Annotated in this window: 51 protein-coding genes (1 of these 51 only partly in view); 29 read left to right on the top strand and 22 right to left on the bottom strand. The window is 65.2% G+C overall.

The window, feature by feature from the left end:
- Positions 1 to 112: 112 nt before the first annotated feature.
- Positions 113 to 331, top strand: a complete 219-nt coding sequence (locus ACXYN8_RS01410) for a flotillin domain-containing protein (RefSeq protein ID WP_458887491.1) — start codon at positions 113 to 115, stop codon at positions 329 to 331.
- 41 nt (positions 332 to 372) lie between these two features.
- Here the strand turns inward: ACXYN8_RS01410 and ACXYN8_RS01405 are convergent, their stop codons facing one another.
- Together ACXYN8_RS01405 and ACXYN8_RS01400 are read right to left on the bottom strand one after the other, a co-directional pair.
- Positions 373 to 735, bottom strand: a complete 363-nt coding sequence (locus ACXYN8_RS01405) for an ArsR/SmtB family transcription factor (RefSeq protein ID WP_458887490.1) — start codon at positions 733 to 735, stop codon at positions 373 to 375.
- Positions 732 to 1403 (bottom strand): peroxiredoxin, encoded by a 672-nt coding sequence (locus ACXYN8_RS01400; protein ID WP_458887489.1) that lies wholly within the window; start codon positions 1401 to 1403, stop codon positions 732 to 734. The genes ACXYN8_RS01405 and ACXYN8_RS01400 overlap by 4 nt, the downstream gene beginning before the upstream one ends.
- Before the next feature lie 92 nt (positions 1404 to 1495).
- Between ACXYN8_RS01400 and ACXYN8_RS01395 the strand changes: the two genes are divergently transcribed.
- From ACXYN8_RS01395 to ACXYN8_RS01360, 8 genes are all read left to right on the top strand, one after another.
- Entirely contained in the window at positions 1496 to 2407 is a 912-nt protein-coding gene (locus tag ACXYN8_RS01395) for an MBL fold metallo-hydrolase (protein ID WP_458888878.1), read from the top strand.
- On the top strand, positions 2404 to 2850 hold the full coding sequence (locus ACXYN8_RS01390; RefSeq protein ID WP_458887488.1) for a YeeE/YedE family protein: 447 nt from the start codon (positions 2404 to 2406) through the stop codon (positions 2848 to 2850). Before ACXYN8_RS01395 ends, ACXYN8_RS01390 begins: the two co-directional genes overlap by 4 nt.
- Positions 2850 to 3269 (top strand): DUF6691 family protein, encoded by a 420-nt coding sequence (locus tag ACXYN8_RS01385; protein WP_458887487.1) that lies wholly within the window; start codon positions 2850 to 2852, stop codon positions 3267 to 3269. The genes ACXYN8_RS01390 and ACXYN8_RS01385 overlap by 1 nt, the downstream gene beginning before the upstream one ends.
- On the top strand, positions 3266 to 3676 hold the full coding sequence (locus ACXYN8_RS01380; RefSeq protein WP_458887485.1) for a protein tyrosine phosphatase family protein: 411 nt from the start codon (positions 3266 to 3268) through the stop codon (positions 3674 to 3676). The genes ACXYN8_RS01385 and ACXYN8_RS01380 overlap by 4 nt, the downstream gene beginning before the upstream one ends.
- Positions 3677 to 3704: 28 nt before the next feature.
- Complete coding sequence (locus tag ACXYN8_RS01375) at positions 3705 to 5537, top strand: SulP family inorganic anion transporter (protein ID WP_458887484.1); 1833 nt, start codon at positions 3705 to 3707, stop codon at positions 5535 to 5537.
- 73 nt (positions 5538 to 5610) lie between these two features.
- The gene (locus ACXYN8_RS01370) at positions 5611 to 7065 is read left to right on the top strand and encodes a cytochrome ubiquinol oxidase subunit I (RefSeq protein WP_458887483.1); all 1455 of its coding nucleotides are present in this window, start codon (positions 5611 to 5613) and stop codon (positions 7063 to 7065) included.
- Positions 7055 to 8062, top strand: coding sequence for a cytochrome d ubiquinol oxidase subunit II (gene cydB, locus ACXYN8_RS01365; protein WP_458887482.1), 1008 nt, complete (start codon positions 7055 to 7057; stop codon positions 8060 to 8062). The genes ACXYN8_RS01370 and cydB overlap by 11 nt, the downstream gene beginning before the upstream one ends.
- Positions 8062 to 8199 carry a DUF2474 domain-containing protein gene (locus ACXYN8_RS01360; RefSeq protein ID WP_458887481.1) on the top strand — a complete coding sequence of 46 codons (138 nt, stop codon included), beginning with the start codon at positions 8062 to 8064 and terminating at the stop codon, positions 8197 to 8199. The genes cydB and ACXYN8_RS01360 overlap by 1 nt, the downstream gene beginning before the upstream one ends.
- Before the next feature lie 30 nt (positions 8200 to 8229).
- On the opposite strand, the gene ACXYN8_RS01355 is transcribed toward ACXYN8_RS01360, so the two are convergent.
- Both ACXYN8_RS01355 and ACXYN8_RS01350 read right to left on the bottom strand, forming a co-directional pair.
- Positions 8230 to 8973: a Crp/Fnr family transcriptional regulator gene (locus ACXYN8_RS01355; protein WP_458887480.1), complete on the bottom strand. Its 744-nt coding sequence runs from the start codon at positions 8971 to 8973 to the stop codon at positions 8230 to 8232.
- A gap of 1 nt (position 8974) precedes the next feature.
- Positions 8975 to 9103 (bottom strand): hypothetical protein, encoded by a 129-nt coding sequence (locus ACXYN8_RS01350; protein WP_458887479.1) that lies wholly within the window; start codon positions 9101 to 9103, stop codon positions 8975 to 8977.
- 343 nt (positions 9104 to 9446) lie between these two features.
- On the opposite strand from ACXYN8_RS01350, the gene ACXYN8_RS01345 reads away from it, so the two are divergent.
- Positions 9447 to 12488 carry a TonB-dependent receptor domain-containing protein gene (locus ACXYN8_RS01345; protein WP_458887478.1) on the top strand — a complete coding sequence of 1014 codons (3042 nt, stop codon included), beginning with the start codon at positions 9447 to 9449 and terminating at the stop codon, positions 12486 to 12488.
- 78 nt (positions 12489 to 12566) lie between these two features.
- Here the strand turns inward: ACXYN8_RS01345 and ACXYN8_RS01340 are convergent, their stop codons facing one another.
- The 5 genes from ACXYN8_RS01340 to ACXYN8_RS01320 form a co-directional block, all read right to left on the bottom strand.
- Positions 12567 to 14054, bottom strand: a complete 1488-nt coding sequence (locus ACXYN8_RS01340) for an SLC13 family permease (protein ID WP_458887477.1) — start codon at positions 14052 to 14054, stop codon at positions 12567 to 12569.
- A gap of 59 nt (positions 14055 to 14113) precedes the next feature.
- Complete coding sequence (locus ACXYN8_RS01335) at positions 14114 to 14731, bottom strand: 1-acyl-sn-glycerol-3-phosphate acyltransferase (RefSeq protein WP_458887476.1); 618 nt, start codon at positions 14729 to 14731, stop codon at positions 14114 to 14116.
- 70 nt (positions 14732 to 14801) lie between these two features.
- Positions 14802 to 15488: a hypothetical protein gene (locus ACXYN8_RS01330; RefSeq protein ID WP_458887475.1), complete on the bottom strand. Its 687-nt coding sequence runs from the start codon at positions 15486 to 15488 to the stop codon at positions 14802 to 14804.
- Between the two features lie 76 nt (positions 15489 to 15564).
- Complete coding sequence (locus tag ACXYN8_RS01325) at positions 15565 to 17172, bottom strand: carboxyl transferase domain-containing protein (RefSeq protein WP_458887474.1); 1608 nt, start codon at positions 17170 to 17172, stop codon at positions 15565 to 15567.
- Positions 17169 to 18332 carry an isovaleryl-CoA dehydrogenase gene (locus ACXYN8_RS01320; protein ID WP_458887473.1) on the bottom strand — a complete coding sequence of 388 codons (1164 nt, stop codon included), beginning with the start codon at positions 18330 to 18332 and terminating at the stop codon, positions 17169 to 17171. Before ACXYN8_RS01320 ends, ACXYN8_RS01325 begins: the two co-directional genes overlap by 4 nt.
- Positions 18333 to 18471: 139 nt before the next feature.
- On the opposite strand from ACXYN8_RS01320, the gene ACXYN8_RS01315 reads away from it, so the two are divergent.
- From ACXYN8_RS01315 to ACXYN8_RS01305, 3 genes are read left to right on the top strand one after another with little or no spacing between them, the layout of a single operon-like run.
- Positions 18472 to 19989 carry a sensor histidine kinase gene (locus ACXYN8_RS01315; RefSeq protein ID WP_458887472.1) on the top strand — a complete coding sequence of 506 codons (1518 nt, stop codon included), beginning with the start codon at positions 18472 to 18474 and terminating at the stop codon, positions 19987 to 19989.
- Positions 19990 to 20026: 37 nt separating this feature from the next.
- A complete protein-coding gene (locus ACXYN8_RS01310) occupies positions 20027 to 20797 on the top strand; it encodes an ATP-binding cassette domain-containing protein (protein WP_458887471.1) in 771 nt (256 codons plus the stop codon).
- Complete coding sequence (locus tag ACXYN8_RS01305) at positions 20794 to 22335, top strand: ABC transporter permease/substrate-binding protein (protein WP_458887470.1); 1542 nt, start codon at positions 20794 to 20796, stop codon at positions 22333 to 22335. The genes ACXYN8_RS01310 and ACXYN8_RS01305 overlap by 4 nt, the downstream gene beginning before the upstream one ends.
- Here ACXYN8_RS01305 and ACXYN8_RS01300 read toward each other — a convergent pair.
- Both ACXYN8_RS01300 and lgt read right to left on the bottom strand, forming a co-directional pair.
- Positions 22332 to 23390, bottom strand: coding sequence for a class I SAM-dependent methyltransferase (locus tag ACXYN8_RS01300; RefSeq protein WP_458887469.1), 1059 nt, complete (start codon positions 23388 to 23390; stop codon positions 22332 to 22334). The two genes, ACXYN8_RS01305 and ACXYN8_RS01300, sit on opposite strands and share 4 nt — an antisense overlap.
- A complete protein-coding gene (gene lgt, locus ACXYN8_RS01295; RefSeq protein ID WP_458887468.1) occupies positions 23387 to 24286 on the bottom strand; it encodes a prolipoprotein diacylglyceryl transferase in 900 nt (299 codons plus the stop codon). The genes ACXYN8_RS01300 and lgt overlap by 4 nt, the downstream gene beginning before the upstream one ends.
- A gap of 136 nt (positions 24287 to 24422) precedes the next feature.
- Here lgt and ACXYN8_RS01290 point away from each other — a divergent pair, with 136 nt between their 5' ends.
- Complete coding sequence (locus tag ACXYN8_RS01290; RefSeq protein ID WP_458887467.1) at positions 24423 to 26114, top strand: class I adenylate-forming enzyme family protein; 1692 nt, start codon at positions 24423 to 24425, stop codon at positions 26112 to 26114.
- Entirely contained in the window at positions 26111 to 28876 is a 2766-nt protein-coding gene (locus tag ACXYN8_RS01285; protein ID WP_458887466.1) for a [protein-PII] uridylyltransferase, read from the top strand. The genes ACXYN8_RS01290 and ACXYN8_RS01285 overlap by 4 nt, the downstream gene beginning before the upstream one ends.
- A gap of 14 nt (positions 28877 to 28890) precedes the next feature.
- Here the strand turns inward: ACXYN8_RS01285 and ACXYN8_RS01280 are convergent, their stop codons facing one another.
- A complete protein-coding gene (locus ACXYN8_RS01280) occupies positions 28891 to 29289 on the bottom strand; it encodes a PilZ domain-containing protein (protein ID WP_458887464.1) in 399 nt (132 codons plus the stop codon).
- A gap of 98 nt (positions 29290 to 29387) precedes the next feature.
- Complete coding sequence (locus ACXYN8_RS01275) at positions 29388 to 30050, bottom strand: YggS family pyridoxal phosphate-dependent enzyme (protein WP_458887462.1); 663 nt, start codon at positions 30048 to 30050, stop codon at positions 29388 to 29390.
- Here ACXYN8_RS01275 and ACXYN8_RS01270 point away from each other — a divergent pair.
- Both ACXYN8_RS01270 and ACXYN8_RS01265 read left to right on the top strand, forming a co-directional pair.
- Complete coding sequence (locus ACXYN8_RS01270) at positions 30049 to 30606, top strand: thiamine phosphate synthase (RefSeq protein WP_458887461.1); 558 nt, start codon at positions 30049 to 30051, stop codon at positions 30604 to 30606. The genes ACXYN8_RS01275 and ACXYN8_RS01270 overlap by 2 nt on opposite strands.
- A 78-nt stretch (positions 30607 to 30684) precedes the next feature.
- A complete protein-coding gene (locus ACXYN8_RS01265; protein ID WP_458887460.1) occupies positions 30685 to 33042 on the top strand; it encodes a DNA translocase FtsK in 2358 nt (785 codons plus the stop codon).
- An 85-nt stretch (positions 33043 to 33127) separates the two neighbouring features.
- On the opposite strand, the gene ACXYN8_RS01260 is transcribed toward ACXYN8_RS01265, so the two are convergent.
- The 5 genes from ACXYN8_RS01260 to ACXYN8_RS01240 form a co-directional block, all read right to left on the bottom strand.
- On the bottom strand, positions 33128 to 35398 hold the full coding sequence (locus tag ACXYN8_RS01260; protein WP_458887459.1) for a YadA-like family protein: 2271 nt from the start codon (positions 35396 to 35398) through the stop codon (positions 33128 to 33130).
- A gap of 207 nt (positions 35399 to 35605) precedes the next feature.
- Positions 35606 to 36361: an anti-sigma factor gene (locus ACXYN8_RS01255; RefSeq protein WP_458887458.1), complete on the bottom strand. Its 756-nt coding sequence runs from the start codon at positions 36359 to 36361 to the stop codon at positions 35606 to 35608.
- A complete protein-coding gene (locus ACXYN8_RS01250) occupies positions 36354 to 36905 on the bottom strand; it encodes a sigma-70 family RNA polymerase sigma factor (RefSeq protein WP_458887457.1) in 552 nt (183 codons plus the stop codon). Before ACXYN8_RS01250 ends, ACXYN8_RS01255 begins: the two co-directional genes overlap by 8 nt.
- Before the next feature lie 147 nt (positions 36906 to 37052).
- Positions 37053 to 38102, bottom strand: a complete 1050-nt coding sequence (locus tag ACXYN8_RS01245; RefSeq protein ID WP_458887456.1) for a substrate-binding domain-containing protein — start codon at positions 38100 to 38102, stop codon at positions 37053 to 37055.
- 75 nt (positions 38103 to 38177) lie between these two features.
- Entirely contained in the window at positions 38178 to 39572 is a 1395-nt protein-coding gene (locus ACXYN8_RS01240; RefSeq protein WP_458887455.1) for an OprO/OprP family phosphate-selective porin, read from the bottom strand.
- A gap of 214 nt (positions 39573 to 39786) precedes the next feature.
- On the opposite strand from ACXYN8_RS01240, the gene ald reads away from it, so the two are divergent.
- Both ald and ACXYN8_RS01230 read left to right on the top strand, forming a co-directional pair.
- Positions 39787 to 40908: an alanine dehydrogenase gene (gene ald, locus ACXYN8_RS01235; protein WP_458887454.1), complete on the top strand. Its 1122-nt coding sequence runs from the start codon at positions 39787 to 39789 to the stop codon at positions 40906 to 40908.
- Between the two features lie 52 nt (positions 40909 to 40960).
- On the top strand, positions 40961 to 42703 hold the full coding sequence (locus ACXYN8_RS01230; protein ID WP_458887453.1) for a GGDEF domain-containing protein: 1743 nt from the start codon (positions 40961 to 40963) through the stop codon (positions 42701 to 42703).
- A 3-nt stretch (positions 42704 to 42706) separates the two neighbouring features.
- Here the strand turns inward: ACXYN8_RS01230 and ACXYN8_RS01225 are convergent, their stop codons facing one another.
- From ACXYN8_RS01225 to ACXYN8_RS01215, 3 genes are read right to left on the bottom strand one after another with little or no spacing between them, the layout of a single operon-like run.
- Positions 42707 to 43102, bottom strand: a complete 396-nt coding sequence (locus tag ACXYN8_RS01225) for an acyl-CoA thioesterase (protein ID WP_458887451.1) — start codon at positions 43100 to 43102, stop codon at positions 42707 to 42709.
- Complete coding sequence (locus tag ACXYN8_RS01220; RefSeq protein WP_458887450.1) at positions 43102 to 43602, bottom strand: hypothetical protein; 501 nt, start codon at positions 43600 to 43602, stop codon at positions 43102 to 43104. Before ACXYN8_RS01220 ends, ACXYN8_RS01225 begins: the two co-directional genes overlap by 1 nt.
- Positions 43603 to 43659: 57 nt before the next feature.
- Positions 43660 to 45834, bottom strand: a complete 2175-nt coding sequence (locus ACXYN8_RS01215; RefSeq protein WP_458887448.1) for a S9 family peptidase — start codon at positions 45832 to 45834, stop codon at positions 43660 to 43662.
- Positions 45835 to 45978: 144 nt separating this feature from the next.
- Between ACXYN8_RS01215 and ACXYN8_RS01210 the strand changes: the two genes are divergently transcribed.
- The 4 genes from ACXYN8_RS01210 (at position 45979) to ACXYN8_RS01195 (ending at position 50676) form a co-directional block, all read left to right on the top strand.
- Positions 45979 to 47796 (top strand): aminopeptidase P family protein, encoded by a 1818-nt coding sequence (locus tag ACXYN8_RS01210; protein ID WP_458887447.1) that lies wholly within the window; start codon positions 45979 to 45981, stop codon positions 47794 to 47796.
- 193 nt (positions 47797 to 47989) lie between these two features.
- Positions 47990 to 48565: an EF-hand domain-containing protein gene (locus ACXYN8_RS01205; RefSeq protein WP_458887446.1), complete on the top strand. Its 576-nt coding sequence runs from the start codon at positions 47990 to 47992 to the stop codon at positions 48563 to 48565.
- 7 nt (positions 48566 to 48572) lie between these two features.
- Complete coding sequence (locus tag ACXYN8_RS01200) at positions 48573 to 49304, top strand: response regulator (RefSeq protein ID WP_458887445.1); 732 nt, start codon at positions 48573 to 48575, stop codon at positions 49302 to 49304.
- Between the two features lie 4 nt (positions 49305 to 49308).
- On the top strand, positions 49309 to 50676 hold the full coding sequence (locus ACXYN8_RS01195) for a sensor histidine kinase (RefSeq protein ID WP_458887443.1): 1368 nt from the start codon (positions 49309 to 49311) through the stop codon (positions 50674 to 50676).
- Here the strand turns inward: ACXYN8_RS01195 and ACXYN8_RS01190 are convergent.
- On the bottom strand, positions 50665 to 52191 hold the full coding sequence (locus ACXYN8_RS01190) for a helicase HerA-like domain-containing protein (protein ID WP_458887442.1): 1527 nt from the start codon (positions 52189 to 52191) through the stop codon (positions 50665 to 50667). The genes ACXYN8_RS01195 and ACXYN8_RS01190 overlap by 12 nt on opposite strands.
- A gap of 108 nt (positions 52192 to 52299) precedes the next feature.
- Between ACXYN8_RS01190 and pabB the strand changes: the two genes are divergently transcribed.
- The 6 genes from pabB to xth all read left to right on the top strand — a co-directional run.
- Positions 52300 to 54141, top strand: coding sequence for an aminodeoxychorismate synthase component I (gene pabB / locus ACXYN8_RS01185; RefSeq protein ID WP_458887441.1), 1842 nt, complete (start codon positions 52300 to 52302; stop codon positions 54139 to 54141).
- A complete protein-coding gene (locus tag ACXYN8_RS01180; protein WP_458887440.1) occupies positions 54138 to 54803 on the top strand; it encodes an RluA family pseudouridine synthase in 666 nt (221 codons plus the stop codon). Before pabB ends, ACXYN8_RS01180 begins: the two co-directional genes overlap by 4 nt.
- Positions 54796 to 55209, top strand: a complete 414-nt coding sequence (gene arfB, locus ACXYN8_RS01175; protein ID WP_458887439.1) for an alternative ribosome rescue aminoacyl-tRNA hydrolase ArfB — start codon at positions 54796 to 54798, stop codon at positions 55207 to 55209. Before ACXYN8_RS01180 ends, arfB begins: the two co-directional genes overlap by 8 nt.
- 140 nt (positions 55210 to 55349) lie before the next feature.
- Positions 55350 to 55517 carry a 50S ribosomal protein L33 gene (rpmG, locus tag ACXYN8_RS01170; RefSeq protein WP_324261536.1) on the top strand — a complete coding sequence of 56 codons (168 nt, stop codon included), beginning with the start codon at positions 55350 to 55352 and terminating at the stop codon, positions 55515 to 55517.
- Between the two features lie 82 nt (positions 55518 to 55599).
- A complete protein-coding gene (locus ACXYN8_RS01165) occupies positions 55600 to 56259 on the top strand; it encodes a LolA family protein (protein ID WP_458887438.1) in 660 nt (219 codons plus the stop codon).
- 289 nt (positions 56260 to 56548) lie between these two features.
- A protein-coding gene (xth, locus tag ACXYN8_RS01160; RefSeq protein WP_458887437.1) for an exodeoxyribonuclease III crosses the window boundary here: on the top strand, positions 56549 to 56953 show its 5' portion. Its footprint extends 387 nt past the window's final position; only the first 405 of its 792 coding nucleotides appear in the window; it begins with the start codon at positions 56549 to 56551; the stop codon falls past the right edge of the window.

The raw sequence follows: 56953 nt of genomic DNA, 5'->3' as shown, positions 1-56953 counted from the left end.
TTGAGGGCGATGCCGGGCGCTCCTTAATACAGGCGGCCATCGCGGACTTCTGGGTTTTCGACCGAAATGGCACTCCCCTGCGGTCACAAACGGCGGCGATCCGAAACAACTGGTGTCGGCAGGCGGTGCGAGCGGCAGTGGAAACCTTGCCAGCGACGCGCTGAGTGCAGCGCTCGCCTACCGCGCGCAGGCACCCGTCATCGATGGGCTGATGAAGGAGCTTGGCCTGGACGGCGGGTCCTTCGAAGGTCTCGCCAAGGCCGGGTTGGGAGAAGCAGGTGCTGCCGAACCCAACACCAAGCCGCCGGCTGAGGATATAGACGAAGACTAGTATCGCCACCGCAGGAACAGCGCCGGGACCGCGGCTGGCCGTCAGCCCATCTTGGCGAAGTTGGCCGCGCCCGGCGATGGACGCCGCGAGGCGGAGGCGTGCGGGTCGATTGACGCGCCGTCTGCCGCCTCGCTCGCCCTGCCGAGTTTGCGCGTTGCCGCAGTAATCGGCGCCAACTTGCTTTCGTCGATCCTGTAATAAACCAGCTTTGCCTGCTTGCGGGTCATCACCAGCCCCGCTTTGCGCAGGACGGCAAGTTGCTGCGAGAGCGTCGGTTGACCGATCCCGGCTGCCGCTTCGATTTCGCCAACGTTGCGCTCCACCCCGCTCAGGGCCTGCATGATTCGCAGGCGAACCGGATGGCCAAGAGCCTTGAGCGCTTCGACCAGTTCCTCGTCGGTCATTTCTTCGCCTTCGTGGCTGCGTCCTGCATGAACCAGTCCGTCAGCCCCTTCGCACCAAAAACGCTGTCGAGAGTCGCTTCCGGCTGTCGGAGCATCGCCTTGCCCGGTTGCCAGTTTGCGGGAGCGAGGACCGGGCCTTCGTCGACCGCCTGCAACGCATCGAGCGTACGCAGCATTTCCGGCGTCGAGCGTCCCACATTGGCGGGATAGCAGGTCATCGCCCGAATCACGCCGTTCGGGTCGATGAAGAATGTCGTGCGGACGGTCGCGCTGTCGGTGTCGTCCGCTCCGACCATGCCATACGCCCGGCCGATCACCAGCGTGGGATCCTCGACGATGGGGAAGCGGACCTCGGCATCGAAGCGGTCGCGGATCATCCGCAACCACGCGAAGTGGGAAAACAGGCTGTCGACCGACAGCGCCATCAGGGCGCAGTCGCGACTTTCGAAATCGGCCGCTGCATGGGTCAGAGCGACGAATTCGCTCGTACAGACGGGCGTGAAATCGGCCGGGTGCGAGAAAAGGATGAGCCAGCGCCCGCGAAAATCGGACAGCCGGACGTCGCCAACGGTGCTGCGGGCCGAGAAATCCGGTGCACTATCGCCGATGCGAAGCCCGGCGCAGGGCGCCGAGCGCGATCCAGCCGGAACGGTGTTCGTGTCTGCCATCGGCTCGCTATAGCACTTGACAGCAGCCCGACAAGACATATAAACGTTTTATGTAATTAAATGGAGTTGCGATTGTGTCAGACGACCAGAATCTGAATCGCGCAGCCACGCAGATCGAGCAGGCCTTGGCCGAAAAGGGCCTGCGCCCCACCATTGCCGGCTTCTTCGATGAAGCCACCAACACTGTGTCTTACGTCGTGCATGACCCGAAAACGGGCGAAGCGGCGGTTATCGATTCGGTGCTGGATTTCGAAGCCGCTTCGGGTCGCACCTCGAACGGATCTGCGGATCGCATCATCGAATATGTCACTTACAACAAATTGAAAGTGATATGGTTGATCGAGACCCACGCCCATGCCGATCACATTTCAGCAGCGCCCTACCTGCAGGAAAAGCTGGGCGGCAAACTGGCCATCGGGCGCGAGATCATCCGCGTGCAGGAAGTGTTCGGCAAGCTGTTCAACGCCGGCACCGACTTCGAGCGTGACGGATCGCAATTCGATCACCTGTTCGACGACGGCGAAACCTTCAGGATCGGCGAGCTGGAGGGGATAGCCCTTCACGTTCCCGGCCACACGCCTGCGGACATGGCGTTCATCGTCGGCGATGCGGCATTCGTTGGCGACACGATCTTCATGCCCGACTTCGGCACCGCGCGGGCGGACTTTCCGGGCGGCGACGCACACCAGCTGTTCCGCTCGATCCGTCGCCTGCTCTCGCTCCCCGACGAAACGCGCCTGTTCCTGTGCCACGATTACAAGGCACCGGGCCGCGACGAATACGCCTGGGAAACGACGGTCAGGCAACAGCGCGAGGAAAACGTGCACGTGAAGGAAGGCGTCAGCGAGGAAGATTTCGTCGAGATGCGGACCACGCGGGACAGGACGCTCGCAATGCCCAACCTCATCATGCCCTCGGTGCAGGTGAACATCCGCGGCGGGCGCTTGCCGGCACCGGAGGACAATGGCGTCAGCTACATCAAGATTCCGGTGAACGCGGTATGACCCTGCCCGGCTTTCCCGAAGCCGCGCCGCTAGAAGGGCTGGCGGGCGGCGTTCTCATCGGCCTTGCCGCCGCGCTGATGCTGCTCGCGCTTGGCAGGATCGCCGGGGTTTCCGGGCTTGCCGCGAAAGCGGTCGGCCTCGGCGGAAGCGGGATCGCGCGCAGCGGGGCGTGGATGTTCGTCATCGGCCTGCCGCTCGGCGCATTGATCGTATCCCTCGCCTCAGACGGGATCGAAGCCAGCTTCGCCAGTCCACTCACCCTCGTCATCGCGGGTGTTCTTGTCGGCGTGGGCACGCGGCTCGGCAGCGGTTGCACCAGCGGCCACGGCGTGTGCGGGATGAGCAGGCTGTCGCCGCGCTCCCTCGTCGCCACGCTGACCTTCATGGCGAGCGGCATTGCCACCGTGGCCGTAATGAATGCCCTCGGGCTGGAGGTGTTGTGATGCGCGTACCTGTAGCGGCCTTTGCTTCCGGCACCTTGTTCGGTGCGGGCCTAGCGCTCGGCGGCATGACCGATCCGGCGCGCGTGCGCGGGTTCCTCGATATATTCGGTGACTGGGATCCAACGCTGGCCTTCGTCATGGGCGGTGCGGTGCTGGTGATGGCGATCGCCTGGCGGATCGTTCCGCGAATGGCGGAGCCGATTTTCGCGGAGAAGTTCAACCTGCCGACAAGCTCGGACCTCACCCCCAGCCTGATCGGTGGGGCGGCGCTGTTCGGGATCGGCTGGGGCATCGCGGGCCTGTGCCCGGGACCGGGCATCGCCGCGCTGGTGATCGAGCCGGTGTCGGCGGTGATTTTCGTTGCCGCAATGCTCGCCGGAATGGCGCTGGTCAAAATGTACGAAGGCGCGAAATCATGAAGATCAATCATGTCGCAGACGGCTTTGCGGTCGCACCGCAGATCCAGCCGGAAGATGCGCAGCGTATCGCAGACGCGGGTTACCGTACGATCATCTGCAACCGGCCCGATGGCGAGGAACCCGGCCAGCCGCCACTCGATGCAATTCGCGCCGCGGCGGAGGGTGCGGGAATCGCATTTCACCACATCCCGGTCGGAGGCGGGGCATTTCCGCAATCCGCCATCGATGCTTTCGCCAAGGTTCGCACCGAGGCCGAGGGAGGCGTCCTGGCCTATTGCCGCACCGGCACGCGTTCGGTCACGCTCGATGCGCTCGCCAATATCGAGGGCCTCGGCCCGGACGAGCGTATCGCACGGGCAGCAGCGGCAGGTTACGATCTGTCGGCTTTGCGCTGCCGCCTGCGCTGATGTGCCACGTTTACGGACGGGCTGAACCATGGCGCAGCGCCCCCCATCGGCTGACACTGCCATAGCGGCGCCCAGCGAAAGCGCGCCCCCCGCGCGCAAACCGGGGTTGCTGGCGCAATATGTCCCGATCCTCGACTGGGGGCGGACGTACAACAGTTCGGTCCTGACCAACGATCTGGTCGCGGCGGTCATCGTTACGATCATGCTGATCCCGCAGAGCCTCGCCTATGCGTTGCTCGCCGGATTGCCGCCCGTGGTCGGCCTTTATGCCAGCATCCTGCCGCTGGTCGCCTACGCCATCTTCGGAACCAGCCGTACGCTGGCAGTCGGGCCGGTGGCGGTCGTCAGCCTGATGACGGCGAGCGCGGCGGGCGCAGTGGCGGCGCAGGGCACAGCGGAATATCTCGAAGCCGCGATAACGCTCGCGATGCTGTCGGGCGTGATGCTCGCCATCCTCGGCCTGCTGCGGATGGGCTTTCTCGCCAACCTGCTCTCGCATCCGGTGGTCAGCGGTTTCATCACGGCGAGCGGACTGCTGATCGCGACCAGCCAGCTCAAGCACATCCTGGGGGTAAATGCGGGCGGCGACACCTGGCCTGCCATGCTCGGCTCGCTTGCCGGTGCGATCGGACAGACCAACGGGTGGACGCTGGCGGTGGGTATCCCGGCCACGCTGTTTCTGTTCTGGGTCCGCAAGGGCGCCAAGCCCGCACTGGTCCGTATCGGCCTGAAACCGCGCGCGGCAGACATAGCGGCCAAGGCCGGGCCTGTCGTCGCCGTGATGCTGACCATCGTCGTCGCCATCGCCTCCGACCTGGAAGGCAAGGGCGTCAGACTGGTCGGCGAAGTGCCGCAGGGGCTGCCGCCGTTCGCCCTGCCGAGCACCGACTTGTCGCTGATCCAGCAACTCTGGGTGCCCGCGCTGCTCATCTCGATCATCGGTTTCGTGGAAAGCGTATCGGTCGCCCGCACGCTCGCCGCCAAGCGTCGGCAGCGCATCTCGCCCGATGGGGAACTGGTGGGTCTGGGTGCGGCCAATATCGCCAGCGCGCTGTCCGGCGGCTACCCGGTCACCGGCGGTTTCGCGCGGTCCGCAGTCAATTTCGACGCCGGGGCGGAGACACCGGCGGCGGGGGCCTACACCGCGGTCGGGATTGCGCTTGCCAGCCTGTTCCTGACGCCGCTGCTCTATTCGCTGCCGATTGCCACACTGGCCGCGACGATCATCGTCGCCGTGCTGAGCCTCGTCGATCTCAAGACACCGGGGCAATTGTGGCGCTATTCCAAGGCGGATTTCGCCGCTCACGCCGCGACCATCGGCATCACCCTGCTCGCAGGCGTGGAACTGGGCGTCATCGCCGGCGTCGGCGTCGGCCTGATGCTCTACCTGTGGGCTGCGAGCCGCCCGCACGCCGCCATCGTCGGACGCGTGCCGGAGACCGAGCATTTCCGCAATGTCCTGCGGCACAAGGTCTTCACCGCGCCGCACGTGCTCTCGATACGCGTGGACGAAAGCCTGACCTATCTCAACGCAAGCTGGCTGGAGGAATTCGTGCTGGAGGAGGTCGCAGACCATCCGCAGCTTCGCCACGTCATCCTGATGTTCAGCGCCGTGAACGCCGTCGATGCCAGCGGGCTGGAGAGCCTCGAGGCAATCAACCACCGGCTCGCAGACGGGGGCATCAAGCTGCACCTGTCCGAAGTGAAGGGGCCGGTGATGGATCGCCTCGAGCGCACGCATTTCATCGATGAACTGAACGGCAAGGTCTACCTCTCGCAATCGCGCGCCTTTGCCGAAGCACTCGACGACGACGGGACAGAGGCGCATCCTGCCGACGATCTCGCGCGGGGGATGATATGATGGCAATTCCTGCAACTCACGATGCGCCAAGGCCATTCGTCATGGACCGCGAACCTCGCTAGAGACTGCGGCCATGTTCGAGCAATTCGACGCCCTGCTGTTGGCCCGCATCCAGTTCGCCTTCACGGTGAGCTTCCACTTCATCTTCCCGGCCTTCTCGATTGGCCTGGCGAGCTTTCTCGCCGTGCTGGAAGGGCTGTGGCTGAAAACCGGCAAGCAGCTTTATCTCGACCTGTTCAAATACTGGCTGAAGATCTTCGCCATCGCCTTTGCCATGGGCGTCGTGTCCGGGATCGTGATGAGTTACCAGTTCGGCACCAACTGGTCGGTCTTTTCGGACAAGGCCGGGCCGGTGATCGGTCCGCTGATGGCCTATGAAGTGCTGACCGCCTTCTTTCTGGAGGCCGGCTTCCTCGGCGTCATGCTGTTCGGGATGAACCGCGTCGGCAAGAAGCTCCACTTCGCCGCGACGCTGATGGTGGCGGTCGGTACGTTCATTTCCGCTTTCTGGATCCTGTCGGTCAACAGCTGGATGCAGACCCCCGTGGGATACGAGATGGGGGCGAACGGCCAGTTCCTTCCGGGCGAGAGCTGGTGGGATATCGTCTTCAACCCGAGCTTCCCGTTCCGCCTCGTTCACACGGTGATCGCGGCCTACCTCACCACCGCTTTCGTGGTCGGCGGAGTCGGCGCATGGCACCTGCTGAAGGACCGTGCGAACATACACGCGCGCAAGATGTTCTCGATGGCGATGTGGATGGCCGCTCTGGTCGCTCCGGTGCAGATTTTCGCAGGCGACATGCACGGCCTTAACACGCTGGAGCACCAGCCGCAGAAGGTCATGGCGATGGAAGGGCACTACCAGAGCCACCCGGACGGCGCCCCGCTGATCCTGTTCGGCATTCCGAACAGCAAGGAAAAACGCGTCGATTATGCCATCGAAATTCCCAAGGCGTCCTCGCTTATCCTCAAGCATGATCTGAACGCGCCGCTCGCCGGGCTGGACACCATTCCCGACGACGAAGAGCCGCCGGTCGGCGTCGTGTTCTGGTCGTTTCGCATCATGGTCGGCATCGGCTTTGCCATGCTGGGCCTTGGCGCGTGGAGCCTGCTCGCGCGGCTTCGCAAGAAACTCTACGACTGGTCACTGCTGCACCGCGCCGCGCTGGTCATGGCACCCAGCGGTTTCGTCGCGGTGATCGCGGGCTGGGTTACGACCGAGGTCGGCCGCCAGCCCTACGTGATCTATAACGTCCTTCGCACTGCCGACGCCGCCAGCCCGCTCGACGCGCCAGCTGTGGCGGCATCGCTGCTCGCCTTCGTGGTGGTCTACTTCGCGGTGTTCGGCGCAGGCGTGTGGTACATTCTCCACCTGATGCACAAGCCGCCTCATACGGGCGAACTGGGGGTCAAGCGTGGCGAGAAGGGCCCGATCCGCACTGCCGGCATCACGCCCGGCCCGACGCAGAACCCCGGCGACCCGGACGAGCTGCCGCGCAGTCACGAGGAGGCGACCGATGGCCGTTAACGTGGACCTGACGACGGTTTGGGCCTTCATCATCGCCTTCGCCGTGTTCGCCTATGTCGTGATGGACGGGTTCGACCTCGGCATCGGCATCCTCTTCCCGACCTTCGAAGTCGGGCCCGAACGCGACCGCGCGATGAATTCCATCGCGCCGGTGTGGGACGGGAACGAGACGTGGCTGGTGCTCGGCGGTGGCGGCCTTTTCGCTGCCTTCCCGCTGGCCTATGCCGTGGTGCTGCCCGCGACATATCCGCTGATAATCGCCATGCTGCTCGGCCTGGTGTTCCGCGGCGTTGCGTTCGAGTATCGCTGGCGCGATCCGGGCCACCGGCGCTACTGGGACGCGGCCTTCACCGGCGGCTCCCTGGTCGCGGCCATGGCCCAGGGGATGACGCTCGGCGCGCTGCTCCAGGGCGTCAAGGTGGTCGACCGCGCCTATGCCGGCAGCTGGTTCGACTGGCTGACGCCCTACACGTTGCTGACCGGCCTTGGCACAGTCGCGGGCTACGCCCTGCTGGGTGCCACCTGGCTGGTGTGGAAGCTGGAGGGCAAGAGCCAGCACCATGCCCGAACGCTTGCCAAGCGGGCGGCCTGGGCGACTTTCGTCCTGATGGGCGGCGTCAGCCTCTACAATCTCGCGCTGAGACCCGAATATGCAGAGCGCTGGCTGTCCGCGCCCGAAATCTACTTCGCCGCGCCGGTGCCGATCCTGACCGGCATCGTGGCGCTCGCCCTGCTGCGCGCATTGTCGGTGGAGCGGCATTCCAAGCCCTTCTGGCTCAGCCTCGCGCTGTTCTTCTTCGGCATGGCGGGCCTTGGCGTGACGATGTGGCCCTACGTGGTGCCGCCGGGCCTGACGATCTGGGACGCCGCCGCCCCGGAACGAAGCCAGGTCTTCATGCTGGTCGGCGTGGCGATCACCATGCCACTCATCATCGCCTACACCGCCTGGGCCTATTGGGTGTTCCGCGGCAAGGTCGCCGATGAAGGGTACCACTGATGGCGGAAGGCCCGAACGAGCAAGCCGAAGATGCACCGCTGCTCCAGCGGCTCGGCTGGATGGTCGGCATCTGGCTGGCGAGCGTCATCGCGCTCGGTACGGTTGCGATGATCATTCGCTGGTGGCTTGCGCCCTGACCGAGTGCGGCTCGAACTGCCCGTGGCCGCCTATTCGTCGGTCAGGTCGTTCAGCGCCAGCTCACCGTCGCCATAGAGATAATCGCCGGAGAATGAGGCGAGGTTCTTCAGCGCATCCTCGTCCAGAATAGCGATTCGTCCGTCGCCCTTCGGGTCGAGAACGCCACGTTCGCGCAAAGTCTTGAAACTGCGATTGGCGTGAACGGACGTTATGCCGCAGGCTTCGGCGTAGTCGCGCTGGAGCAGGTGGACCGGCAGGTTGGCGCCATCGTAGAGGTCCACGAAGCGCAGGCGCTCGATCGTCTCGCAGATCAGATGCGCGATCCGCCCCTCGGCATTGAGGCGGCCCAGCCGGAATATCCATTCGCGGTGCATCGCCGCATCGAGCAGGGTGGAGAACCACAGAACCCGCGCCAGATGGGGGTATCTTTCGACCAGTCCCGCTATCGCGCGGTGCGGCACCCGCGCCAGCACCGCCCGGTCGAGCGATCCGACGTTGTGATCGAGCTTCTTCATCGGGAAGCCATGGAGGTCCACGAAATCACCCGCGATATTCAGCCCGACCAGCTGGCGCTCCCCCCGCCGGTCGTCGAGGTGGCGCAGCATCGTGCCTTCGATGATGTAATAGGAATTTTCGATCCGTTCGCCGCGATGGACCAGCATGGTGCGCGGCCCGATCTCGACCGTTTCGGCAATGGCGCCTTCGAGGGCGAGCCGCTCTTCCTCGCGCAGATCGTGTCGAAGCCTGCCCTTCAGAAACTTGGCAGTGAGCACATCATTTCCCCGTTTGTTCGCCGCGCGCGTTAGGCAAATCGGTGACGGCGGTCAAAACAGCAAATGTTATATCTATTGCGGCCAGCGCCGGATTCGCAACTGTTTTCAATGCCCTTTCACGCTCGCTCAACGCGGCTTGTCCAACGCTTGGCAAGCGACAACGTCGCACGGTTGCGCCCAGAATGTTGCAACTGCGTAAAATCGAATGACTGGTATGCCAGAACAGTGGTTCCGGTCCGGCAAAGCGTGTCGCGCCGGTATTTGTCGGCCAAGTTGCAGAATGGGACTATTTTGCATCGGTCTGCGACATTTTGAACAATTATTCCCCTCCGTAAACGGTGCTTCATGGCCACACACGGATCGAAATGTGCGCCGCTCCGGCTAACCACTTGACAATTTCCCGTGAACGCCGAGAATTTCGATAAGCGGGTATGTCCATAGCAAGTGGATGGTCCGTGAGGAGAGGAGAGACCATGAAGAAATCCATTTTACGCCACAGCTGCGCCGTGCCTGCGTTGGTCGCGGCCGCCTTTGCGTTCAGCCCCGCAGTCGCCAGCGCTCAGGACGCCGACACCGATCCGGTCGAGCTGGAGGACGAGCAGGTCATCGTCGTTACCGGTTCGCTGATCCGCGGCACGCCGGAAGACAGCGCGCTGCCGGTCGATGTCTTCAGCGCGCAGGAACTGGCTAGCGAAGGCCAGACCTCGCCCCTCGACTTCATCAAGGACATTCCCGCTGTCGGCGCCGTGCTCGGCGACTCCAACCAGTTCTCTACTGCGGCGCAGGGCCTGGGCGGGGTCGGCTCGATCAACCTGCGCGGTCTGGGTCCGCAGCGCACGCTGGTGCTGCTCAACGGCCGACGCACGATCGTATCGCCCGGTGACGGTCTGACCGATACCAACTTGCTTCCGGTCTTCGCGCTGGAGCGGGTCGAACTGCTGAAGGACGGCGCCGCCGTGACCTACGGCTCGGACGCTGTGGCAGGGGTGGCGAACTTCATCACCCGCACCGATTTCGACGGAATCGAAGTGCAGGGCGACTATCGCTTCATCGAGGACAGCGACGGCGATTACAGCGCCAGCATCCTCGCAGGCAAGAACCTTGGCGACGCCAACATCATGGCAGGCTTCGGCTATCGCCACCGCTCGCCGCTCGCGGCGTTCGACCGCGATTTCTCCAACCTGCCCTACGCGATCAACCCGGCAGGCTATTCGGCCGTCAGCAGCCCGGCGACCTATTTCGCCGCGATCCGCCCGACCGGACCGATCCGCGAAAACCCCGGCGCCGCCGTTCGCCCGACGATCGTGTCGGGCACGCCGTATCTGGATGCTGGGTGCGAGGAGCTGGGCGGCTCGATCTACAACGCCTCGCTCTCCAGCTCGGTGCCTGCCTGCTATTACCAGTACACCGACTACAACAACCTCGTGGAGGAATCGGACTTCTACCAGGCGTTCGCCTCCTTCAACGTCGACCTGTCCGCCAGTACGCGCTTCAATGTCGACGCATTGTGGGCATCCAGCCGTATCGATACTGAATTGTCGCCGGCCTATCCTTCCACGCAGGGCCCCGCCGGCCCCGGCACCAACTTCAACTTCTACGTCCCGCGGTCCAACCCCGGCTTTGCCGATTTCCAGGAGCAGACCGGCTTCCCGAGCACGGTCGGCCTGCCGATCGGTCCCGGCGGTGCGGTCATCAATCTGCCAGTCGGCGCGGCGATCCTGCTGACCCGTCCGTTCGCGCTTAGCGGCAATCCGCTGACCGAATTTCCGTTCGGCAACGACAGCTATTCGAAGAACAACAGCTACCGTGTCTCGGCCGGGTTCGAACAGGATGTGAGCGATGACGTGATCGCGTCGCTGCAGGGGACCTTCGTCCGCGGAACGTCGGAATCGCTGATCCCCGACATTATCGGCCAGCGCCTGCAGAACGCGCTCGACGGGCTCGGCGGCCCGGATTGCAACGTGGTGACCGGCACGCCGGGCACCGGGGGCTGTCTGTATTTCAATCCGTTCTCGAACGCCAACGCGGGCAATCCCGTGCAGGGCCTCGACAATCCCTTCTACACGGGGCCGGACGGGGTGCGGAACTCGAACGATCCCGAACTGATCCGGTGGATCTACGGCAACACCGGCACCTGGCAGGTCGAAGAGCAGTTCATCGCCGACTTCCTGGTCTCGGGCCCGCTGGGCTTCGGCATCGGCGACAACGAGGTCAGCTTCGGCCTCGGCGCGCAGTATCGCACGTCCAACTACACCAGCCGTCCGCGTGACGACGAAGGGCTGCGGCTCAACGACCGCAATGTGAACCCGTGCCCGGTCATTGGCGACACCACTTGCGCGGTGCAGACCGGGCCGTTCGTGTTCCTCGGCCAGTCGCAGAATGTCGACGTGTCGCAGGACGTCTACGCGGTGTTCGGCGAAGTGCTGATCCCGATCGGCGATACGGTCGAGCTGTCCGGTGCCATCCGGTTCGAGGATTATGGCGACCCGGTCGGCTCCACGCTCGATCCGAAGGCTTCCATCCGCTGGCGGCCGCTCGACTGGCTGACGCTGCGCGGCTCGATCGGCACGACCTTCCGCGCCCCGCTTGCCGGTCAGGTTGCGAACAGCAGCGTGACCGCGTTGCAGACGATCGAGGTCGCTTCCAGCAACTTCCGCTCGGTCGACGTGCTGGGCAATCCGACCGATCTGGGGCCGGAATCGGCGTTGACCTACAATCTGGGCGTCGTGATCGATCGCGGCGGCTTCAACCTGCAGGTCGATTACTGGAGCTACGACTTCGACGACCGGATCGGCACCACGCCGGCCAACCCGATCGCCCGTGCCGTGGTTCCGGAAGTCAACGGTCTCGCCGACTGCTCCAGCCCGCTGGCATCGCTGGTGGTGTTCCAGGGCGGCTGCGTCCAGGGCACGACGCGAGGCAACGACATTTCGCGTGTCATCACCCAGTGGGTCAACGGCCCGACCGTCAAGACCACCGGTCTGGACGTCGAGGGCAGCTACGACATGAACTTCGGGCAGGCCGTGTTCACGCTCGGCACCGCCTTCACCAAGATCTTCACCTACGACGTGGGTGAGTTCGTGCTCAACGGCGTGACGATCCTGGATGAATACAGCGCCAAGGGTTTCGGCAACTACTTCCGCGATCCCGGCACCGTCTCCGAATGGCGCGGCAACGCCTATGCCAACCTCAACGTCGGCGGGCTGAACGCGCGCTACGTGTTCCGCTACGCCAGCGGGGTGGACGACGATCGCTGCACCGGCGTCACCGGAAACTGCCTCGATACGGTTGCTGGCGGTACCGACTTCGGTCGCCACGTTCCGGACTTCACCCAGTCCGACCTGACCGTGTTGTACGATCTGCCCATGACGTTCGCGGAAGTTCAGTTGCAGGCTTCGGTCGAGAACATCTTCGACGAAGATCCCTCGCCCGCCCGCCTCGAACTGGGTTACGACCCGTTCTTCGGCAACCCGCTGGGCCGGGTCTTCCGCCTCGGGATCAAGGCCGGCTTCTAAGCCTCCCGTCCGAGTGACTATACGAAGGGGCCTGCCGAGCGATCGGCGGGCCCTTTTGCGTGGGGCTCAGCCATTGGGTCAGGCCAGTACGAAATCCGACAGCGCGTAGACCACCAGGCTGATCAGCACGATGCCGAGCAAATTCAGGCGGAAGCCGATGGCGGCCATGCGGCGCATCGACATCTGGCCGCTGGCGAAGACGATTGCGTTCGGGCCGGTCGCCATCGGAAACATGAAGGCGCAACTGGCCGACATCGCGACCGGCAGGGCCAGCAGCGCCGGGTCCATGCCCCCGCCCACCGCCAGCGCGCCCACCACCGGCATCAGCGCTGACGTCGTCGCGACGTTGCTGGTCAGTTCGGTCGCGAAGATCACGAACGTCACCAGCGCCGCGATGATGACCAGCACCGGCATTGCCGCCAGACCTGACATCTGCGCGCCCAGCCATTCGGCAAGTCCGGTGGCGGTGATCGCAGCCGCCAGGCTCAACCCGCCGCCGAACAGCAGGATGACGCCCCAGGGGATCTGCGTCGCAGTCTCCCAGTCGAGCAGCATGGAACCACGCTCCTGCTGCGAGCCGGACGGTATCAGGAACATCAGCACCGCCCCGAAGATCGCGATGACGTGATCGGTCAGGCCGGTGAAAGGCTGCGTGCCGAAGATCGTCAGGTCCTGGATCACGTAGCTGCGCGCGATCCACAGAAAGGCGATTACGCCGAAAGCCGCCAGCACCCGACGCTCGGGCCGCTGCCACGGGCCGAGCGCCGCCAGCTCGCGTTCTACGACGACGCGGCCTGCATCGCTGGAAATCGGCTCCAGCCGGTTGGCCCAGCGCGCCAGCACGAACCATGTCGCGGGCACCATCACGGCGACCACCGGCACGCCGATCGACATCCAGCGCGCGAAGGTGAAGCGATAGTCGCCCTGTTCTTCGAACCAGTTGATGATGATCAGGTTGGTCGGCGTGCCGACCGGCGTGGCAATGCCGCCGATCGAGGCTCCGAAGGCGACGGCGAGAAGGATGGATACCGTCAGCGGGGCCGAGGTCGATTCCTTGCCGAGGATCGCCAGCGACACGGACAATGCGATGGGCGCGAGCATGATTGTGGTCGCCGTATTGGAAATCCACATCGAGAGAAGCGCCGAGGCAATCAGGAAGCCTGCGACCAGGCCGGATGGGCTCGAACCGAACCGTTTGACGATGTTGAGCGCGATGCGCGTGTGCAGGTTCCAGCGCTCGACCGATTTGGCAATGATGAAGCCCCCCAGCAGCAGCATCACGATGGGGCTCGAATATCCCGCCGCCGCCTCCGCTATCGGGGCCACACCGGCCAGCGGCAGGACAACCAGCGGCAACAGGGACGTGACGGGTATCGGCAGCGCCTCGGTCACCCACCATGTTGCCATCAGCACCAGCAGGGACAGCGTCCACCATCCCTCGCGGCCCACCGCTTCCGGCACGGGGATCAACTGGATCGCCAGCGCGGCAATCGCGCCCGCGAACAGCCCCGCCCATTGCAGCCGCGACTTTCCCCCGCCGCCGTCGATCTGGCTCGCTACGCTCATTCCCGTCACTCCCCTCGCTTGCGACTATGCGGGAGGGACCGACGGGCTTGCAAGCGGGATTACCCCTTCGCCGCCTCTTCACCGGCGAGGCGGACGGCCTGCCGTTCGAGCATCCTGTACCGCTCGAAACCGGGCAGATTAGCGCGCATGAACGCGGCTATGCGCAGCAAGGTGTCCGGGTAGCTGGCGCTGGCCACGATCGGCGGACCGAATCCCAGCCGCCGGGTGCGATTGCAGACCCAGACCGGTACGATCGGGACATTGGCCGCGCGCGCGATGTGATAGAAGCCGCTGCGCCACTCTCCGTCGCTCTTGCGTGTTCCCTCCGCCGCGATGACCAGTGCCAGACGGTCGCGGCGGGCAAAATCCTGTGCCACCTGCTCGACGTAATTGGCCCGCTTGCTGCGGTCGACGGCGATACCGCCCATGTCGCGCATGAACCGGCCCAATGCGCCCTTGAACAGCGTGTGCTTGCCCATGAAGCTCGGCTCCACGCCCTGATCCGCTGTCGCGCCGGTGAAGAACACGAAGTCCCAGTTCGAACTGTGGGGCGCGCCCGCCATCACGAACTTCGGCAGGTCCGGCATCTGGCCGACGATCTGCCATCCCTGCCAATGGTAGGCAGCAAGGATCGCGCGTCGGGCGATGCGCGAGGTCGGCGAGCGGTAAGCGGGCATACGAACGCAATGCACGAATGCCGCGGGGGCGCATAGCCTCCGCGGCGAAACGTGTCGGAAATCCGCGTCTTCAGTCGCGAACGACCCGCGTGCTTTCGCGATGGCCGTCGCCGTTCGCATCGACGCGAACGATGTCGACATCGCCGTCGTTATCGACGTCGACGGCGCGCGAAGGGGCCGCCTCGGTCGGCGCGGTGCTATGGGTGCGGTCAGTCGCATCTTGCTCCGCATCAGAGACGAGGTGGTCGAACAGCGCCTCGTAATGCTTCATCGCCTGACGCATGTCCTCCGTAGAGGCACTGCCTTCGCCGTGGCGCGCAACGACCGAGTGGCCTTCGCGGTAATGCCGGGCGACATGGCCGTGGTTCACGGTCAGGTCTTCGTAGCGGCGGTCGAAATCCGCCATCGGATAGCCGACGGTCTTCATCATCGTCGCGAGCATCCGGTCGGCGTGATGGACAGCTTCGACCGGGCTGTCGACGAACACGGCCTTCACGTCGCGCCATTCCTCGGCGAAGCTGGCGTGCTCGGCTGCGGTAAGCGGCCGGATATCGAGGGCATCGACACGCTTTTCGCGCTCGGCCAGAGCAGCCTCGGCCTTGGCGCGGTCGCCGGCGTCATCGAGCGTGCGGTCGTATTCGTCGCCGAAGCGGTCGCGCAGGTGATCGGTATGGCGGCGGCGCATGGTCAGCCAAATGCCGACGGCGACGGCCACCAGCAGGATGATCGCAACGGCGAACAGAACTTGTTGGTCCACGGCAGAACTCTCCTCGTTCCCCGTCCAGACCCCTCTAGCCTGTCCTACGCTTGGCGGTGCTTAGCGTTCCGTAGCGTCACATGCGGAAGACGCCGAAGCGCGGCGCTTCGGGTATCGGCGCTTCGAGACAGGCGGCAAAGGCCAGCCCCAACACGTCGCGGGTCTGGACGGGATCGATGACCCCGTCGTCCCACATACGGGCGGTCGCGTAGTAAGGATTGCCTTCGTCCTCGTACTTCTGACGGATGGGAGCCTTGAACGCCTCGGCCTGTTCGTCCGTCCAACTGTCGGCATCGCGGTGTACGGTCGCAAGCACGCTCGCGGCCTGCTCGCCCCCCATCACGCTGATGCGCGCATTGGGCCAGGTGAACAGGAAACGCGGAGAATAGGCGCGTCCGCACATGCCGTAATTGCCTGCGCCGAAGCTTCCGCCGATGACCATGGTAACCTTGGGCACAGTGGCCGTGGCGACCGCAGTCACCAGCTTCGCGCCGTGCTTGGCAATGCCTTCCGCCTCGTACTTTCCGCCGACCATGAAGCCGGACACGTTCTGCAGGAACAGCAGCGGAATGCGCCGCTGGCAGGCCAGCTCGATGAAATGCGCGCCCTTCTGCGCGCTTTCGGAGAAGATCACGCCATTGTTGGCGAGGATCGCGACCGGCATCCCCCAAATATGCGCCAAGCCGCAGACCAGCGTGCTGCCGTAATGCTGCTTGAACTCGTGGAACTCGCTGCCGTCGACCAGCCGCGCAATCACCTCGTGCACGTCGTAGGGCGCGCGCACATCGTCGGGCACGATGGCGTAAAGATCGTCGGCGTCGAACTTCGGCGGGCGCGGGTCCTTGAGGGCCACGTCTTGTAGCGCCGCGAGGTTGGCACCCAGGTGGCTGACGATGTCGCGCACGATGGTGAGCGCGTGCTCGTCGTTTTCGGCCAGATGATCGACCACGCCGGACTTCCTGGCGTGCAAGTCGCCGCCGCCAAGGGCCTCGGCGCTGATTTCCTCGCCCGTCGCGGCCTTCACCAGCGGCGGTCCGGCGAGAAAGATCGTGCCCTGGTTGCGGACGATAACCGTCTCGTCGGACATGGCGGGGACGTATGCGCCGCCCGCAGTGCAGCTGCCCATCACGCAGGCGATTTGCGGGATGCCGAGCGCGCTCATATTGGCCTGGTTGAAGAAGATGCGCCCGAAATGATCGCGGTCCGGAAAGACCTCGGCCTGGTGCGGCAGGTTGGCCCCGCCGCTGTCGACGAGGTAGATGCACGGCAAGCGGTTCTCCTGCGCGATTTCCTGCGCGCGGAGGTGCTTCTTGACCGTCATCGGGTAATAGGTGCCGCCCTTCACCGTGGCATCGTTGCACACGATCATCACCTGCCGACCGCTGACGCGTCCGATGCCGCAGATCAGCGAAGCACCATTGATGTCGCCTTCATACATTCCGTTGGCGGCAAGCTGGCCGATCTCGAGAAACGGACTGCCCGGATCGAGCAGCCGCTCGACCCGCTCACGCGGCAAGAGCTTGCCGCGCGACACGTGGCGCTCACGGCTGCCTTCGCTGCCCCCCAGCGCCGCGGCCGCAACGCTTGAGCGCAGCTCAGCTGCAAGATGCTTGTTATGCTCGAAGCGTGCCTTAGCGTCAGGTGCTTCACGGTCGAGCGTGGATCTGAGTACGGGTGCGCTCATCCCGCAGCCCCGATCAGCTCGCGCCCGATCAGCATACGCCTGATCTCGTTCGTCCCTGCACCGATGTCGAGCAGCTTGGCGTCGCGCATGTAGCGTTCGACCGGCCAGTCGAGCGTGTAGCCTGCGCCGCCCAGCGCCTGCACGCTCTCGGCCGCCACGCGGAAGGCGTTTTCCGAGGCCAGCAGGATCGCGCCCGCCGCGTCGAAGCGCGTCGTCCGGTCTGCGTCGCAGGCCTTTGCCACGGCATAGGTGTAGGCGCGCGCCGATTGCAGCGCGACATACATGTCCGCGACCTTGGCCTGCATCAGCTGGAAACTGCCGATGGGCTTGCCGAACTGCGTACGCTCGCGAAGATAGGGGATGACAGTATCGAGGCAGGCCTGCATCACGCCGAGCTGGATGCCGGAAAGCACCACGCGTTCGTAGTCCAGCCCGCTCATCAGCACCCCTACGCCGCCGTTCTCCGGTCCCATCACGTTTTCTTCCGGAACGAAGCAGTCGTCGAACACCAGCTCCGCCGTGGGCGATCCGCGCATCCCGACCTTTTCGATCTTCTGACCGATGGAAAAACCGTCGAAGTCCTTCTCGATCAGGAAGGTGGTGATGCCGCGCGAACCTTCGCCGGTCTTGGCATATACCACCAGAGTGTCGGCATAGGGCGCGTTGGTGATCCAGAACTTGGTACCGTTTAGGACGTAGCCGCCATCGACCTTCTCGGCGCGCGCTTTCATCGACACGACATCGCTGCCCGCCCCCGCCTCGCTCATGGCAAGGCTGCCGACGTGTTCGCCGCTGATCAGCTTGGGCAGGTATTTCGCCTTCTGCGCCTCGTTACCCCAGCGCGCGATCTGGTTGACGCAGAGGTTGGAATGGGCACCGTAGGAAAGACCGACGCTGGCGCTCGCGCGGCTGACTTCCTCTACTGCGATGACATGCTCGAGATAGCCGAGGCCAAGCCCACCGTCCGCTTCCGGCACGGTGATGCCGTGCAGGCCCAGCGCGCCCATCGCGGGCCAAAGCTCCTCGCGCGGGAACCAGTCCTCACGGTCGACCTTGGCCGCCAGCGGTTCGATCTGTTCGTCGGAAAACCGCGCGACGCTGTCGCGAATCATGTCGGCGCTCTCGCCGAGCTGGAAGTCGAAATTGGGTGTGGCTTTCATGCGCTCTCCTCGGCCGGGGCCATAGCAATGCGCGGGGCTGGCGCAAACCACTGATCAGGGATTGGTTATGCTGCCGCGGGACAAGCGAACCTCTTGTGGTGGGCAACGAAAATCGACATAAGCGCGCGTCGCAGAAATCATGAAAATCGAATTCCTCGCCCCGTGGCCCCAAGGCAAGCCGCCCGCCCCCGATATGTGCGGTGAGGAAACGCGCGCTGGCGTGCTGGCGGCCTATGGCCTCGACGCGCTGCAGGACGATGCCGAACTCGCAGAGATTTCGCAATTCGCCGCCAAGCTGTGCGACGCGCCGATCGCGCTCGTCACGCTGGTGGAAAAGGAGCGGCAGCGGTTTCTAACGCGTGTCGGGCTGGAAGATCGCGAAACCCCGCGCCCGACCTCCTTCTGCGCGCACGCCATGCTTCATGCCGAACCGATGGTCGTGCCCGACGCGCAGGAAGATCCGCGCTTCTCGGGCAACCCGCTGGTGCTGGGCCATCCGCACATCCGCTTCTATGCCGGTGCGCCGCTGATCAGCCACGAAGGCGCGCCGCTCGGTTCGCTGTGCATCATCGATACCGTCCCGCGGCCGGATGGGCTGACGGACATTCAGATCCAGGGCCTGAAGGTCATGGCCAGCAGCGTGATGCGCCGCCTGCGCCACCGGCGCGAGCATCTGGAAGCGGTGCAGGCCCAGCTGGACGCGGCCAAGGGTATCGAACAGCTGATCGACAGCCTTCCGCAGATTGCCTTCTCGATGAACAGCGAAGGCAAGTTCGATTACGTCAACGGCAAGCTGAGTGAGGTTACCGGTCTTTCGGGCCGCGACCTCTCGGATGGCTGGCGGGACATCGTCCACGAGGACGATCGCGACGAACTGTCCGAGAACTGGCAGAGTGCGCTGGCGCAGCGCGAACCTTTCGAGGCGGAGTTTCGACTGAAGCTCGAAAGCGGCGACTGGCACTGGATGCTCACCCGTATCGTCCCAACGGAAGCGGCTGACGAGGAAACGCGCTGGTTCGGCCTAGTCATCGACATTGAGGAACAGCATCGCGAAACCGAAGTCCGCGACCTGCTGACGCGCGAGCTGTCGCACCGGATCAAGAATATCTTCGCGGTCGTTTCCGGGCTGATTTCGCTCAAGCAGCGCAATCACGCAGGCGCAGCGGAATTCGCTGCCGAACTGATCGCCTCCATCCATGCGCTGGGCAAGGCCAACGATTTCGTGCGGCCCACCGGCGAGGTGCAATGCAAGCCGTTGGAAGAGCTGCTCGAAATCCTGATGGCGCCCTATCGCAAGGACGGCGACGACCGCATCGCAATCGATGTCGAGCCGACCGAAGTGGGCGAGAAGGCCGTCACCCCGCTCGCGCTGGTGTTCCACGAACTTGCGACGAACGCCGCGAAATACGGCGCGCTGTCGAACGAGATGGGCCAGATCCGCATCACGGGCCGGATTTCCGAAAACGGCGAGCGCATGCAGCTCGACTGGATCGAGAGCGGCTGCGAACGGCCGGAAGAAGGTGGCGCCGAAGGGTTCGGCTCGCGGCTGGTCAAGCTCGCGGTCGAAGGGCAGTTGGACGGATCGCTGACCCGCGAAATCTGCGACGACGGCATTGAACTGCGCCTCGACCTGTCGCGCGAGGCTATCGGGCGCTGACCATTTCCCTGACGGCACAATCGGTTACGGTGGTGCGATGGCCAACGCCGAACTGCCGCACCTCGCTTTCGACGACCTGAGCAAGAGCTACGGCGCGACCCGCGCGGTCGACGGCGTATCGCTGGATATTGCCCGCGGAAGTTTCACAGCGCTGGTGGGCGCGTCCGGTTCGGGCAAGTCCACTTTGCTGAAGACGGTGAACCGGCTGGTGGAACCGAGTCGCGGCCGCGTCATGCTGTCTGGCGAGGACGTGCGCACGCTGCCGCTTGCCGAATTGCGGCGCGGGATCGGTTATGTCTTCCAGGCGATCGGCCTGTTTCCGCATATGACCGTGGCACAGAACGTCGGTATCGGCCCGCGGCTCGACGGGCGGCACCTGTCCGACAGCCGTATTGCCGAATTGCTCGATCTGGTGCGGCTCGATCGGGCGTTGGGGCATCGGATGCCCGATACGCTTTCCGGCGGGCAGCGCCAGCGGGTCGGTGTGGCGCGTGCGCTGGCGGGAGAGCCGGAAGTGTTGCTGATGGACGAGCCCTTCGGCGCGCTCGATCCGATTACCCGCGACGAGCTGGGGGAGCGCGTTCGCAAACTTCACCGCGAACTGGCGCTGACGACAGTGATGGTCACGCACGACGTGGCAGAGGCTCTGCTGCTGGCCGACCGCGTGCTGGTAATGGATGCCGGCCGCATAGTCGCGGACGAAACCCCGGCCAGCCTTCTCGGCGGAGCAGGTGGGGATGTGGCGCAGGCTCTGGTTGCCGTCCCCCGCGAACAGGCGCGGCGGCTGGCCAAGGTGAGCAGCGCGTGAGAGAGATTTTCACCGCCCTGTCTGGCCTTGGCGACAAGTTCGCCGCGCACGTCATGCTGAGCGCGTCGGCACTGGCGCTCGGCATAATTGTCGCGCTGCCACTGGCGGTCTGGGCGGCTCGCTCCGCACGGGTGGAGCGCGTGACGCTGGGCTTCGCCAGTCTCGTCCAGACCGTGCCGGCCCTGGCGCTGCTGGCGCTGTTCTTTCCCATATTGCTGAGCCTGAGGGCCGTATTCGGAGAAGGACTGCCGACGCTCGGCTTCCTGCCAGCCTTGCTGGCGCTGAGCCTCTACGCCCTGCTGCCGATCCTGCGGAACGCCGTGACCGCGCAGGCGAACCTTGAGCCCGGCGTGATCGAAGCGGCGGACGGCGTGGGGATGACCGGCTGGCAGAGGCTGCGGCTGGTCGAAGCGCCGCTGTCCGCACCATACGTCATGGCGGGCATCCGCACCGCCGCCGTCTGGACCATCGGCGCGGCGACGCTATCCACCACCATCGGCCAGCCGGGACTGGGCGACCCGATCTTCGCCGGATTGCAGACTCAGAACTGGGTGCTGGTTCTGGCAGGCTGCATCGCCAGTGCTGCGCTGGCGCTGATCGCCGACGGATTGCTTGGCATGATAGAACGCGGCTTCCGCGAACGTCGCAAGGGGCTGTGGCTGACCGGCGGACTGCTGGTCGCGCTGGGCGTGCTCGCTGCCTTCGTCAGCCAGATCGACTGGCGCGGCGAGGCGCGCGAAACCGTCGTCATCGGCGCCAAGCCCTTCTCCGAGCAATACATTCTCGCCCGCCTGATCGGCCAGCGGCTGGAAGCGGAAGGCTACGCAGTCGAATATCGCGACGGCCTCGGCTCGGCAGTGGCGCATAGCGCGGTGGCGAGCGGAGCAGTCGACGTGATGGTCGATTACACCGGTACGATCTGGACGAACCAGATGGAGAAGTCCGAACCGGTACCGCGCGACGAAATGCTCGCAGAGATAGAAACATGGGAGGCCGAGAACACCGGCATCGCCGTGCTCGGTCGGCTGGGCTTCGAAAATGCCTATGGCCTCGCGGTCAGGCGCGAGCTTGCCGAACAGCGCGGCCTTGGCTCGATTGCCGATTTGGCGGGACAGGCAAGCGGCATGACCATCGGCGGCGATCCGGAATTCTTCGAGCGGCCCGAATGGATCGCGGTGCGCGACGCCTACGGCCTGCGCTTCGCCGAGCGGCGCAATTTCTCTCCCACCTTCATGTACAACGCGCTGCGGTCCGGCGAGGCGCAGGTGATTGGGGCTTACACGTCCGACGGGCGCATCGCGGCAGACGATCTGGTCATGCTGGCCGACCCGGCAGGCGCCTTCCCGAATTACGACGCCATAATCCTGTTGAGCCGAAAGGCGCAGAGCGATGCCGGGCTTGTCGCCGCGCTGCGGCCACTCGTGGGCGCGATCGATGTCGCCACCATGCGCGAGGCGAATTACGCGGTAGACCGGGCAGAAGGGGGCGTCTCCCCTGATCGTGCGGCGCGGGACCTTTCGGCCCGGTTGGGTCGCTAGAAGCCCACCGCGTCAGGCCATTGCGGGCTCGCAAGGCCCATGACCTTGAACAGCGCGCCCATTTGCCCTTCCCCGATCAGCCGGTCTTTTGCGGTCTGCAAAGCGGCTGCATGGTGCGGGGCGTGAGTCGCCAGCGCGTCGGCCCGCGCCTCGATCCCCAGTTCGCGCAGCCAGCGCCCCTGCGAAACCGTGCCGAGCACCTTGGCTTCGCGCGAGCGGGCGACCTGTGCCAGCGTGGCGAAATCGACATGGGCGGTCAGATCGGCTTCGCCCGGCGTCGCGAAGGGATCGACCTTGCGATGATCGCGCACCGCCTGAAGGCTCGATCCGGCCTGCGGCTCGACATAGCCGTAGTCGATGAACAGCGCCGCGCCGCCCTGTTTCGTCAGGCGCCCGGCGACCTCGTAAACGGTCGAGGCCGCCGCCGGGCAGGTCTCGATGATCGCCCCCTCGCCCGCATCGGCAAAATGCGCCGGGATCGCGTTGTCCATCGGACGATCGCCTGCGACCGGGACGAAGCTGTCACCCTGCAGGCCAACCATGCGTTCCCGCCAGCCATTCGCAGTGCGGACCAGCTGGCGCACCGGCAGCGCGTCGAGGAACTCGTTGGCGACCAGCAGCACCGGGGCATCGTGCGGGATCGTTGATAAGTCGCCGTGCTGGATCGCATCCGGCACGGCGGTCAGCTGGATGTCGCGCAGCGCGGTCGAACCTTCGACGAAATGCACGCGCGGTTCGCAGCCGTAGCGGCGCATCGATCGCAGCGCGTCCTTCGCCAGCGTGCCTCGCCCCGGACCGAGCTCGACATAATGCACCGGCTCTTCGCGCCCGGCGCGGATCCACATATCGGCCAGCCACAGCCCGATCAGTTCGCCGAACATCTGGCTGATTTCGGGCGCGGTGACGAAATCGCCGCCGCTGCCCAGCGGGTCGCGCGACGTGTAATAGCGCGCATTCGCCTCGCCCATGAAATGCGCCATGCTGATCGGGCCGGTGTTGGCGATCAGGCGGCGGAAACTCTCCGTCAGGCCAAGCGCTGCCCTTTCATCGTTCATGCCGAGGCGGGGGCGGCCTTGCCCAGCGGCGCGCGGCGCAGGGACCATACGATCAGGCCAAGCCCGACCAGCACCATCGGCAAGCTTAGCCATTGGCCCATCGACAGCCCGGTTTCGGCGGTGAATTGCTTGAGCTGGCTGTCCGGTTCACGGAAGAACTCGTTGACGAAGCGCGCGACGCCCATTCCGGCAGTGAATACGCCGACCAGCAGACCGGGCCGGTACCGGGCACGGGTCTTCCAGAACAGCAGCAGCATGATCACTATCAGCGCCAGCCCCTCCAGGCCGGCCTGGTAGAGCTGGCTGGGGTGGCGCGCCAGGCCCGCCGGGTCGGACGGGAAGACCATCGCCCATGGAACATCGGTGGTGCGGCCCCACAGCTCCCCGTTCACGAAGTTGGCAAGACGGCCGAGGAACATTCCGAACGGCACATTGACCGCGATGTAATCGCACACCCGAAGGAAGGAGAGCTTGTTGCGCCAGGTGATCCAGGCAATCGCCACAAGCACGCCGATGACGCCGCCGTGGAAACTCATTCCCCCGTCCCACAGGCGCAGCAGGTCCCAACTGATCGTCTCTGTCGGGGTGAAATGCGTGAACAGGCTCGGCTTGCCGGTCGATCCGCCGGTGTAGAACGCCGCATAACCCAGCCGCCCGCCCAGGATGACGCCCAGCGTGCAGTAGAAGAACAGGTCTTCCGCGTGACGCTGCGCCATCGGGGCGCCGGGCTGCCTGATCATTCTGGTGATGTGCCAGTACGCCAGCAGGATGCCGCCGATGTAGGCGAGCGAATAGAAGCGCAGCGTGAAGAAGCCGAGATCGATTCCTTCCTTCAGGCCCAGATCGGACCACAGGATGGGATCGGTCGCGGCGGTCGCCGCCAAAAGTGACAACAAGGTGCAAACCCCCTAGACTCTAAGGCGAAGGGCGCGATACGCCCTTTCGCGACGCGCTTGTGGCACAGGCCGACATTGCGCGAAAGCCCCGCAGACCCGCGAAAAGCGTGCGCGCGACCAAGGAGAGAGACCACCCATGCCGAGCAAGCTCGACAACCAGATCAACGCCATCGTCGACCATCTGATCAAGCCGGGCGAAATGTTCGAGCTCGAGTATATCGAGCGGTTCGGACAACAGCTTCCGGCATTCAAGAACGCGCCGCCCTCGCTCACCGCCTATTTCGCCCACTTCTGCAACCAGAACAAGGACAAGGACTTCCTTGTCGAAGGCGATGTCCGGCTGACATTCGGGCAGACCTATGCCGCCGCGGACCGGCTCGCACGCGCACTGGTGGCGGATCACGGCGTGAAGAAGGGCGACCGGGTCGGCATCGCAGCGCGCAATTCGATCAACTGGATCATCGCCTACATGGCCGTGCTCATGGCAGGCGGCTGCGCCACCCTGCTCAACGGCTGGTGGAGCGGAGAGGAACTGGCCGAGGGGATCGATCTGGCCGAATGCGAACTGGTGCTCGCCGACGCGCAGCGCGCTGCGCGGCTCGAAGGGTTCGATGCTGCCGGCAAGGTCAAGCTGTTCGGCCACGGCACTTTCGAAAGCGGCTTTGCGGATCTGCTTGCCAATGGCGGGCAGGGTGAACTGCCCGCGCTGGGGCCGGACGATCTCGCGACCATCCTGTACACTTCGGGTTCGACGGGGCGCTCAAAGGGCGCGTACTCCGACCACCGCGGCGTGGTGCAGGGTATCTTCAGCTACGTTTCCGTTTCTGCCACGGCGCTCCACATCTACGTCAGCGAGAACGGGTCGGAACCGCCGAACCAGCCGTGCGCGCTGGTCGCCGTGCCGTTGTTCCATGTCACCGGCGAAGTGCCGCTCTTCCTTCAGAGCTTCGCGCTTGGCCGCAAGCTGGTCCTGATTCCGAAGTGGGATGCCGTGGAAGCAATGCGGGCGATGGAGCAGGAAAAGGTCAGCTACTTCGTGGGCGTTCCGCTGATGAGCTACGAGATCGCCACCCATCCCGACCGCGACAAGTACGACCTGTCGTCCTGCACCGCCTTCGCCGCGGGTGGCTCGCCCCGCCCGGTGGAACACGTGGGCCGGATCAGGGACGCCTTTCCCGACAGCTTCCCGCTGCTCGGTTACGGCCTGACCGAAACCAACGCGGTCGGCGCGGGCAACTTCAACGAGAACTATCTCGCCAAGCCGAATTCCACCGGCATGGCCACGCGCCCGATCGTCGACATCGCGATCCTCGACGATGCCGGCAATCCGGTGGCACAGGGCGAGCGGGGCGAAATCTCGATCCGCACCATCGCCAATTTCATTGGTTACTGGGGCAACCCGGAAGCCACGCGGCAGGCGATCATGCCGGACGGGTATTTCCGCACCGGCGACCTCGGCTATCTGGACGAGGACGGTTACCTGTTCATCGTCGACCGCAAGAAGGACATCATCATCCGCGGCGGCGAGAACATCGCCTGCATCGAGGTAGAGGAGGCGATCTACGCCCATCCGCAGGTTTCCGAATGCTCGGTCTTCGGCGTACCGGACGACCGCTTCGGGGAAATCCCGGCGGCTGTGTGGCTCCCGGTCGAAGGCGCCGACCTGACCGAGGACGACCTGCGGGAGTTCTTGGGAGAGCATCTCGCCCCGTTCAAGATTCCCGCAGTCATGTGGAAAGCGACAGAGAAACTGCCCCGGCTCGGAACCGAGAAGGTCGACAAGGTTAGTCTGCGCAAGACCTACACCGCCAGGCTGGAGACTGCGTGAGCGAAAATACCGGCATTCCCCGCCAGCGTGCGGTGATCGACCGCCGCGCTTTGGCGGAAGAGATCGCGCGCATCTGGGAGGAAGATGGCGCGAAGGGCAACCAGCGCATCGTTGCCGCCCTGCGTGCCGCGCTCGATGCCGGGCGCAGGGAAATGGCGTGCCGGCTCGAGAAGGAACCGAGCAAGGGGCACGCGATCACGCATGGCCACTCTTTCCTGATCGACCAGCTGGTGCGGGTCATCCACGACCACGTCATCGAACACGTCTATCCCGCGGCCAACCGCTCGACCGGGGAACGGCTCGTGATCATGGCGGTGGGTGGATACGGCCGCCGCGAAATGGCGCCGCATTCCGATGTCGACATCGCCTTCCTCACGCCCGGTCGCCGTACGGCCTGGTGCGAACAGGTCATCGAGGCGATGCTTTATTGCCTGTGGGACCTGGGCCTCAAGGTCGGTCATTCCAGCCGCTCGCTCGACGAGATGGTGCGGATGTCGAAGGAAGACCTGACCATCCGCACCGCCATGCTCGAAGGCCGCTACGTCTGGGGAGATCAGGCTCTCTACGCCGAGGCGGCGGAACGCTATCGCAGCGAAGTGGTCAAGGGCAGCGAGCGTGAATTCGTTTCCGCCAAGCTGCAGGAGCGTAACGAGCGGCACCGGCGCGTGGGCGACAGCCGCTACGTCGTCGAACCCAATGTCAAGGAAGGCAAGGGCGGGCTGCGCGACCTTCAGGCGCTCTACTGGATCGGCAAGTACATCCACCGGGTCCAGACCGCGTCCGAACTGGTCGACGTCGGGCTGTTTTCACCGTCGGAATACCGTGCGTTTCGCCGGGCCGAGGGATTCCTGCTGGCGGTGCGCTGCCACCTTCATACCATCACCGGGCGCGCCGAGGACCGGCTGACCTTCGACCTCCAGCGCGAGGTGGCGGGCCGCATGAACTTTGCCGACCGCACCGGCAAGAGCGCGGTCGAACGCTTCATGCAGTATTATTTCCTCCAGGCGCGACGGGTCGGGAGCCTGACCGGCGCTTTCCTGTCCAAGATCGAGGAAGAACTGGCGCGCAGTCGCCCGCGCCACGGCCTGCTCGCGACCTTCCGCAGCAAGGCGCGCGACCTGAAGGGATACAAGGTCTTCGGCGGTCGCATCGGCGCGCCGTCCGACGACTGGTTCCGGCGCGACCCGATCCGGCTGATCGAGATCTTCCAGCTGGCGGAGGAGCACGAGCTGGAAATCCAGCCCGACACGATGCTGATGGCCGCGCGGGACAGCAAGCAGATCAACAATGCCCTGCGCCGTGACGAGCGGGCCAACGAGCTGTTCTTGTCGTTGCTCGCGGGTCGGAAAGATCCGGAAACCGCGCTGCGCTGGATGAACGAAGCAGGCGTGTTCGGTCGCTTCGTGCCGGACTTTGGCCGGGTCAACGCACAGATGCAGTTCGATATGTACCACCACTACACGGTGGACGAACATACCATCCGCGCGATCGGCCTGCTCAGCCGGATCGAGCGCGGGGAGTATGCGGAGGATCACCCGCTGTCGCATGATTTGATCCACCGCATTTCATCCCGCCGGGTGCTCTATGTCGCGGTGCTGCTGCACGACATCGCCAAGGGGCGCGGCGGCGATCACTCGGTTCTCGGCGCGGAAGTGGCCGAGCAGCTGTGCCCGCGCTTCGGGATGACGGAGCGCGAGACCGAACAGGTCGCCTGGCTGGTGCGCCATCACCTGACGATGAGCGCGACGGCCTTCAAGCGCGACCTGTCGGACGCCAAGACGATCGGCGATTTCGTCGGCCAGGTCGAGACGCTCGAGCGGCTGCGACTGCTGCTGATGCTGACCGTGGTCGACATTCGCGCGGTCGGGCCGGGCACGTGGAACAGCTGGAAGCGGCAGCTGCTGGGCGACCTCTACGACCTGTCGGAACAGCGCATCCGCCTCGGCCATACCTCGCACGCTCGCGAGCAGCGCGTGGCGGCCAAGAAGGAAGCGGTGCGGCGGGTGCTCGAAGCCGAAGGGCACGATGTCAGCGCCATCGGCACCGATCGCTTCTACGATTCCTACTGGATTGCGGAGGCGGAGGACATCATCGCGCGCAATCTGGTGCATTTCGACGCCGCGCAGGAAGCCGGGCACAGCCTGTCGATCCATTGCGAATATTACGCCGCGCGCGGCGCGACGCTGGTGACGGTAATCGCGGACGACCACCCCGGCCTGTTCTATCGCATTGCCGGCGCAATCAACCTTGCCGGAGCGAACGTGATCGACGCGCGCATCCACACCACGCGCACGGGCAAGGCAGTCGATAACTTCCTGGTGCAGGACCCGCACGGCCAGCCCTTTGCCGAACGAAGCCAGCTTCACCGGCTGAAACAGGGGATCGAGGACGCGGTGCGCGCGCGCGTGGCGCTGGTGCCCAAGCTCGCCAAGCGACCGCTGGTCCATAGCCGCGCGGCAACCTTCGACGTGCGCCCGCGCGTCGATTTCGACAACCGCGCTTCCAATCGCTTTACCGTGGTCGAGGTCAGCGCGCGCGACCGCGCCGCCCTGCTCAACCGGCTGGCGCGTACGTTGTTCGAGGAACAGCTGGTCGTCCGCTCCGCCCATATCACCAATTACGGCGAGCGCGCGGTCGACACTTTCTACGTCACCGACCTGCTCGGCCTGAAGGTGGAAGCAGAGCCTCGGCTGAAGAAGCTGGAAGAAGCGCTGCTCGAAGCCGCCAGCGACGAACGCCAGCGCGAAGTCGAAGCTGCGTAGCGGCAGGCGGAGAGTTAGGCGGAGCCGATGCGGGCGCGCTTGCGGCCCATCGGGATACGCGTGACGTCTGCCACCGGGCCGGACGCCTCGATCCGGCCGGTCGACATCGCATCGACCACCCGCGGCGCGACCGGACGGTCGAATTCCAGCCCGAAGCCTTCGTCGTTGGACCAGGCGACGGTGCAGAATACCTCCTGATCGTCCCATGTCAGCATACCGGAAATGCCGATCGGCAGGCCGCCGGGCATTTCGATGCGCGCGCCGCCTTCCGAGATGTTGACGATCATGCCGTCGCGCACGCCGCTCATCGTCTGGAAGCTTGCCGCACGCGAGGTGGCGCAACGATAGGCTATGCGGCGTTCGACCTTGGGTGCGGGGGTCGGCTGTCTTCTCAAAGCACCCAGCAAACCCATGCGACTTTCTCCTTTTTTATTGGAGCCGAGTCGTAGGGGGAATTTGGTTAAGCCGGCCTGCCCGGCAATGGTTAGTCGGTCGGTAACGACGCGGCGCCTCAGCCCCGCGCCCCGAACAGCGCGCTGCCGACCCGTACGTGCGTCGCGCCGAGCATGATCGCGGTTTCGAAATCGCCGCTCATTCCCATGCTGAGCTGGTCGAGCCCGTTGTCGCGCGCCAGCTTGTCGAGAAAGGCGAAGAAGGGTGCCGCCTCTATTTCGGCCGGGGGTACGCACATCAGCCCGACGACCGGAACATCGGCATCGCGCGCCTGCGCGAGCAGCGCGGGAAGGTCGGCGACCGGGCAGCCGCCCTTCTGCGGTTCGTTGCCCACGTCGACCTGCACGAAGCAGTCCGCACGCTTGCCGAGCCGGTCCTGCGCCTTGGCGATAGCTTTCACCAGGCTGGGCCGGTCGAGGGAATGGATTGCGTCGAAGAGAGCGAGCGCATCTTCCGCCTTGTTGGACTGAAGTTGCCCGACCATGTGCAGTTCCAGCTCCGGCCAGCGCTCGCGCAGTTGCGGCCATTTGCCCTGCGCTTCCTGTACGCGGTTCTCGCCGAATACGCGCTGCCCGGCTTCGATCAGAGGGACGATGGCGTCGGCATCATGCGTCTTGCTGATCGCGATCAGCGTCACCTCGCCCGTTTCGCGGCGGGCGATCTGGCAGGCTTTTGCAATGCGGGCGTCGATGTCGCTTAGGAGGGTGGCTGGATCGCTCATGCCCGCGCGCTATAGCGATGATGTGGCGAAGATACAGACCCTGCCTGACCTGTGGCTCATTTCGGACGCACGCAACGACGCCGCGCTGGAGAAAGCGCTGGCTCGCCTGCCGCGCGGCAGCGGCTTCGTGTACCGGCACTACCACCTCGCGCCGGAGCATCGGCGGGCGCGGTTTGCGGCGCTGGCCCGGCTCGCGCGCGCCAAGGGGCACACGGTCGTTCTGGCCGACAGCGCTGCGACCGCTTGCGAATGGGGCGCGAACGGCATCTACGGTCCACCGCGCAGCCTGCATCGCGCGCCCGGCCTGCTGCGGGTCGCGACCGCGCACGACCTGGCCGAGATCGCGCAGGCCAATCGCGCAGGGGCCGACGCGGTGATGCTTTCGCCCGCCTTCGTCACCCGGTCCCACCCCGGCGATACGGCACTCGGCCCGGTACGCTTTCGCCTGTTGGCGGACCGTACCGCGATGCCGGTAATCGCCCTCGGAGGCATGACCGTTCGCAGCACGAGGCGCCTGGAATGGCCGCGCTGGGCGGCGATCGACGGACTGTCCTGACACGCGCCCCGACGCAGCGCGCTTGACCGCGAGTCTCCGAGGATTCATTATCTGTTCCTATCCCAGGGAGGTACGGGCATGGCATCGCGGGCAATGAGCAGGAAGCCGCAGGTCGACTGGCGAGTGACATTCCGTCGCTCGCTGCGCCGCGCCATGCAGCTGACGGGCGCGATCGGCCTGTTCATCGGCCTCGCGTTCCTCGTGCTCTCGCTGGTCAGCTACACCCACACCGACCCCTCGTCGTCCACCGCCGCTTCCGGCACCGACATCGGCAACTGGATGGGCGCAGGCGGTGCATGGCTGGCGGAACGCGTGCTGTTCCTGTTCGGCATCCCGTCAGTCCTGCTGCTGCCCCTGCTTTACGCTTTCGGTCGCAAGCTGTGGCGCGAGGCGGATGACGACGACGTCATCAGCGAACGCGCATGGTGGCGGACCGTGGCGACACTGGTCGGCGCGATGGTGCTGTTCAGCACCGTGCTGTCTCTGACCTTCGACGGCCCCGGCTGGTCGCTGCCCGCTTCGATGGGCGGCATCACCGGCCTTCTGGGCGCTTTCACGGTCGAATTCCTCGCCGGACTGGCGGGCGAAACGTTGAGCGGCTGGATCATCTTCGCCGTCGCCGTATTGGCCCTTATCGCGGGAGCCTCGCTTGCAGGCCGTGTCTTCGCGCTCGACTGGGCGCAATTGCTGACCCTGCCCGAAGCCCTGCGCTTCTCGCGCCGCCCTGCCCGCGAATACGACGCTGAGGACGATGCTATCGACGTCGCTCCGAAAAAGCGCGCGCGCAAGTCCGCCGAGCCGGAAGAGCGGGTCGCCGCCACCCTCGACGAAACGCCGCGCCGAAGCCCGGAAATCAGCGATCCGCGCACCCCGCCGAAGAAAGCCGAACCGGCCAAGGCGAAGCAGCGCGACATGTTCGCCGCCTTCGACCTGCCTAGCATCGACTTGCTGGAAGATCCGCCCGCCAACAACGCGCCAAAGCTCGACAAGATGGCGCTGGAACGCAACGCCCGCCTGCTCGAAAACGTGCTCGACGATTTCAATGTGAAGGGCGAAATCACCGCCGTTCGTACCGGCCCGGTGGTGACCATGTACGAGCTGGAACCTGCCCCCGGCATCAAGGCAAGCCGCGTGATCGGCCTGTCCGAAGACATCGCCCGCAACATGAGCGCGATCAGCGCGCGCGTTTCCGCCATTCCCGGCAAGACCGTGATGGGCATCGAACTGCCCAACAAGGACCGCCAGATGGTTGCGCTGAAGGAACTCGTCGCGTGCGAGGCTTTTGCCGATGCCAAGGGCAATCTGCCCATCATCCTGGGCAAGGACATCGCGGGCGAACCGATCGTGGTCGACCTTGCCTCCATGCCGCACCTGTTGGTCGCAGGCACCACCGGCTCGGGCAAGTCGGTCGGTCTGAACTGCATCCTGCTTTCGCTGCTGTACCGCTTCAGCCCGCAGGATGTGCGGATGATCCTGATCGATCCCAAGGTGCTGGAGCTCAAGAGCTACGACGATATCCCGCACCTCCTCGCCCCTGTCGTGACCGAACCGCACAAGTCCGTCCGCGCGCTCAAATGGGCGGTCGAGGAGATGGAGAAGCGCTACCGCATGATGTCGAGCATCGGCGCGCGCAACATCAACGGCTTCAACGAACGGGTGAAGACCGCGATCGCCAAGGGCAAGCCGCTCGGCCGCCGGGTGCAGACCGGCTTCGATCCCGACACGGGCGAGGAAATCTTCGAGGAAGAGCAGCTCGATTACGAAGTGCTGCCGCAGATCGTCGTCATCGTCGACGAACTGGCCGACCTGATGATCACCGTCGGCAAGGAAATCGAAGTGCTGATCCAGCGCCTTAGCCAGAAATCGCGCGCGGCGGGCATCCACCTCATCATGGCAACGCAGCGCCCGTCCGTCGATGTCATCACCGGCGTGATCAAGGCCAACATGCCGACCCGCATCAGCTTCAACGTGACCAGCCGCATCGACAGTCGCACCATCCTGGGCGAGCAGGGCGCCGAACAGCTGCTGGGACGTGGCGACATGCTCTACAAGCCGAGCGCGGGCGCACTCACCCGCGTCCACGGGCCGTTCGTGTCCGACGAAGAGGTCGAGGAAGTCGCCAGCCACTGGCGCGGACAGGGCAGCCCCGACTACATCGACGCCGTGACCGAGGAACCGGAAGACGGCGGCGGCCTGACCTTCGAGGACGAATTCACGGCCTCCGACAATCCGGAGGAACGCAAGTACCGGCAGGCCTGCCAGATCGTGATCGAGAACCAGAAGGCTAGCGGTTCCTGGCTCCAGCGCCAGATGGGCGTAGGCTACAACACCGCCGCCAAGTGGATCGAGCGGATGGAAGGCGAAGGGCTTGTCGGGCCTGCCAATCACGTCGGCAAGCGCGAGATCTACCGCGACGCCCACGGCAACCCGCTCTGACTTCTACGTAGCCTCATAAAAAGGGGGCCGGAGCTTGCGCCCCGACCCCCCGCCTGCTGGTCCGCAGGAACCTGATGAGGGAAGTTTACCAGGCGACCTGAAAACCAGCCCGCGCCCCCACTTCTCCGCTGTCGAAGCCCACCCCAAGGCCGGCGGAGAAGGCGGCTTTTTCCGACACGCGAGCGGTCATCGCCATCGTGCCGGCACCCTGATTGTCGAAGTAACCGACGCCGCCCGACAGGGCGAAGTTGGCACCGCCCGGAAGCATCGGCGATTCCATCGCCAGCGCCATGGCGACGCCTTCGCTGGCCCGGTCGATGGCCTTCGAGTTGCGGTCGGTACGATCGAACAGGTCGTCGATCTGTGCCGCCTGTGCCGATGACATCGACTGGAGCGAGGCGATGCTGGCCGTGTTGGTGGCGATGGCCGCACTGTTGGCGTTGACCGACGACTGCTGCGCGAAGCCCGACAGGTCCGGACCCATCGACAGGCCGAGCGTGCCATTCGCGTCCGCGGTCACGAAGCCGAGCCCGCCGGTCTGGTACTGGCCGCTGGTGTCGAGCGAAGCGACGACCACCTGTCCGTCATTGTCCGCAACCGCTCCGTTGCCGATGGCGATGGAGTTGACCCCGCCAGCGGACGACTGGTTGCCGATGGCCACCGCGCCGTCGCCGCCAGCATTGGCCGCTTCACCCAGCGCGACGGAGCGAACGCCGCCTGCCGCTGCAAGGTGGCCGACTGCCGTTGCACGCTCTGCCGAAGCAGCCGACTGCCAGCCCAGCGCGGTCGCGCCCGGCCCCATCGCCATGCCTTCTCCGCCCAGAACGGTCGTCGAGTTGCCGATCGCGAGGGCGTTGGCACCGATTGCCAAGGCATCGACTCCGTCAGCAACCGCACCATCGCCGGAACCATTCGCATCTCCGCCGATGGCGATGGCTCCGGCCTGCCGCGCTTCAGTATCGGCACCGATGGCAATGCCATGGGCATCCGTCACGAGGGCGCCGTAGGTGCCGTTATCGGAATTGCCGCCAAGCGCGATGCCGTAGTCGCCCAGCGCCGCAGCGTCTTCCGCACCGGCAAAGGACTGCGTCCCGCTGGCCGTGGTCTGATGACCGACTGCGGTTGCCATGGCGCCGTCTGCTACCGACTGCCAGCCCAGCGCGGTTGCGCCCGGCGTAGTCGCCACCGATTCGCCGCCGACGGCGGTCGTCGAGTTGCCCATGGCGAGAGCGGTATCGCCCAGCGCCAGCGCGTCGACGCCGTTGGCAATCGCTTCGTTGCCAATCGCAGTGCTGTTGTCCGTCTGTGCATCGGCGTTCTCGCCGATGGCGATGGAGCGGATGCCCATGGCCGTCGCGAGATGGCCGACAGCGGTCGAACGCTCACCCGACATGGACTGCCAGCCCAGCGCGGTGGCGCCGGGTCCGGTCGCTACGCTCTCGCCGCCGAAAGCGGAGGTCGAATTGCCCATCGCCATGGCGCTGTCGCCCACGGCAATCGCATCGACGCCGTTGGCAATGGATTCGTTGCCGATGGCGGTCGAGAAATCGGACTGCGCGTCGGCATTCTCGCCTACTGCGGTGGAGCGAACGCCCTGCGCCGTTGCGAGGTGACCGACGGCGGTCGCACGCTCTGCCGTCGCGGCCGACTGCCAGCCGAGCGAAGTCGCGCCCGGGCCCATCGCCATGCCTTCGCCGCCCAGAACGGTCGTGGAGTTGCCTTCCGCCAGCGCGTTTGCGCCGATGGCGACCGCGTCCACGCCGTTGGCCACCGCGCCGTCGCCCGAGCCGTTGGCATCGCCGCCGATCGCAACTGCACCAGCTTCACGTGCTTCGGTGTCCGCGCCGATGGCAATGCCATGCGCATCGGTGACCAGCGCGCCATAAGTGCCGCCGTCCGAATTGCCGCCGATCGCGACGCCATAGTCGCCGAGCGCGGCGGCATCTTCTGCACCGGCGAAGGACTGTGTGCCGGTCGCAGTCGTCTGATGGCCCACCGCGGTGGCCATCATGCCATCGGCGGTCGCCTGCCAGCCGAGCGCGGTCGCGCCAGGCTGTGTCGCGTCGCTTTCGCCGCCAACGGCGACGGTGGAGGCGGCGCTGGCGGTTGCCGGCTCTGCGCCCGCATCGTCGCTGCCGATGGCAACGGCGTCAGTGCCGGTCGCGCTGGCGCCGGTGCCGACCGCGGTTGCGCCAGCGGCGCCGGTGGTGGAATTGGTACCGCATTCGGTACTGTTCGCAGCGGCGCCGTCATTGCACTCGGGCGTCACGTCAGCCTGCGCCGGTGTGGCGAGCGCGAACATCGCGGTGCTCGCGAGAAGTCCGAACGCCAATGTCTTGGTGTGATTGCTTGTCATGGAAATTGCCTTCCTGTCTTTGGACCAGAAGACCGGGGACCTTGGCTCCCCTCCCGCGGGCGAACCCGCACGAACAAACGTTCCCGGCCAGCCACCACTTCGTGATGGTGCCAGCAGTTACGTCGCGGGTGTCCGATCGGATGCACCGCGAATGAACAAATTTAGCAGAAAATATTCAAACCGCTGAAATCCGACGGTTTTTTCCGGTCAAACGCGGTCGAGCGCGCCCGCGATCAGGATCGGCGGAGAAGGCTCCATATGGATTTCACCCGCGTCTTCGAAGGTGACCGCCAGCGCGGATCCTTCCACCAGCAGGCTGCGCTCGCGTTCTGACAGTTCGCGCGTGAAATTGCCCGACTGGGGGATTTGGCCGAGAGAGACCGGCGCGCCGCCTGCCGGGATCACCCAGAGTTCCGGTGCCTTCCCGGCCTCTGCTTCGAAGCCGGTCAGTTTCAGCGCGAGTTGCCCGCCAGCCGGATCGATCACGCCCGCAAGCTGGCGCTCGCCGCTTTCATCCTGGAGTTGCGCAATCAGACGCTCGCTCGGCGCCTGCGCGATCTGCGGGTCGCCGACCTCGCCGCCGCGGTCGCCCGGCGTTGCGACATAGATCGCGATACTCGCCGCGAGCGCCGCGAAGCCAGCCAGCGCGGTCGCAATGCTCCAGCGCGATGCACCTGTCGGATTGGCCGGGGTCGCCGCCGCCGCGCCGTGACCGTCCAGCGCATCGATCCGCGCCAGGATACCGGCCAGCACCTCGCGCGAGGGGGTTGCCGGTGCCGCGGCTTCCTGCATTGCGGACAGGCGCGTTTCCCACCAGCGAACGGCATCGGCGAAATCGCTGTCGCGCATCTGCAGTTGCAGCGCGGCAGACAGTTCTTCCCCCTCCAGCACGCCGAGCGCCAGTTCGCCCGCGCGAACGAAGGGGTCGTCGCCGTCGATATCGGTGTCGATCGGATCAGCCACCCAGACACCCTTTCAGCCCGGCCAGCCCCCGACGGATCCAGCTCTTCATCGTGCCGATCGGCACGTCGACCAGCTTCGCCAGTTCGGAGTGGCTGTATCCATCGAAGAATGCGAGCTTGATCGAGCGGCGATGATCGCCCTGCAGTTGTTCGAGACAGCGGCGCAGGGCAGCATTGTCTTCCACGTCGCAAAGCCATTCGTCGGCTGGCTTGAGTTCGTCGTCCTCTACCTCAGGCAGGGTATCGACGCCGCTTTCGCGAATGCGACCCTGGCGGCGCAGGTCGCTGATCGCAGTGTTGCGGGCGATGACGCACATCCAGCTGATGGGGCTTCCCTTCGCCGCGTCGTAGCGACCCGCGCGCTGCCAGACGCGGACGTAAACGTCCTGAAGCACGTCCTCCGCCCGTTCGCGGCCGGGCACGATTCGCAGGATCACGCCGAACAGCTTGGCCGAGGTCATGTCGTAGACCCGGCGCAGCGCATCGCGGTCGCCGCGCGCCATCTGCGCCATCGCATCCGCCAGTTGTTCGCGGCGTGTGGTCACCCGGTCCCCCGAAAGTTCAGTCGGCGCAACCTCGCAGATGCAGGTCAGGAGTCAATGACGGCTTTGGGGCATTTTCAAAAAGTTACGGGCCGCCCCCCGATCTGGGGGGACGGCCCGTTCCCGTTGGTCCTCAAAGGGGAGGGAGGATTACTTCAGGTCGCCAGCGGCCAGCGTGGTGTATTCGGTCGCGGCCGTGGTGCTCTTGGCCATCACGTCTGCCGGCGAGGCGACGAGGCCGATCTTGGCGAGCGGGCCGTCCTTGTTCCACATCGTGGTCCACTGGGAGACGAACTCCTTGAGGCCCGGAATGGCGTCGAGGTGTGCCTTCTTCACGTAGATGAACAGCGGACGCGCGCCGGGATAGGCGAAGGTCGAGATGTTCTCGTACGTCGGGTCCACGCCGTTCATCGGCAGGCCCTGCACCTTGTCCGCATTTTCCTCGAGATAGGAATAGCCGAACACGCCGACCGCGTCCTTGTTGCTTTCGATCTTCTGGACGATCAGATTGTCCTGCTCGCCCTGATCGACATAGGCGCCATCGCCGCGCACTTCGGTGCAGAGCTGGTCGTACTGCTCTTCGTCGGAATCCTTCAGTGCGGCCATTTCCGGGTTCGACTTGCAGCCCGCTTCCAGCACGAGTTCCTTCAGCGCATCGCGCGTGCCCGAGGTGCTCGGCGGACCGTAGACGAGGATCGGCTTGTTCGGCAGCGAGGGGTCGATGTCCGACCAGTTCTTCGCGGTCTGTTCCTTGCCGTAGGGTTTGGCGGCAATCGCCTGGTAGACGATTTCCGGGGTCAGGTTCATCGTGATGCCGCCCTGCGAGGAGGCAAAGGCGATCCCGTCGAGGCCGACCTGGATTTCGATCACGTCATTGACGCCGTTCTTCTGGCAATCTTCCAGTTCCGAGGCCTTCATGCGGCGCGAGGCATTGGCGATGTCAGGGTGCTGCACGCCAACGCCAGCGCAGAACAGCTTCAGGCCGCCGCCGGTTCCGGTCGATTCGATGCGCGGCGATGCGAAGCCGGGGTTCTCGCTGACGAAGGTTTCGGCCACTGCCTTGGCGAAGGGAAACACGGTCGAGGAGCCGACCGCCATGATCGAATCGCGCGAGCCGCCTTCGGCGCTGCCCGCTCCGCCACACGAAGCAAGCGCGACGGACGAAATGGCGAGGAAGAAAGTCGATTTAGCAAAACGCATTGGATTACCCCTTGGGAAGAAACTGTGGCCGCCGTTATGCGGCGAATGTGACAAACGCGTGACCGCGCCGGAGGATCAGAAATCCACCTGCGCGCGCACGCCGAAGGCATCGACGTCATAGGACGTATCACCGCCCGCCGCGGCGTAGACCGCGTCGGTGTAGGACAGCTTGGCATAGTTGAAGAACATGCGGGTGTAGTCGGTTGGCGACCACACGAGCGAGAACTCGTAACCGTCCTGCTTGCCGCCGACGATCCCGGCGTCGTTGAGATCGAGGAAATCGTATCGGGCATTCAGGCTGATCGCGCCGATGCCGCCTTCGCCGACTTCCTTCTTCGGCTTCACGCGGTCGAACAGGCCGTTCTTGTAGCCGCGCGTATCGCCGGGCGTCAGGAAATAGCCTGCCTCGACATAACCGCCGAAGAAGGTCGGGTTGTCGAGTCCGGGCCGGCTGACGGTCTGCCAGAAACCTTCCGCCGCAACAGACAGCGGGCCTGCGATAGCCGCCGCTTCGAGCCCGTAGCCGGTTTCCCTGGTGGCCGGCATGGAGCCGGTGTTGATGAACCGTTCGGACGTGAAGTGCACCAGCGGGCGCTGACGGTAACGCACGGTGGACCCGTCCTCCAGCATCGCCATGTGAGCCGAGCCGCCGAGGTGCAGCTGCGTGCCGCGGAATTTCGGCATGTAGACCGCGCGCCCGTCGAGCGACCAGTTCTTATTGGGCGTGTCGCCGATGTTGTCGCTGAAGATGCCGGCCTGCACCAATACGTCGCCGGTGGTAGCCTGCGCGGAAACGCCCAGACGCCGTTCGAACCCGAAGGCGTCGGTGAAAGCCGCACGCTCGATGAAGGACGTGTGCCGGCTGCTCGACAGCTCTTCCAGCCCCTGGAAATTGTTGTGCTGTCCGACAGTCAGCGTCAGCGGTCCGTCCGCATAGCTCAGCGAAGCATCGGTGACTTCCGTGGCATTGCCAGCGAAATCGACTTCGAACTTGTAACCGAAACCGCCGGGAATGTCGCCTTCGACGCCAAGGCGCGCGCGCCGCATCTCGCTGCCGAAACCGTCCTCGCGACCGGTCGAATCGGGAGCATCGACGAAACCTGCGTCGATGTTCAGGCGGCCGCGGGGCTTGAAGCTCCACCCGCTCTTGCTTTCGATCAGCGGTGCGCCCTTCCACGCGATGGTCGTGTCGGACGCGGCCTTCGCGCTGTCGGCGGCCTGCGTCGCTGCCTGCGTCGCTGTGGCGCTGGCGACCTGTGCCGCCTGGCCCGCCGCATTCGCCTTAGCCGAAGTGGTCTCGAGCTGCGCTTCCAGCGTGTTGATGCGCTGCGCCATGGCTTCCATCTGCGCGCGCATCGCCTGCAATTCCTGCTGCATGGCGACTGCATCGCTGGCCTGCGCCTCCGCAGGAAGCGCCCAGCCGGCCGCGACCATCAGCGCGAGGCCCGAAATCGTCTTTCCAGACGTCATCCTTCAAATCCTTTATGACAGAATCATTGCGGTTTCGCGGCGCGTCTAGGTTCGAGACGTGACAGTTTCGTGACACATCTGGTGGCAAACGCCCGGCTGCAGGGTTCCCGAGCCGGAACCGCTGCCGACGTCAGCCGCTTCTCTCCCGCCGGCGCTTGCGGGAAACTGGTTACAGTTGTAACTGCCGCGCGCATTCATATCAGGAGCACTCCCCATGCGGATCGGTACGCCCAAGGAAATCAAGAATCACGAATATCGCGTCGGCCTGACGCCGGAAAGCGTTCGCGAACTGGTGGCGCAGGGCAACGAGGTATGGGTGGAAACCGGCGCAGGGGCAGGCATCGGCGCGGGCGACAAGGAATATCGTGAGGCCGGCGGCATCATCAAGGACGGACCGGAAGACATCTTCGCCGAATGCGAGATGGTGGTGAAGGTCAAGGAACCGCAGGCCGACGAACGCGCCCGGCTGCGCGAGGGACAGATCCTCTACACCTATCTCCACCTCGCGCCCGATCCGCAGCAGACGAAGGAACTGGTCGAGAGCGGCGTGACCGCTATCGCCTACGAGACGGTCACCGGCCCCAACAATACGCTGCCATTGCTCAAGCCGATGAGCCAGGTGGCGGGTCGCATGAGCATTCAGGCCGGAGCCAGCGCGCTCGAAAAGGCGCATGGCGGACGCGGCGTTCTGATCGGCGGCGTGCCGGGTGTCCTGCCGGGCAAGGTCGTCATCATCGGCGGCGGCGTGGTCGGTTTCAATGCCGCGCAGATGGCCGTGGGCCTTGGCGGCGATGTCGAGATCCTCGACCGCGATCCCGAAGTGCTCGAAAAGGTCGGCACCTTCTTCGAAGCGCGTGCCAGCACCCGCTTTTCCAATCGCACCAATCTGGAAGACGCGATCCGGCAGGCCGATCTCGTGATCGGCGCGGTGCTGATCCCCGGCGCGGCAGCGCCCAAGCTGGTGACCCGCGAAATGCTGGGTCACATGAAGACCGGTGCCGTGCTCGTCGATGTCGCGATCGACCAGGGCGGATGTTTCGAAACGAGCAAGCCGACCACGCACGACAATCCGACCTACGTTGTCGACGACATCGTGCATTACTGCGTTGCCAACATGCCGGGCGCCGTGGCGCGCACCAGCACCTATGCGCTCAACAATGTGACCCTCCCCCACGCCCTGCGCATGGCGCGCCATGGCTGGAAGGAAGCGATGCGCCGCAACTCGCACCTGGCGGAAGGTCTCAACGTCCACGCCGGCCAGGTGAACTATCAGGCCGTCGCCGAAGAACTGGGTTACGATTATGTCCCCGTGGCGGACGCTATCGGCGGGAACTAAATATCTGAAAGGTTTTACTCCCCGCTAACCGAGCTGCACGTAAGCTGGGGGAATGAAGTGGGGGTTTACGGGCAAGGCGCTGGCCATGGTGGCCGTGTTGCTGGGCACGCTGTTGGCATCGCCCGACGCGGCCCGCGCCCGCGCGCTCGACACCGCCGACATCACGCGAACCTGCTACGCAAGCAGCAGTCGCGGCGAGGATGTTGGCGCCGTGATGGCCGATCCGGCACGCTGGCAATGCGGGGCCTTCGACGAAGATATTTCGGCGGAACGCCTGCTGCTGAGCTTCCGGCTGGCGGACGACGCCGCCACGCCCCGCAGCTTCGTCTCGCGACGCAGCCGGCTCGAAGCCGTGACCGTATATGCGCAGGACAGGTCCGGCGAGATTGCCTCCCTGCGATACGAGATGGGCGATCTCGTTCCCGCGGGCATCGAAGGCCTGGTGGCCGCGCAGGTGCCGGCGACCGGCCGTCCCTTGCGCCGCGTCGTGGTGGCGTTCGACATGCCGACCACCCCGGCGCTCGTCAGTTCGGCTCGTCTCGACACGGACCGGGAGGGAATTTCGGCGGGCGACCTGCGCAGCTACATGGTGGTTTCCGCCATCTGCGGGATGTTGCTGCTGCCGTTCCTGTTCAACTGGGCGTTCTGGCGCGTGTTGCGGGCGCGCTTCCTGCTGTGGCACGCGGCGCTCACCATCGCGATGTTGATGGCCGTTAGTTCATCCTCCAACCTGCTGGCGGTCGCGTTCGGCATGTCGAACCGAGTGGTGAGCGACCTCGCCACGCTGGGTTTCGGCCTCACCGTGGGAACCGGCGCAATGTTCGCGGCTGCCTTCATCGAGCGCAACAAGCTGAACCCGCTCCTGCGCCGGCTGTTGCCCTTCACCGCCGCATGGGCGGTATCGGCCAGCGCGCTTCATGCCGCCTTCCCCTACGTCCTGCGCCCGTGGCAGATCGACATCTACCTGTTCGCGTTCCTGCCGGTGCTCGTCATATTGCTGGCGGTGCTGGGCAATGCGCTATTCCACCGCAGCCGGGCGGCGATGTTCCAGATGATCGGCTGGGCGCCGCTGATCGTCACCGGGGTCATTCGCCAGCTTTCCTACCTGACGCCGCTCACTCCCATCAACGATGCCATGCCGCTGTTCTACTTCGGCTGCGCATTCGAAGTGCTCGCGACCGCGCTGGGCGTGGCGGACCGGATGATGCTGCTGAAAGTGGAACGTGACTCTGCGCGCAGCGCCGCCCGCGAGATGGAGCGACTGGCGGACCGCGACGCGCTGACGGGCCTGCTCAACCGCCGTTCGATCGAGCCGCGCTTCGCCCAGCTGCGGCGCGAAGGCTTCAGCACGATGGCGCTCATCGATCTCGACCACTTCAAGCGCGTGAACGACCGCTTCGGCCATCAGACCGGCGACGAAGTGCTGCGCTGCTGCGCCGACGTTCTCTCCCACAGCGACGACCGGGATACGATCGCGCTGCGACTTGGCGGGGAGGAGTTCATGCTGCTGCTGCGCGGACCCGATGCGAGCCAGCGGGCGGAGAACCTGCGGCAGATGCTGACCATACGCGTCGCGCAGAAGTTGGACGCGCTCGACCGGCCCGTCACCGCCAGCATGGGACTGGTCGAAATTCCGCGCGAAGGCTTTCTCGCCACGACCTTTGCCGATTTCTACGCCCGTGCAGACAAGCTGCTGTACGAAGCCAAGGAGACGGGCCGTAACCGCAGCGTGACCGAGCGTCTGCACAGCTTCGAGCCGCCCAGCATTCCCTCGCGCCGGGCAAGAGCGGCCTGAGCTTCAGTCGACCGGGTAGAACGGCGCGGCGATCTCCGGCCGGACGCGATGCAGCCGGCCGCTCGCCTTTTCGATCATCGCCCAGGTCGAGCGCGCGGCGACGATTACCTTTCCGCTCCCATCGCGAAATTCCACGCAGCGATCGAAACGCGCACCGCGCGGGGGATCGGGAATGAAGGTCGTCGCCTCCACGCTCTCACCCTCGGAGATATTGCCGCGGTAATCGATCTCGTGGCGCACGACGAGCCAGACGTAGTCCGCCTTGTGTTCCTCTCGCGCGACCGCTTCCCAATGCGCGGTCGCCAAGTCCTGAATCCACTGCACCCACACCGCGTTGTTGACGTGCCCCATCACGTCGATGTGTTTCGGCGCGGCGGTGAAGGTCCTGGTGAATGGCATCAGCGAATTTCCGTCGTCAGTTCGATATGTTCCAGTATCCATGAGAGGCCATCCCTGCGGAAGCGATAGATGTTGCTTGGCGAGCGATCCGCGCCGCTCGCGGTAAAGCCTGCAAGTCCGTCACGCTCGATCCTCCAATCCTCCGTCACTTCGAGGAGGCGCGGCATCGGGCCGTTCGATTCCCCGTCATCGATTAGGCCCGGCGGCAGACCCTTTGCCGCTGCGAATTGCCACTCTCCGAAGGGTTCCGCCATGAACATGCGAACCGATCGCGGGTCGCTCATCGCGTCAAGCACCACGTCCTTGGTCAGTGGCGGTGGATAGGTATCGACTTGCGGCAGCATCTGCCTTGCGAAACCTCCGCGAACGACAGCACGGTCGTAGCGCGCCGCGATGTCGCCCGGGGCGGCATCGAAATCACTCAGCGCCTCGATCGCCATCCGCGGCGAAAGGGCGTACCAAGCTCCTGCCGCAACGGCGAAGACCGCGAGCGTGACCACCGCCGCAATAATCGGACGCCTGTTCGTTGCGGCTGCACTCAAGGGTGAAATCAGCGCCTACTCCTCGATCCCAAGCTGCCACAGGATGAAGGCGAATTCCTCCGCCGCTTCGTAAAGCGAGGCGAAGCGACCCGACTTGCCGCCGTGGCCTGCGCCCATGTTGGTCTTGAGCAGCAGTTCGTTGTCGTTGGTCTTGGTGTCGCGCAACTTTGCGACCCATTTGGCCGGCTCCCAATAGGTGACGCGCGGATCGTTCAGACCGCCGGTAACGAGCATAGGCGGGTAATCTTGAGGGACGACCTGGTCGTAGGGCGAATAGCTGAGGATGTAGGCAAAGGCCTGCTTGCTCTCGATCGGATTGCCCCATTCGGGCCATTCGCCCGGCGTGAGCGGGAGGCTTTCGTCGAGCATCGTGTTGAGCACGTCCACGAACGGCACGTGCGCCACCACCGCGCCCCACAGGTCGGGATCGGTGTTGGCGACCACGCCCATCAGCTCGCCACCGGCGGAGCCGCCGCTGGCGCTGACCTTGCCCTTCGCGGTGTATCCCTTCGCGATCAGGCCCTTCGCGACATCGACGAAGTCGTTGAAGGTATTGGTCCGCTCGTTAAGCTTGCCCTGCAGATACCAGTTGCGCCCCAGGTCGTCGCCGCCGCGGATGTGCGCGATGGCATAGGCCATGCCGCGATCGAGCAGGCTGAGCCGCGAGGTCGAGAAATTGGGCGGGAAGGCATAGCCGTAAGCACCGTAGGAATAGAGGTGGAGCGGGCCGCCAGCCGGACGATCCTTGCGCATCACCACGCTGACCGGCACGTGCGTCCCGTCGCGCGCCGTGACGGTGAGGCGTTCGGTCGTGTAGAGCGAGGCGTCGTAACCGCTCGGGATTTCCTGCTGCTTGAGCAGTTCCAACTCGCCGCTGGCGACGTGGTAGTCGTAGACCGAATCCGGCGTAACCATGCTTTCGTAAGTCAGCCGCAGAGTGTCGACGTCGTATTCGGGATTGTTCGACAGGCCGGTCGAATAGCTCGCTTCCGGGAACGCGACCGGCGTGATTTTAGCCGGATCGTCGTAGGACCGCAGTTGCACCTGATCGAGGCCGTTCAGGCGCCCCTCTGTGACGTAGAAGCCTTTGTATAGGTCGATGTCGGTCAGGTAGAATTCGTCCGACCCGGCGATCAGCGTGGACCAGTTGCCCGGGTCGCTCAGCGGGGCGGTGGCCAGGCGGAAGTTGACGTGATCGTCGTTCGTATGGACGTAGATCGTGCCGTCGCGCACATCGACGTCATATTCCACGCCCTTGCGGCGCGGCTTGACCAGCAGCTGCTCGCCCGTCGGATCGTCCGCGCGCACGAGCCGCACTTCGCTGGTTTCGTTGTCACCGGTGGCAATCGCCAGCCAGTCGTCCTGAGCGGTTAGCCCCGCGCCGACGCGGAAACCTTCGTCCGGCTCGCGGAAAATCTCGACATCCTCGCTCACATCGGTGCCGAGGCGGTGGAGGCGGACATTGTCGACGCGCCAGTTCTCGTTCGCCTTGCCGTAAGCGATCATCGTGTCGTTCGCGACCCATGTCAGGCCCGACAGCGTTTCCGGTATCTCGTCCGGCAGCGTCTCTCCGGTCTGCAGATCCTTGATCCTGGCAAGGAACCGCTCGGAGCCGTTGTCGTCGTAGGAATAGGCGAGATAGCGCCCGTTGTGGCTGACCGAAGCTGCGCCGAGGCGGAAGTATTCCTTGCCTTCGGCCAGTGCGTTTTCGTCGAGGATCAGCACCGCATCGCCGCCGGCGGCAGGCTTGCGGTAATGCTGGCGGTACTCCTTCCCTTCTTCGAAGGCCGACCAGTAGATCCAGTCGCCGTCCTTTTGCGGAACGGTGGAATCGTCCTGCTTGATGCGGCCTTTCAGCTCTTCGTAGATCGTTTCCACCAGCGCCTTGCGCGGTGCCATGCGCGCTTCGAACCAGGCGTTTTCGGCCTTCAGGTAATCGAGCACGTCCGCGTCATCGATGGTGGGATAGGACTGGTCCTTCAGCCAGTGATACGGATCCGAAATCGTGATGCCGTGACGCGAATAACTGTGTTCGCGCTTCTCCGCTACGGGCGGGGCGGTAGGGACGGGCTGGGTCGCCTCTTCACTCACTTGGTTCGTATCCTTGTTCTGGGCCGATGCGGCCGAAGGGGCGGCGGCAAATGCCGCGCTGGCGATGGCGAGAAGCGATATGGCGCGCAGCGTAGTCATTGAAAGTCCCCCTTGGGCCGCTCGGCTGGAAAGCAGCTGCGAAACAGCCTATGTTGCCCGCCATGACCTAGCAAGCCTGCGCCTGCGCGAAAGCGTGCGATAGCGCCAAGGCCCGACACGAATTCGATACAGGATACGACGCCCATGCTGATGCAGACCCACGATGCCCGCCTTTCCGCCCTGAGGGAGGAGCTGTCGCGCCGCGGCCTCGACGGTTTCGTGATCCCGATCAGCGACGAACACATGAGCGAATATGTCGGCGACTACGCCCAGCGTCTCGGCTGGCTGACCGGCTTCGGCGGCTCTGCCGGCAGCGCGGTGGTGCTCAAGGACAGCGCGGCGATCTTCGTCGACGGGCGCTACACCGTGCAGGTGCGCGACCAGGTGGACGAGCGTTTGTTCGAATATCAGTCCGTCCCCGCCACCAGCCCGGCAACATGGATCGCCGCCAACGCGCCGCAAGGGGCAAAAATCGGATACGATGCGTGGTTGCATTCAGATGGCTGGGTGCAGTCCGTCGATGCCGTGATCGCCAGGCGCGGCGCCCAGTTGGTCGCGGTCGAAGGCAATCCGATCGATTCTGTCTGGGCCGACCGGCCCGAACCCTCCCCCGCCGTGGCGGAGGTTCATGGCGATGAATTCGCGGGACGCTCCAGCGCGGAAAAGCGGTCCGAAGTTGCCGAATGGCTGAAGGAAGAAGGGCACGACGCGACCGTGATCGCCGCGCTCGATTCCGTGGCATGGCTGCTCAACATGCGCGGCGCGGACATCACCCATACGCCAGTCGCGCTGAGCTACGTCGTCGCCCATGCGGACGGGACGGCGGACCTGTTTATCGCGCCGGAAAAGGTCACGGCGGAACTGACGCAGCACCTCGGCAATGCCGTACGCGTCCGCAGCCGCGAGGAATTCGTGCCCATGCTCGAAGGGTTGTCCGGCAAGACCGTCGCCATCGACCCGGACTACTCGGTAGCGGGCATCGCGCAGGCATTGAAGGCGGGCGGCGCAAAGGTCGTCACCGCACGCGATCCGGTGATCCTTGCCAAGGCGATCAAGAACCCTGCCGAGCAACAGGGCCACCGCGACGCACAGGCGCTCGACGGGGTGGCGGTGACCAAGTTCCTCCACTGGATGAGCATCGAGGCGCCGAAGGGCGGGGTCGACGAACTCTCCGCCGCCGCACGGCTGAAGGCTTTCCGAGAGGAATATGCGGGCCTGCGCGACCTGTCGTTCGACACCATCTCCGCCGCAGCCGGCCACGCCGCCCTGCCGCACTACAAGGTGGACGAGGACAGCAACATCCCGGTCCCGCCGGGCAGCATCTATCTCGTCGATTCGGGGGGACAGTATCCCGCCGGCACAACCGACATCACGCGGACCGTATGGATCGGCTCGACCGACGGCACGGCGCAGCCGACCGCGGAAATGAAGGACCGCTTCACCCGCGTGCTGAAAGGGCACATTCAGCTGGCGATGCAGGCCTTCCCGCCCGGGACCAGTGGCGGCCAGCTCGATGCGCTGGCGCGGATGCACCTGTGGAACGCGGGCGTGGACTATGCCCACGGCACCGGCCACGGCGTCGGCAGCTTCCTGTCGGTCCACGAGGGGCCGCAGCGGATCGCCAAGCCGGGCGGCGCGCAAGCCGGCACTGGCGAGCCTCTGCTTGCGGGAATGTTCCTCTCCAACGAGCCGGGATATTACAAGGCGGGCGAATACGGCATCCGCATCGAGAACCTCGTGCTGGTCGAACCGCGCGAAATCGACGGGGCGGAAGGCGACTGGCTCGGCTTCGAGACGCTGACATTCGTGCCGATGGATCGGACGCTTGTGAACCGCGATCTGCTCAGCGAAGCGGAGATCGCCTGGTGGAACGATTACCATGCGCAGACCCGCGCGATCCTTGCCCCGCAAATGGAAGGCGAGGTGCTGGCGTGGATGGAGGAGCAGTGCCGCCCGCTCTAGGCGAACTGTCGGGTCGATGAACGCCGCGCCGCTGCTGCGACACTTTGCGACAAATCTGGCCGCACCCGGCATAAACCTGCGACAGTCGGCGGCTAGAAGGGGAACACGGACTGGCGGGGCGCCGAGCAACTCCCTCCCCCTCTGTGACGAGGCGCCCCGTTGGTCCAACCCCATGAAGCAACGGAGTATCCCCATGACTCGCAAGTCCAAGATCATCGCCGGCAGCCTCGCTGCGATCGCCACGCTCGGCGCTGGCGCTGCCATCGCCCAGACGCAGACTGCCCGCCCAGACATGACCCGCGCCGCCGCGACGCAGCGTGCCACTGCCATGTTCCAGAAGATGGACGCCAATTCGGACGGCAAGATCGACGCCGCCGACCGCGAAGCCCGGCAGGAAGCGCGCTTCGCCCGGCTCGACACCAATGGCGATGGCACGATTTCCGAAGACGAATTCAATGCGAAGCGAGACCGCCGGGCCAATATGGGCGAGCGGACGGCTGGCGATCGCATGGGCAAGCGCGGCGGAATGCGCGGCCATCGCGGTATGCATGGAATGCGCGGCGGCATGATGAAGGGCGCCGATGCCAACAATGACGGCGCGATCACGCAGGCCGAATTCTCCGCCGCAATGCTCGCCCGCTTCGACGCGGCCGACACGGACCGGAACGGCACCATCTCCGCAACTGAACGCGAAGCCCAGCGTGCCGAGCGCAAGGCGCGGATGGACCAGATGCGCGCCGCTCGCGCCGCACAAAGCCCCGCCAATTGACTAACCGATGACGGAGACGCCCGTCACCGTATTGCTGGTCGATGACGAACCGACCTTGCGCGAACCCCTGGCCGAGTATCTCACCGGTCAGGGGTTCGTCGTGCGCGAGGCCGAAAGCGCAGCCGCGGCGCGCAGCCTCCTGCTGACCTCGCGCCCCGACATCGCGCTGCTCGACATAATGATGCCGGGCGAGGACGGCCTTTCGCTGTGCCGCCACCTGGTCGAGACGCAGCACCTGCCGACCATTCTGTTGACCGCGCGAGGAGAGCCGACCGACCGTATCATCGGCCTCGAGATCGGCGCCGACGACTACGTCACCAAACCGTTCGAGCCGCGCGAACTCGTCGCGCGCATCCGCAGCGTATTGCGCCGGGTCGATCGGCCCACAACCGATGCGAAAGAGGATGCGCACTATCTGTTCGAAGGCTGGCGGCTCGATCCGGTTCGCCGCCGCCTGACCGATCCCGAAGGCACGCTGGTGCCGCTTTCGAGCACGGAGTTCCGCCTGCTTCGGGCGCTGCTCGACAATCCGCAGAAAGTGATGGACCGCGACCTGCTGCTCGACATCGTGCAGGGGCGCGAGGCGAGCCTGTTTGACCGCGCGGTCGACAACCAGGTCAGCCGGTTGCGGCGCAAGCTGGAAGCGGACAGCCGCAATCCCGCGCTTATCCTGACCGTGCGGGGCGGGGGCTATCAACTTGCCGCCGACGTGCGCCGCGCTGTCGCAGGCACGGCCTGACCCCATGCGCCTGTGGCCCCGCAGCCTTGCCGGACAACTGATCGCCACGGGCGGGATCGCCCTGCTGCTCGCTCACCTGCTGGCGGCGTTCCTGCTGGTGCGCGCGGCGGAGGAACGACAGGCCGAAGACCTCGCCAATGCGGCTGCCCTGCGTCTCGTCCCCGCACTGTCGGATGAGACAATGATGCAGCGACGATTCGGGCGCGAGCGGCGCTTCGGACGCATCATGCAACGGGTCAGCGTGCCGGACTATGCCGCGCTGCCCGGCGACCGGCCCCTGCCCGAAATCGGCGAGCGGCTGGAAACCATCCTGCAGGACGAGGGCATCGCCATCGACCGCCTCGTCGTCACATCGCGAAGCGCCCGATCCGACCCGATGGTCCGTGCCATGCTCGGCCAGTCGTCGCCCGAACGACAGGCGCGGTGGGGGGAGCGGCAGGTGCTGGTCGCAGCGCTCAAGCCCGCCGGTGCTGATGAGTGGCGCGTCGTGCGCGTTCCGATCCGGCCCGACCGGCGCGGGCTGCCCGCGGCCATGTGGCTTCAGCTGGGTCTCGCCTTCCTCGTTCTCGCCATCGGGCAGTATGTCGTGCTGCGCCGGATCACCCGTCCGCTCGCAGCGCTGAAGGGGCGGATGGAGGATTTTTCCGCCCGGCAGGCCACCGACGGGCAGCTGGCGCCCAGCGGCCCGCACGACGTCGCCAGCCTGATCGAAGCGCACAACGCGATGGAGCGGCGGGTGGTCGGCCTGCTCGACGAAAAGGACATGATGCTCGGCGCGATCGGGCACGATCTCAAGACCCCGCTCGCTGGGCTGCGCGTCCGGATCGAGAGCGTTACCGACGATACCGCGCGCGCGAAGATGGCCGCGCAGATCGAGGAAATGGCGCTGATGCTGGACGACATCCTGTCGCTTGCGCGGATCGGACGGGCACAGGAAGAGCGCGAGAGCATCGATCTAGCTGCATTGCTGGAAACAGTGGTCTCGGAATACGAGGATCGCGGCGAGCCGGTTACGCTGGCCGAGGCGAACCGCACGGTTCTGCCCGCGCGCGAGATCTGGCTGCGGCGTGCGATGCGCAATCTGATCGATAACGCGCTGCGCTATGCCGGAAAGGCGCAGGTTTCACTTTCTACAGACGCAGGCGGCATCGTGATCGCGGTCACGGACGACGGGCCCGGAATACCGCCCGAAAACATCGCTGCGATGCTCGAACCCTTCGTGCGCGGCGAAGTGTCGCGCAACCGCGCCACGGGAGGCGCGGGCCTCGGCCTCACCATAGCGCGCGCCATTGCCGAACAGCATGGCGGCACCCTGTCGCTCGCGAACCGGAAAGGCGGCGGGCTGACCGCCGCAATTCACCTACCGCATTAGGCTGCCGAAGATATTGCGCACGAAAGCGGTCGCCCCGGTCTTGAGCGGATCGGCGCTCGATTTCTTTCCCAAGGCCGTCGCCACCGCGATCGAGGCAAGCGAGCCAGCCGCAGCCGTCATCGCGCCCTTGCCCGCCTTTTCCCACATGGACGGCGTCTTGCGCGGCTGCTTTTCCACCGCGTCGCGGCCCTTGGCGGCGACTTCCTGCGCTGTCGCCTCGGCATCGGCCGCTTTCTGCGCGAGCACTTCCTCGGCGCTTTCACGGTCGACGGCGGTGTCGTATTTCCCCTCCACCGGGCTGATCGACTGAATGATCGCGCGTTCCTTCGCCGTGAGCGGCCCCAGGCGGCTGCGCGGCGGCTTGATCAAGGTCCGCTGCACGATCGATGGCGCGCCGTCGTCCATCAGGGTCGACACCAGCGCCTCGCCCACGCGCAATTCGGTGATCGCTTCCTCGACGTCGAGGTCGGGATTGATGCGGAAGGTCTCCGCCGCTGCCCGGATCGCTTTCTGGTCGCGCGGAGTGAAGGCGCGCAGCGCGTGCTGCACCCGGTTGCCGAGCTGGCCCGCTACCTCGTCCGGGATGTCGATCGGGTTCTGGGTGACGAAATAGACGCCCACGCCTTTCGACCGGATCAGGCGCACGACCTGTTCGATCTTCTCTTCCAGCGCCCTCGGCGCATCGTCGAACAACAGGTGCGCCTCGTCGAAGAAAAACACCAGCTTGGGTTTCTCCGGGTCACCGACCTCGGGCAGGCTTTCGAACAGTTCGGCCAGCAGCCACAGCAGGAAGGTCGCGTAAAGCTTGGGGCTGCGCATCAGCTTGTCCGCGGCGAGCACGTTGATGTAGCCGCGACCCTGTTCGTCGGTGCGAAGGAAGTCGGCGATCTCCAGCGCCGGTTCGCCGAAGAAATTGTCTGCGCCCTGACTTTCGAAGCTCAGCAATTGCCGCTGGATCGCTCCGACGCTCTGGCGGCTGACATTGCCGTACTTGCCGGACAGTTCCTTCGCATTCTCGCTGGCGAAGGCGAGCACCGACTGCAGATCTCCGAAATCGAGCAGCAGCAGATTGTTGTCGTCGGCGTAGCGGAAGACGATCTGCAACACGCCTTCCTGGGTGTCGTTGAGATCGAGCAGGCGCGACAGCAGCAGCGGACCCATCTCGCTCACCGTGGTGCGGATGGGATGGCCCTGCTCTCCGTAAAGGTCCCAGAAGATCGCCGGATTGTCCGAATAGGCATAGTCGGTCATGCCCAGTTCTGCGGCGCGTTCCTCCAGCTTGGCGGCGTGCTTGAAAGTGGGGGAGCCGGGCATGGCAATGCCGGAAAGGTCGCCCTTCACGTCGGCGAGGAAGACCGGCACGCCCTGGGCCGAGAAGCTTTCGGCAAGCCCCTGCAAGGTCACCGTCTTGCCGGTGCCGGTGGCGCCTGCGATCAGGCCGTGCCGGTTGGCGCGGCCAAGGTTCAGCGCCTGCCGCTCTCCGTTACCGGCCAGGCCGAGGAATATCTCGCTCATCAATCGTGTCCCCCAAAGCGGCGTAATATGCGCGCGGTTTGGCGAGCGGGCGGCGCGGGGTCAAGCGCGGCGCTCGACACCGGCGCTCAAGCCACTATGTCGGGGCCGGTGAATACCGCTGCGCCTTTCGTATTGCTCGACGATGCCCGCAGCGAGGGTGCCGCCGACGCCCAGCTGTTCTCGAACCCGGACCGCATCTTTTCCGCGCATCGCCCGGCAGAGGTCGCCTCTGTCCTGCAAGCCGCAGACACGGCACAGCGCGAGACGGGCAGGCATCTGGCAGGCTTCATCGCCTACGAAGCGGGCCTCGCGCTCGAGCCGAAGCTGCATCCCCTCGCCGCAGCGCGCAGCGGCGGCAGCGGGCCGCTCGTCTGGCTGGGACTGTTCGATGCGCCGGAACGGATTTCCGCCGCGCAAGTGCCCGCCTGGCTCGCCGCCCACGCCAACAGCACTCCAGCGCCGAGCGTCGGACCGCTCGACCCGCAGCTTTCGATGGGCGGCTACATGAAGGCGTTCGCGCGGTTGCAGGAGGCGATCCGCGCGGGCGACATCTACCAGGCGAATCTTACCTTCCCGCTGGCAGGCAGTTATCGCGGCGACCCGCTTTCGCTCTATGCGGCGATCCGGCCGGCAGCCAACGCAGGCTACGGCGGTTTGGTGTTCGATGGGTCGCACTGGCTGCTGAGCTTCTCGCCGGAATTGTTTGTTGCGACCGACGGGACTTCCGTGAAGGCCAAGCCGATGAAGGGCACGCGCCCTCGCAGCATCGACCCGGCGCAGGACAGCGCGCTGGCGGACGAACTCTCCGCATCGGTGAAGGACCGGGCCGAGAACCTGATGATCGTCGATTTGATGCGCAACGATCTCTCGCGCGTGGCGCAGCCGGGCAGCGTGAAGGTCGACCGGCCCTTTACCGTCGAATCCTATCCCACCGTGCACCAGATGGTGTCGAGCATCCGCGCGAAGCTGAAACCCGGCACCGGTGCGCTCGACCTCGTGCGGGCGCTGTTCCCCTGCGGTTCGATCACGGGCGCGCCGAAGATTCGCGCGATGGAGCTGATCGCCGAGGTAGAGCGGGACGCGCGCGGACCCTATTGCGGCGCCATCGGCCGCATTGCCCCTCCGGGAGAGAACGAGGGTGGCGAAGCCGCGTTCAATGTGGCAATCCGCACCCTCCGGCTGACACCGGTCGAGAACGGCCACGGCCAAGCAGTGCTGGGTGTCGGATCTGCCATCGTGGCGGATTCGCTGCCGCTCGCCGAATGGCGCGAATGCGTGATTAAAGGGGGTTTCGTGAGGCAATCTTCGGCTGAGCTGCGGGCCGCCGGGTTCGACCTGATAGAGACCATGCGCTTCGAACCCGACAGCGGGATCGACCTGCTGGAGCTCCATCTCCAGCGCATCGGCACGAGCGCGGCGGAATTGGGCTTCGCCTTCGACCGGCACGAGGTCCGCAACCGCATCCAGGCCTTGTGCTTCGAACTGGAAGAAGCCGCCCGACTGCGGCTGGTGCTGGCGCGCAGCGGCGCGATTGCGCTCGAAGCCTCTCCTCTGCCGGAGAAGAAATCGGGCGCTATGCAATGCGCGCTCCTCGCCCTGCCGGTGGACGAGGGCGACTGGCGGCTGCGACACAAGTCGACCGACCGCGGCTTTTACGAAGACGCGCTCGCCATAGTCCGCCGCGCGGGCGGGGACGAGGCAATCCTGCTGCGCGACGACGGTTGCGTGACCGAAGGCAGCTTCACCAACATCTTCGTCCCGTCTGACGAGGACGATGTGCTGCTGACCCCGCCGCTGGAACAGGGACTTTTGCCCGGCGTCCTGCGCCGCTCCCTGATCGAAAGCGGCAAGGCGCGCGAAGCGGCGATCTCCCTCGGCGACCTCGCTCGTCCCTTCTACATCGGCAACGCGGTGCGCGGGCTGATGAAAGCCCGGCTGCTCGGCGCATGAGCGCGATTCCGGTCCTGTTCGAGGATGGCGAGGCGCTGGTCATCGACAAGCCTGCCGGCCTGCCGATCGAAACGCCGCGTCGGGGCGGCCCGTCGCTCGACGATCGGCTGGCGGAGCTGGCCTTCGGGTTCCAGCGCCTGCCCGTGCCGGTCCACCGGCTCGACACCGACACGTCAGGTTGCCTCTTGCTGGCCCGCAATCCCAAGGCGCTCAAGCGTTTCAATCGCGCCTTTGAAGAACGGCTGGTCGGCAAGCGCTATCTCGGCATCGTCGCGGGCGAAGTGGCAGAGGAAGAAGGGCGGATCGAACTGGCGCTCAGCAAGATTTCGAGCGCGGAGAAGGGCTGGCGGATGATCGCTGCCAAGGCCGGCAAACCCGCCGTTACCGACTGGCGGCGGCTGGCGGTGAAAGACGGACTGACGCTGGTCGAATTCCGCCCCGAAACCGGCCGCACCCACCAGATTCGCGTCCACGCGCAGCACGGGCTCGGCTTCGCGCTGTTGGGCGACCCGGTCTACGGCGGGCAGGTCGGGCCGGTGGCCGCCCCGCGCACCATGCTCCATGCCGCGGGCCTGACGGTCGAGCGCGAGGGGAAGCCACCTATCGTTGCAGAGGCACCTCTGCCGGACAGCTTTACCGCACTCGGCTTTTCCGATGGCTGACGTCATCGACCGGGCGCACGCGCTGGCCGAGGAAAGCTTCATCGCATCCTCCGGACCGGGCGGGCAGAACGTCAACAAGGTCGCCACCGCTGTCCAGCTTCGCGTCGACATCTACGCCCTGCGCCTCCCGCCAGCCGTGTTCCACAGGCTGAAGGGTATCGCCGGCAGCAGGCTGACCAACGCCGGCGAGATCGTGCTGACCGCGCGCACCCACCGAACGCAGGAAGCGAACCGGGCCGAAGCCCGCGAACGGCTGACCGAGATGCTGAAGGAGGCGCTGACCCCGCCGCGCGTGCGCAAGAAGTCGCGGCTCAACCGCGTGGGCAAGACCAAGCGGCTGAAGGCCAAGAAGGAACGCGGCGAGGTCAAGGCCGGGCGCGGCAAGGTTTCCCGCTCCGACTGGTAGGCCCCCGGAGCGCTTCGCCCGCTTGCGTGCTTGACTTTCACGCGTGAATCACCCAATGGCGCGCCTGGAACGGCGGCGCGTTGCGTCGCCTGTTGTTTTTATGGCCCGCTGTGGCCGCCCAGATATTCAGGAATAACGCCATGGCGAAACCCGCAACCGTCAAGATCCGGCTGGTCTCCACCGCCGACACCGGCTTCTTCTACGTGACGAAGAAGAACCCGCGCAACATCACCGAGAAGATGAGCTTCCGCAAGTACGACCCGGTCGCGCGCAAGCACGTCGAATTCAAGGAAGCCAAGATCAAGTAAGATCGGCTTCCCGTTCCGACTGAACGGCTGGAACCAATCGAATTCACTGGCAGTTCAAGGCGGAACCGATAGGACACCGCCCATGAACAAACTCACTTCATATCTCACCCGCTCCGCCGCGCTGCTCGGCGTGGCGAGTGCTGCCATCGCCCTTCCCGCAACGCTCGGCACGCCTGCCGCACAGGCAGCTACCGCAGCTGGCGACATCGACAAGGCGGTCGCCGCGCTTCGCGGCATCACCACGATGAAGGCCGACTTCGTCCAGACGGACCGCAGCGGCCAGTCCGTCACCGGCACGATGACGCTGAAACAGCCGGGTAAGATCCGCTTCCAGTATGCGGACAGCGTACCGTTGCTGATCGTTTCGGACGGGCAGGCGCTGACCATGATTGATTACGAGGTCAACCAGGTCCAGCGCTGGCCGATCAAGAACTCGCCGCTCGGCGCGCTGCTCAATCCCAACAGCGATGTGAAGAAGTTCGGCAAACTGCAGCCGACCAGCAACCCCAATGTCGTCAGCGTGCAGGTGCGCGATCCCAAGAAGCCGGAATACGGCATGATCACGCTGATCTTCGTCCGCAATGCCGGTGCGCCCGGCGGCCTCGAGCTTGCCAGCTGGGTCGCGCTCGATTCGCAGAACAAGCGCACCAACGTGCGCCTGTCCAATCACCGCTACGGCGTTTCGGTTGCTGACAGCGCGTTCAAGTATCGCGACCCCCGTCGCACCGCTGGTCGTCGCTAGACAACCGTCTGGCGCAGGCCGGTATTTCCTAGCGATGGAACGAGGGCGACCGTTCATTTTTGGGAAAGAACGACGGGCGTAAACCTGAAATTAGCCAAGGACGGAAAGAGGCGGGTTTCCCCCCTGTTGCCCCGTCTCACGATACCCGGCTTGGCCAGCGTGACGAACGCTCAAGAGAACCCTCGACCCAATTGCCCCCGGGTCGAGGGTTTTCTTGTAGCTGCGGCCTTTTCCGCAATTGGGCAGCACTCGCTTGCCCGCCCCGCCGCCGCTCCTTAAGGCAGCGCCCATGGTCTCTGTCGCTACCTGGAACATCAATTCGGTCCGCCTGCGGATGCCGATCGTCGAGCGTTTTCTGAAAGAGGAAGCGCCCGACGTTCTCTGCCTGCAGGAGATCAAGTGCCAGGAGCACCAGTTCCCCTACGAGGCGTTCAAGGCGCTCGGCTACGAACACATCGCCGTGCATGGGCAGAAGGGCTACCACGGCGTCGCCACGGTCAGCCGCCTCCCGCTCCGCGAGTTCTCCCGCCACGACTGGCAGGACAATGGAGAAGCCCGGCACGTCGGCGTCGAATTGCCCGACCATGAGGGCATGATTATCGAGAACGTGTACGTGCCCGCTGGCGGGGACGAGCCCGACCGCGAGATCAACCTGAAGTTCGGCCAGAAGCTCGACTTTCTCGAACGGATGACC

This window comes from Altererythrobacter sp. CAU 1778 (assembly GCF_054482795.1).
This window is presented reverse-complemented; position numbering and strand designations above follow the sequence as displayed.

Excerpts from the sequence above, each read along its gene's own strand:
- ACXYN8_RS01405 (WP_458887490.1), bottom strand. The coding sequence starts at position 735 with ATGACCGACGAGGAACTGGTCGAAGCGCTCAAGGCTCTTGGCCATCCG.
- ACXYN8_RS01400 (WP_458887489.1), bottom strand. The coding sequence starts at position 1,403 with ATGGCAGACACGAACACCGTTCCGGCTGGATCGCGCTCGGCGCCCTGC.
- ACXYN8_RS01390 (WP_458887488.1), top strand. The coding sequence starts at position 2,404 with ATGACCCTGCCCGGCTTTCCCGAAGCCGCGCCGCTAGAAGGGCTGGCG.
- ACXYN8_RS01385 (WP_458887487.1), top strand. The coding sequence starts at position 2,850 with ATGCGCGTACCTGTAGCGGCCTTTGCTTCCGGCACCTTGTTCGGTGCG.
- ACXYN8_RS01380 (WP_458887485.1), top strand. The coding sequence starts at position 3,266 with ATGAAGATCAATCATGTCGCAGACGGCTTTGCGGTCGCACCGCAGATC.
- ACXYN8_RS01375 (WP_458887484.1), top strand. The coding sequence starts at position 3,705 with ATGGCGCAGCGCCCCCCATCGGCTGACACTGCCATAGCGGCGCCCAGC.
- ACXYN8_RS01370 (WP_458887483.1), top strand. The coding sequence starts at position 5,611 with ATGTTCGAGCAATTCGACGCCCTGCTGTTGGCCCGCATCCAGTTCGCC.
- cydB (WP_458887482.1), top strand. The coding sequence starts at position 7,055 with ATGGCCGTTAACGTGGACCTGACGACGGTTTGGGCCTTCATCATCGCC.
- ACXYN8_RS01360 (WP_458887481.1), top strand. The coding sequence starts at position 8,062 with ATGGCGGAAGGCCCGAACGAGCAAGCCGAAGATGCACCGCTGCTCCAG.
- ACXYN8_RS01345 (WP_458887478.1), top strand. The coding sequence starts at position 9,447 with ATGAAGAAATCCATTTTACGCCACAGCTGCGCCGTGCCTGCGTTGGTC.
- ACXYN8_RS01340 (WP_458887477.1), bottom strand. The coding sequence starts at position 14,054 with ATGAGCGTAGCGAGCCAGATCGACGGCGGCGGGGGAAAGTCGCGGCTG.
- ACXYN8_RS01335 (WP_458887476.1), bottom strand. The coding sequence starts at position 14,731 with ATGCCCGCTTACCGCTCGCCGACCTCGCGCATCGCCCGACGCGCGATC.
- ACXYN8_RS01325 (WP_458887474.1), bottom strand. The coding sequence starts at position 17,172 with ATGAGCGCACCCGTACTCAGATCCACGCTCGACCGTGAAGCACCTGAC.
- ACXYN8_RS01320 (WP_458887473.1), bottom strand. The coding sequence starts at position 18,332 with ATGAAAGCCACACCCAATTTCGACTTCCAGCTCGGCGAGAGCGCCGAC.
- ACXYN8_RS01315 (WP_458887472.1), top strand. The coding sequence starts at position 18,472 with ATGAAAATCGAATTCCTCGCCCCGTGGCCCCAAGGCAAGCCGCCCGCC.
- ACXYN8_RS01310 (WP_458887471.1), top strand. The coding sequence starts at position 20,027 with ATGGCCAACGCCGAACTGCCGCACCTCGCTTTCGACGACCTGAGCAAG.
- ACXYN8_RS01300 (WP_458887469.1), bottom strand. The coding sequence starts at position 23,390 with ATGAACGATGAAAGGGCAGCGCTTGGCCTGACGGAGAGTTTCCGCCGC.
- ACXYN8_RS01290 (WP_458887467.1), top strand. The coding sequence starts at position 24,423 with ATGCCGAGCAAGCTCGACAACCAGATCAACGCCATCGTCGACCATCTG.
- ACXYN8_RS01280 (WP_458887464.1), bottom strand. The coding sequence starts at position 29,289 with ATGGGTTTGCTGGGTGCTTTGAGAAGACAGCCGACCCCCGCACCCAAG.
- ACXYN8_RS01270 (WP_458887461.1), top strand. The coding sequence starts at position 30,049 with ATGCCCGCGCGCTATAGCGATGATGTGGCGAAGATACAGACCCTGCCT.
- ACXYN8_RS01275 (WP_458887462.1), bottom strand. The coding sequence starts at position 30,050 with ATGAGCGATCCAGCCACCCTCCTAAGCGACATCGACGCCCGCATTGCA.
- ACXYN8_RS01265 (WP_458887460.1), top strand. The coding sequence starts at position 30,685 with ATGGCATCGCGGGCAATGAGCAGGAAGCCGCAGGTCGACTGGCGAGTG.
- ACXYN8_RS01260 (WP_458887459.1), bottom strand. The coding sequence starts at position 35,398 with ATGACAAGCAATCACACCAAGACATTGGCGTTCGGACTTCTCGCGAGC.
- ACXYN8_RS01245 (WP_458887456.1), bottom strand. The coding sequence starts at position 38,102 with ATGCGTTTTGCTAAATCGACTTTCTTCCTCGCCATTTCGTCCGTCGCG.
- ACXYN8_RS01240 (WP_458887455.1), bottom strand. The coding sequence starts at position 39,572 with ATGACGTCTGGAAAGACGATTTCGGGCCTCGCGCTGATGGTCGCGGCC.
- ald (WP_458887454.1), top strand. The coding sequence starts at position 39,787 with ATGCGGATCGGTACGCCCAAGGAAATCAAGAATCACGAATATCGCGTC.
- ACXYN8_RS01230 (WP_458887453.1), top strand. The coding sequence starts at position 40,961 with ATGAAGTGGGGGTTTACGGGCAAGGCGCTGGCCATGGTGGCCGTGTTG.
- ACXYN8_RS01225 (WP_458887451.1), bottom strand. The coding sequence starts at position 43,102 with ATGCCATTCACCAGGACCTTCACCGCCGCGCCGAAACACATCGACGTG.
- ACXYN8_RS01215 (WP_458887448.1), bottom strand. The coding sequence starts at position 45,834 with ATGACTACGCTGCGCGCCATATCGCTTCTCGCCATCGCCAGCGCGGCA.
- ACXYN8_RS01210 (WP_458887447.1), top strand. The coding sequence starts at position 45,979 with ATGCTGATGCAGACCCACGATGCCCGCCTTTCCGCCCTGAGGGAGGAG.
- ACXYN8_RS01205 (WP_458887446.1), top strand. The coding sequence starts at position 47,990 with ATGACTCGCAAGTCCAAGATCATCGCCGGCAGCCTCGCTGCGATCGCC.
- ACXYN8_RS01200 (WP_458887445.1), top strand. The coding sequence starts at position 48,573 with ATGACGGAGACGCCCGTCACCGTATTGCTGGTCGATGACGAACCGACC.
- ACXYN8_RS01195 (WP_458887443.1), top strand. The coding sequence starts at position 49,309 with ATGCGCCTGTGGCCCCGCAGCCTTGCCGGACAACTGATCGCCACGGGC.
- ACXYN8_RS01190 (WP_458887442.1), bottom strand. The coding sequence starts at position 52,191 with ATGAGCGAGATATTCCTCGGCCTGGCCGGTAACGGAGAGCGGCAGGCG.
- ACXYN8_RS01180 (WP_458887440.1), top strand. The coding sequence starts at position 54,138 with ATGAGCGCGATTCCGGTCCTGTTCGAGGATGGCGAGGCGCTGGTCATC.
- arfB (WP_458887439.1), top strand. The coding sequence starts at position 54,796 with ATGGCTGACGTCATCGACCGGGCGCACGCGCTGGCCGAGGAAAGCTTC.
- rpmG (WP_324261536.1), top strand. The coding sequence starts at position 55,350 with ATGGCGAAACCCGCAACCGTCAAGATCCGGCTGGTCTCCACCGCCGAC.
- ACXYN8_RS01165 (WP_458887438.1), top strand. The coding sequence starts at position 55,600 with ATGAACAAACTCACTTCATATCTCACCCGCTCCGCCGCGCTGCTCGGC.